Here is a 56,691-nt window from a genome sequence, read left to right on the forward strand (position 1 = left end):
ATGGCGTAGGCCAGGTACCCGGTGTCGCATCCACCCCACTGCTCCGGCACCAGCATGCCGAAGAAGCCCAGCCCGGCCATCTCGCCGATGGCTTCCTTGGGGAAACGGTGCTCGCGATCCCATTCGGCGGCGAAGGGTTTGAGCCGTTCCTGGGCAAAGTCCCGGGCCATGTCGCGGATCTGTTGTTGGTCGTCATTGGGGATCATGGTGAATCCTTAAGAATCAGTTTGAAACGCAAGACCTGTGGGGGCGAGCCTGCTCGCGAAAGCGGTGTATCAGCAACAGATATCAGCTGACACGACGTCTTCGCCAGCAGGCTTGCTCCCACATTGGTAAGCGTCGCCTCAGTACAGGCATTCCACGGCCATCGCCGTCGCTTCACCGCCACCAATACAAATCGCCGCGACGCCACGTTTCAGGCCTTTCTGGCGCAAGGCCGAGAGCAAGGTCACGAGAATCCGCGCACCGGACGCCCCGATCGGGTGACCGAGGGCGCAAGCACCGCCGTGCACGTTGAGTTTCTCGTGGGGAATTTCCAGATGAGTCATCGCGGCCATGCCGACCACGGCGAAGGCTTCATTGACTTCAACCAGATCCACGTCATTGAGCGACCAACCGGTTTTCTTCATCAACTTCTTGATGGCGCCAATCGGTGCCACCGGGAACAGGCCCGGGGTGTCGGCGAACGCAGCGTGGCCATGAATCACCGCCAACGGCTTCAGGCCTTGTTTCTGTGCCTGTGACTGGCGCATCAACACCAGCGCGGCGGCACCGTCGGAGATCGAACTGGAGTTGGCCGCCGTCACCGTACCGCCTTCGCGGAACGCCGGTTTCAACGAAGCGATCTTGTCCAGTTTGGCTTTGGGTGGCTGCTCGTCATTGCTGATCACAACCTGCTCTTTACCGACCGTCACGGTGAGCGGCACGATTTCGTCCCTGAAGCTGCCTTCCTTGATCGCCTGTTGCGCACGAGTGGTCGAGGCGATGGCAAACGCGTCCTGGGCTTCACGGCTGAAGCTGTTGGTTTCAGCGCAGTCTTCGGCGAAGGTACCCATCAGGCGGCCCTTGTCGTAGGCGTCTTCGAGGCCGTCGAGGAACATTGAGTCCTGCACCCGACCATGGCCCATGCGGTAGCCGGCACGAGCGCGGTCCAGCAGGTAGGGCGCGTTGGACATGCTTTCCATGCCACCCGCGATCACCACGTCGGCACTGCCGGCCACCAGCATGTCGTGGGCCAGAATCGCCGCTTCCATGCCGGAACCGCACATCTTGTTCAGGGTGGTGCAGCGGGTCGATTTATCCAGCCCGGCACCCAGCGCCGCCTGACGCGCAGGGGCCTGGCCGAGGCCTGCCGGCAATACGCAGCCGAACAACACTTCGTCAACGCTTTCATTGGCAACGCCGGCACGTTCAACGGCGGCCTTGATGGCGGCAGCGCCGAGTTGCGGTGCGGTCAGGCTTTTCAGTTCGCCCTGGAAACCACCCATAGGGGTGCGGACGGCGCTGACGATTACAATCGGATCGTTGGACATTGTCATGACAAATCCTCCTTATTTGGCAGCCATGCGCAAGGCACCGTCGAGCCGGATCACCTCGCCATTGAGCATGCTGTTTTCAATGATATGCCTGACCAGCGCGGCGTACTCGCCCGGTTTGCCCAGACGCGGCGGAAATGGCACGCCAGCCGCCAGGGAGTCGCGGACTTCCTGGGTCATGCCGGCCATCATCGGCGTCTCGAAGATGCCGGGAGCGATCGTCATGACACGGATGCCGAAACGCGCCAGTTCGCGGGCAGCAGGCAAGGTCAGGCTGACAATCGCACCTTTGGACGCCGAGTAGGCCGCCTGACCGATCTGACCGTCGTAAGCCGCGGCAGACGCGGTATTGATGATCACGCCGCGTTCGCCATCGGCGTCCGCTTCGGTTTGCGCAATCGCCGCGGCCGCAAGGCGCAGCATGTTGAAGCTGCCGATCAGGTTGACGTTGATCACCTGGCTGAAGCTGGCCAGCGCGTGTGGACCATTCTTGCCGAGAATCTTTTCGCCACGCACGATGCCGGCGCAATTGACCAGGCCATTGAGGCCGCCAAAGGCCTTGACCGTCGCCTGCACCGCAGCTTCGGCCGCCGCTTCGTCACTGATGTCCGCCACCACGCTGTGCGCGCCAAGACGCTGGGCCTGGGCTGCAACGGCTTCGGCGTTCATGTCCACCAGCATCACTTTCGCGCCAGCGGCAACCAGCACCTCGGCAGTGGCTGCACCGAGGCCGGAAGCGCCACCCGTGACGATAAATATCTTGTTCTCGATCTGCATCATTGTTTCCCTGGATTCAAGCTGGAACGTTCTTCGCCGCGGCCTCTTGAGCCTTGGCGATTTCCTGGTTGCGCAAGATAAAGCGCTGCAATTTGCCGCTTGGGGTTTTCGGCAACTCGCTTACAAATTCGATTTCCCGGGGGTAGGAATGCGCCGCCAGACGCTTGCGCACGTGTTGGCGCAGCTCTTCGGCCAACGCAGGTTCCGGGCGGTATTGCGAGCTGAGCACGACGAAGGCCTTGACCAGTTCGGTGCGCTCCGGATCGGGTTTGCCGACCACTGCGGCCTCGACCACGGCGGGGTGTTCGATCAACGCGCTTTCCACGTCGAACGGACCGACCCGGTAACCGGAGGTGGTGATCACGTCATCGCTGCGACCGACGAAGCTGATGCTGCCGTCCGGGTTCCACTCGACGGTGTCGCCACTCAGGTAATAGTTGCCGACAAAGGCCTTGGTCGGCCCGCCTTCGTAGCCAGCGAACCAGCACATCGGCGATTGGCTGCGGTCGATGGCCAGAATGCCCGGTTGGCCAACACCCAGTTCCTTGTATTCCTCATCCAGGACCACAATGCGGTGTCCCGGCGAGGCAAAACCGGCGGCGCCCATATGAATCGGATGTTCCAGGCCGTGGTGGTTGCACAGCACCATGCCCAGTTCGGTCTGGCCGTAATGGTCGTGGATCACCACGTCGAGGTTGTCGGCGAACCAGCGGATCACTTCCGGGTTCAGCGGCTCGCCGGCGCTGCTGACAATGCGCAGCTTGCCCTTGATCGATCTGGCGAATTCGTCGCCGCCGGCAATCAGCAAACGGTAGGCCGTCGGCGAACCGGTAAGGTTGGTAATCCCGTACTTGTTGATCACCCGGCAGGTGCTTTCGAGGGTGAACGGGCCATCGTAAAAGGTGATTGGATGCCCCATGGACATCGGCCCCGTGACACCAAAATAAATGCCGTAGGCCCAACCCGGATCCGCGACGTTCCAGAAGGCGTCTTCCGGGCGCAGATCCACCGCATCGCGAGTGTAGCTCTGGAACGCAACGATGGCCTTGAGCGGCACCGACAGGGCTTTCGACGGGCCGGTGGTGCCCGAGGTGAACATCAGCAGGAATGGATCTTCCCCGGTCAGCAGTACAGGCTCACAGTCGGCGCAATAGTTGGCCAGCTCGGCCCAGAAACTGTAATCGCCGCGAACCAGGCCCTGCCCTTTGGGGCCTGTGACGGTAACCGTGATCGGGCAATCGGCGACTTCGGCCAGTTTCGGCCGGTTCACCGCATCGGTCACCACCACCTTGGCGCCAGAGCAACTCAGGCGGTGCTCGATGGCTTTGGGGCCGAACGCAGTAAACAGCGGTTGATACACCGCACCGATGCGCCAAGTGGCGAACACGGTGATCAACAGTTCGATATTGCGTGGTAACAGGCCAGCCACCTTGTCGCCTTTCTTCACGCCCTGGGCCAGCAGGTAATTGGCGAAACGCGCGGCCTTGTCCTGCAATTCGGTGAAGGTGCAGGTAGCACTGCTGCCGTCGCGTCCTTCCCAGAACAGCGCGATGCGGCCCGGCAAGGCATGCCGGTCACAGCATTCGACACAGGCGTTGAGGGCTGTCAGATCGCCTGCGAGTGCGGCGTCGACGGTTTGCTGATAATTGAACTGAGAAGTAGCAGACAAGTAATCGCGCATTGCCAGAATCCCTCTGTGTTTCTTATTAGGTTGGGGGAACCGTAATCAACAGGGAAATACTCGCTCTGCGCGGGGTGTCGGGCAATGGTCAAAGCTATCAAGTTGCCTGACTGCTTTGGCCAAAGCCCGCAGGATTTCAAGCCATGAAGCGCACCCCCGGTTTAGCGCGCTCGTCCACGGTCAGTTCGAACACATCCGGCCGCGCGTAGTGGCCGACCACGTCATAGTCGTAGCGGGCGTGTACCAGGTCGTCGGTGTCGATTGCCGCGGTGAGCAGACCGGCGCTATCACGCAAAGGCCCGGCGAGGATGTCACCCATGGGACCTACGATCACGCTGCCACCGGTGATCAATGGCCGATCCGCCGGCCAGTTGGCGATGTCCAGGCCCAAGGCCCGGGGCGAGGCCTGGACCTGACAGGCACTGACCACGAAACAACGTCCCTCATGGGCGATGTGGCGCATGCTGACCTGCCACATCTCCCGTTCGTCCACGGTCGGCGCGCACCAAACCTCCACGCCCTTGGCGTACATCGCCGTGCGCAGCAGCGGCATCATGTTTTCCCAGCACACCGCCGCACCGACGCGCCCGACCTGGCTGTCGATCACCGGCAATGTCGAACCATCGCCCTTGCCCCAGATCAGCCGCTCGGTGCCAGTGGGCATCAGTTTGCGGTGTTTGGCCACCAGTCCTGCCTGAGGATCAAAGTACAGCGCGGTGCAGTACAAAGTGCTGCCCGCACGCTCGATCACGCCGATCACCAGATTGGCCCCGGTGCGTGCAGACAGTCCCGCCAACGCCTCGGTTTCCGCGCCGGGTACGTCGATGGCATTGGCAAAATAGCGGGCAAAGGCTTCGCGACCTTCCGGCAGGCGATAACCCAATTGCGTACCAAAGCCCTCGCCTTTGGGATAACCGCCCAACAGCGCTTCCGGCATCACCACCAACGCGGCGCCGGCTTCGATGATCGCGTTTTCATAGGACAAAATCTGTTCCAGGGTTTCAGCCTTGCCACCGGGCAATGCGCCGATCTGCAGGGCCGCAACGATTGATTTGGGCATCGCACACACTCCATTCGCATCAGGTGTTGCTCATTCTCCGGCGTCACGCAATCATCAATAAAGACCGATTCACTGCTGAATGATATGAACCAAATGAATATCACCGACATCGACCTCAATCTGCTCAAAGTCTTCGAAGCACTGCACGAGGAGTCCAGCGCCAGCCGTGCCGCCTTGCGCCTTGGCGTGACGCAATCGGCGGTCAGCGCGGCCCTGCGGCGGTTACGCGAGGTGTATGGCGATCAGCTGTTCGTGCGCACCGGACGAGGCCTGGCCCCCTCGCTCAAGGCCAATCAACTCAAGCCAGTGGTCAGCGATGCGCTGAACAAATGCCGGCAGAGCCTGGCGATGGTCGATCCGGCCGCGCAGCAGTACGACGGTCGCTCAGTCACTGTGGGAATGTCGGACGATTTCGAAATTGCCTACGGCCGGCGACTGATCGAAGAAATCGCCCATACCGCGCCGAAGCTGCGGCTGATTTTCCGCCAGACCCATAGTCAGATCGTCGCCCATGCATTGATGGAACGCAGCATCGACCTGGCGATTACCGCGGGCGGGTTTGCCGAGCGGCTGCTCAGCCGTCAGGTGCTGGGAGAAGGCGGATACCTGTGTCTGGCGGACCCATCGAGCCTGGGCGCGGGCCAGCAGAACATCAGTCTTGAAGAGTTTGTCGCCCGTGAACACATTCTGGTGTCGTCCGGCGGTTTTATCGGAATTACCGATGAAGGATTGGCGGCACTGGGGCTGAGTCGGCGGGTGTGCGCCTCGACCACGCACTTTGCCGCGTTGCCGCATTTGCTCAAGGGCAGCCAGGCCGTTGCGACCATTCCGGCCCATGCGGCGCAAAGCATCGCAACGCTCAGCGGACTGGCGTTGCTGCCCTGCCCCCTGGCGTTGCCACGTTACCCGATCGAGCTGGGCTGGCGCACCAGCACTCAGCTCGATCCGGTGGTGTTGAAAGTGCGTGAAGCGATTGTCGCGAGTTTCGCGTGACAGCCGATGTTACTTGTTGGCGGCCATCAGGCGATTGACTTCACTGCGCACCATGTTGGCGAATTCCGGGGGCGACATGCCATCCAGTTCGGCGCGCACCCACTCTGCCCACTTGCCTTTGCGCTTGGCCCGTTCGCCGAACAACCGCGTGGCCTCGCCCTTGGCTTTGCCCAGGTTGTTTTGCCAGAGTTCGAACAGACGGGATTTCTCGTCTTCAAGCGCAGCGCGCTCGGCGAGGGGTTTGTCGGCCAGATTGAAGCTCATGGGAATTTCCTGCTGCGTAAAATAGGCGACATCTTACACTGCAGGACGAAATGTCCTGAGTCGGTTTTTCAGCAAGATGGCCTCCCCAGGCAAAATAGCTGCAACTTTACCGACAACGGCAGACTCCATTGTTCACTGTCCACTTACCTGCAAGGAATACTTCAATGGCCCGCAAAACCGCCGCGCAAGCCGCCGAAGATCAAATCAAGGATCTAGCGTTCAGCGAACTTCAATCGCTGATCGAAGAGTCGGAAAAACTGCTGAAAAGCAGCGCGTCACTGGTCGGGGAAGAAGCGGAGACCCTTCGCGGACAAATCGCGCTGAAACTCCGGCAAGCCCGGGATTCGGTGACCAGCGTACGCGACCGGACCTTGCCCGCGGTCGAGGCCACTGAAACCTATATCGGCGGGCATCCATGGCAAACCGTGGCGATTTCTGCCGGGCTCGGACTGGTGGTGGGATTGTTACTGGGACGGCGTTAAGCGTTCCGATCAATCACAGCAAACCCTGTGGGAACGAGCCTGCTCGCGAAGAGGTCGTGTCAGTCTAGATTCATGTTGACTGATCCACCGCCTTCGCGAGCAGGCTCGCTCCCACAGGTTCGATACCACTTGTTGACAGGATCAGTCCCCGGCCAGCTCCCGCAGGTTCGCCAGCGTCCGGGCATCGAGCTCAATGCCGTTGACCTGCGACCTGGCGCGCTGCTGATGACGTCGGTCACCCGGCAAGCGCTTCAAGCCGACACCGTGCATTTGTCGCACCAATTCCTGGCTGCGCTCGGCAAAACTCTGCCCTGCCGCTTTGCCCGGATCGATCACAATCAGCAACTGACCGGTCCAGGGCGTCTTGGCGCCGGGGTGGTTCTTCCAGTCGAATTCGAAGGAAAAATTCCCCCCGGTCAGTGCCGCCGCGAGCAACTCGACCATCATCGACAACGCCGAGCCCTTGTGCCCGCCAAAAGGCAGCAACGCGCCACCCTCAAGAATCGCTTTGGGGTCTGTGGTCGGCTGGCCGAGGCTATCCACCCCCATCCCTGCCGGCAAGCGTTCACCCTCGCGTGCGGCAATTTGCACATCACCATGGGCAATGGCACTGGTGGCCAGGTCGAAGACAATCGGTTCGCCGTCGGCCCGCGGGGCGGCAAAGGCAATCGGGTTGGTGCCGAACAGCGGCCGGTCGGCGCCGTGGGGCACGACACAGGTCATGCTGTTGACCACACTCAAGGCCACCAGGCCTTCATAGGCAAAAGGTTCGACATCCGGCCACAGCGCAGCGAAATGGTGTGAGTTACGAATAGCCAGTACCGCGATTCCGGCGCTCCGCGCTTTCTCTACCAACAACTCGCGTGCGGCGGCCAGGGCCGGTTGCGCAAAACCGTTGGCGGCATCGACCCGTACAAAACCCGAGGCCACATCTTCGACGATCGGAACGGCCTGGCCGTTGACCCAACCACTTTGCAGTGTGGATACATAACCCGGAATCCGGAACACGCCGTGACTGTGCGCACCGTCGCGCTCGGCGCTCGCGCAGTTTTGCGCCAGCACCCTGGCGACATCGGCCGAGGTGCCGTGACGCAAGAATATCTTCTCTAGCAAAGCGCTCAACGCTTCAAGGGACAAGTGTTGCGGGACCGCAGTGGAGGCGTGATCGTGTGGCGCAGACATCTGAAGCTCCAGACTAATTATTGGAGGGGGCAACAGCGTACGTAGACCGCCGATTAACAACGCGCCGGGAGCGAGCTGTCAACCCTTCGATTGCGCAGCGATGCCTGACTCACCTGCTCCACTGTTTTTCCCCCGAAGCCTTTCGCTCAGCAATGCCGTTTTGAAGTACAACCGCCTTCAAAGTTGGCCCACCGGGCAGGTCCACGAATTCGCCCATCCGAAAAGAACGCGGCGCTCTGACGAAAAATAAACGCACTTTGATGGGTAATTGCCATGACTGATGTTCTCGCAGACTTTCCCCAAGGTTAGAATGCACGAAATCAGGATGAGCCAATGACCGAACACACGCTCTCGGAAGCCGAATACGACGCCATCACCGACGCCGCTGCGCATTGGTGCATGCGTCTGCACGCCAATGATTGCACCGAGCAGGAGCGCCAGGCTTTCGCGCAATGGCGGGATGCACATCCCCTCCACGCCTTCGAGTACGAGGCGATGCTGGAAATCTGGGATGTCGCCGGGGACTTGCCTTGCCCCGCCCCCGTCGTGCCGATGGTTCGAGCCAAGCCCCAGACGCCCTGGCGCACCTTGGGCATCGCTGCCGCCGTGTGTGCCCTGGCGTTGCCGCTGGCCGCGTTCAGCGGCTGGCACTTGGGTTGGCTGCCCAATTCGTACCAGCATTTCGAATCGACCGACCACGTCCGCACGGTCACCTTGAACGATGGCAGTCAGGTCGAACTGAACCTCGGTAGCGAACTGACGTACAGCAACTACAAGGATCAGCGGCAAGTCACGCTGAAAAAAGGCGAGGCCTTCTTCAGCGTCAGCCACGACACTCGTCACCCGTTTATCGTCAAGGCGGCCGAGGGCCGCATACGCGTGACCGGAACCCAATTCAACGTCTGGATGTATGAAGACCAGGTGAAGGTGAACCTGATCGAAGGCTCGGTACTGGTCAGCAGCAACGATGACCTGCCCGGCGACGGCCTGCGACTGGGTCCGGCGATGCAGGCGAGCTATCGCCATGGTGATTTCACTCCGCGCATCAGCGATACCTATGACAATGACAGTTCGCTGGCCTGGCGCCAGGGCAAACTGGTGCTCGACGATCTGGCGCTGACCGATGCATTGCCCCTGATCAATCGCTATCTGGATAAACCGTTGATGGTCGCTGACAACAGCACCGGCTCGATCCACATCGGCGGCATCTACAACATCAAGGAGATCAACGGTCTGGTGAAGTCCCTGCCCCGGGTACTGCCGGTCTACCTGACACGCAATGACAACGGCAACCTGGTGGTCAACGCGATTCCGCAAAAGCCCCCGAAAAGCTGAAAAGGCCGCAACCCTTGTGTGGTACGGCCTTCTTCGTTCATTTCAAATACCCATCAGATCACTGCGCGGCCACCTTGGCAGCCTTTTCATCCTGCTGACGGATGGTCTGCACCTGATACTGCGGATCGGCGGTGATCTGTTGCTCGGTGAACGGCAACACGCTCAACTGCTTGTTCGAAAACGCCAGGGTCTGGTCCCGGGAATACTTGGACGCCGGGTCACTCGATAACGAAAACGCCAACAACCCTTTGGCCTGCGGCCCCTGCTCATCAAAGGTCACCACCTGCAAGTAACTGGTGCCGCTGACCACTTCACGCTTGCCGTCGGATCTCGGCACGCTCTGGATCGCGTTATAGACCCCCAGCGTGCCCGGCCCGCCGTGAATCGGTGTTTGCTGGCTACCGTTGCTGGCCACCTGGATATCGCCCCAGCGGCGGTCTGGTTTGAGGCCCGCAGCGCTGACTTGTTCGACCGAGGCCAGCATCGCCGCCCGCAGCGCCTGCGCCACATCCGGGCGATCGATCGCCAGGCCACGCGGGGTGTGTTGCGGGTCCAGCGGATCGAACGCCACGCGCCAGACGTCCGGGACCTGCTCCAACGCCGCCATGACATTCTGGAAGTGGACAAATCCAAGACCGCTGTTCAGGTTTGCCGTGCGATCCCACGCTTTGAGGCTGGTGCACAGGGGCGTAAGCACTTTTGCGTCGGTGCCGAGATCTTTCGCGCAAAACTGCAGCAAATCGGGCATCACTTGAACGGCCAGATACACCTGATCGTCCATGACCATGTGTTGCAAGTCCGTCGACCCAACCTTGGCCAGCGTATGCAATCGATCCAGCGCAAAACGCGCACGCAAACCCAGTGGCTGGCTGTCCTGGCTGATCAATGGCGAGTAGCCGGTCAGTGGTTGCGCCGGGTTGGCCATCCATGCCGAATCGTTGGAGTGCTGGACAAAATCCTTGCGCAGCAACTGCGGCAGTCTATCCGAGGCATAGATGCCGGCCTGCGCGGCCAGCGGGTCGATGTCCCAGGCACAGGCACTGCTGGAACCGTCGAGGATGATCATCTGCAAACCGATTCGTGGATCGCTGCACTGGGCGAGCTTGGCCGCACTGACGTTGGGCACCACCGACAAGTTCATGTACAGCGTCTGCCCCTGATCGTCCGCCGCCAGCGTGTTGACCCACGGAACCCCCTGGATCTTGTGCACCGAGGCCTGTAAATCCTTGAGGTTACGGGCGCGGTTCATTGCGTACCACTGTTGCAGCACGCGGTCGTTATCCAGGTTGGCATCGCGCAAGCTGTAGGCGTACTGATGGTCCCAATCCAGCTTTCCAGGCCATTGCACCACCGGGCCGAACTTCGAGTTGTAGATCACATGGGAAATCGCCCGGACCTGCCCGTCCGCCTGTTTGACGTTGATGGTCACGGCTTGCTTTTCCATCGGCAAGGACTGGCCGTCGAGCAGATAACGGGTCGAATCCCCGGGATCAAGTTGCAGACGGTACAGCGTGAAGTGCCTGGACGAATCCACAGTGTGGGTCCAGGCCAGATGTTGATTGAAACCGATGTTGATCACCGGCAGGCCGGGCAACGCCGCGCCCATCACGTCCAGTTTGCCGGGAATGGTCAGGTGCATCTGATAAAAACGCATGCCGCCCACCCACGGAAAGTGCGGATTGGCCAGCAACATGCCGCGGCCATTGAAAGAACGCTCGCTGCCGACCGCGACGGCGTTGCTGCCCCGGTCCAGGGCAAAGCGCTGCATCCGCATGGCGGCCACCTGGAAACCTGCGTTTGACGCCTGAGTAACCGCCTCGGGAGGCGCGGCCCCGGCCAGGGCCTCGGCAAATTGCCCGACTCCGCCCTCGACCAGCAGGCGCCGGGTCAACTTGAGCAGATCCATCGTCGTGATATCCCGCACCCAGTCGCCCTGGCATTGCGCCGGCAAGCCCTGTGCGCGACGTTCGGCCAGCGAACGGTTATAACCCGCCACGTACCCCTCAATGAGTTCGCGGACCTCCGGAGTTTGCGCCTGCCAGAAACCGGTCACGGCCTGTGGTGTATTCAACCAGGTGAAAAACACATCGCTGACCAGATTCTCCCGCTCTTCGACGGTGAACTGATCCGGCCCGAAATACCGCGAACGTTCGCCGTTCACCGTAGTGATCTCGTTGGCCAGCAGGCACAGGTTGTCCTGGGCGTAGGCATAGCCGATGCCGTAGCCGAGCCCGCGCTCGTTGTCGGCGCGGATATGCGGCACGCCGAAACTGGTTCGGCGAATGTCCGCGCTCGTTTGCGAAGGCGTACCGCTCGCGCTCGCAGCAAGGCTCAGCCCCAGGCTCAACCCCAGTGTCACACCCGCCAGGCTCAACCTGGCTAACTGGCTGGAAATAATCACGCTCGCTCCTGATCGAAAAAACGATGGCCACTGCTGCGCATACCCACACGCAGTGTGCCTCCCTGTAGGGACGAAGCTCACATCAAAAATTTAGGGTTTTACCGCCCATTGGCACAGGGTCTGACAGGTTGATCACACGTTGGCGACAAAATTTCTACATTTGAGCCTTCATGATTTGCGCTGCTCATACGTCTAGTCATGTAAGAGCGCCCACATTTTCCTGATCAGGCTCTGAAAAGGAGTTTTGCAATGTACAACTCGCAACTGCCAACGGACGGTAGCAATGCGCCAAAGGGTACTTCCATGGGAGTCAGCGTATTCGAGCCGCGTACCGATCGCCACAGCAACGAGCGCATCCGGGTCCTGCTCAAAAGCTATGGTCTGCGAACCAGCCTGATCCGCCTGAAAGTCATCGATGCCTTGCTGACGGCCGCCGAAAGCGACCGCAGCCTCGGCGTACGCGGTGTGCACAGCCAATTACTGGACCTGGATGTTCCATTGTCCTTTCTCAGCGTGCGTGAAGTGCTGAAGCGCTTGTGCAGCGAAGGCGTGATTGTCCTCAACCCCGATAAAAGCTACAGCCTGCACCCTCAGGCTGCTGCCATCCTGCGCAACCAATGATCGAATGATCAGGGCTTGACCTTGCGGCGCATCACGCCATTGATGACCACCACGACCACCGCCACGCCTATGGCGATGTACTGGAACACTTTTTCGCTGATGACGCCGGTATTCTGCAACCAGGAAAGGCCAAACATGATCCCCAGTACCGCCAGGGAGATCAGAATCGAGTATTTCAAACGTTGCGACTGAGTCATTGCGGGTTCCTGAATCTGAAAAATGTATCCGGTTTGTATCGGCACGCATGCCAAGCGCTTACCCTGTTTCGGGGATAAGCCGCTATGAGCGGGGTCTCATGTTACAGCCGATGAAGAGTTTTAGCTTCATTTCGGCGATAACCATGAGGAATTCCAAAATGTTGCGTCGAATCACACGGCTGATTCCCCTGCTTGCCATCCTGACCCTGAGCGGATGCATTGTTTTCCCCCATGGGGGCTGGCACCACGATCACTACTACGACCATGGCGGACCGGGTTACTACCAACATCGTTAATAGCTCAACGCCCCGAATCCTTTCTGTAAAAGTCATTGCCGGGCTGGGCACACAACTCTACCAGCCAATCGACAAACACACGCACCCGCCGGGATAACTGGCGGTGCGGCGGATAAAGCGCAGTCATCGGCATGCCCGGTGGCGGCACGTCCCTGAGCACTTCACACAAACGTCCCTCCTCCAGTTGCCGCGCCACGTGATAGTACGGCGTCTGCACCAGGCCATATCCGGCCTCGCACGCCGCCAGATAGCCATCGGCACTGTTGACCGCCACCTGCTTGGGCAGGTCGACCGACTGCACCTGGCCATCCACGACAAACTCCAGCCCATAGCGTTTTCCGCTGCTGCTGGAGAAGTACTCGACCACCTGATGCCCACGCAGGTCATCCAGCGTACGCGGCGTCCCGTGCCGCTGCAGATAGCCGGGGCTGGCACAGGTCACCTGATCCATCATCACCAGCGGCCGCGCCACCAACGAATCGTCCAGTGGCGAACCGCCGCGCAATACACAATCGACACCTTCGCGAATCAGGTCGATCGGTCGGTCGTTCAAGCCAATTTCCAGTTCGATCAAGGGGTAGCGGGCGGTGAATTGCGGCAGTGCCGGGATCACCACCAGGCGCCCCACTCCCGCCGGCATGTCCACGCGCAACAGCCCCTTGGGATTGTGCCGTGCTGCACTGAACACCGCTTCGGTCTCTTCAAGATCCGCCAGCAAGCGCACGCAACGCGGGTAATAGGCCGCACCGTCGAGCGTCAGGCTGATCTGCCGCGTGGTCCGTTGCAGCAGTTGTACCCCCAGATGTGCCTCCAGTTGCTTGATCAGGATGGTCACCGAGGCCCGGGGCAATTGCAGGCTGTCGGCGGCCCTGGCAAAGCCACCCAGCTCGACGATTCGGGTAAAGACGCGCATGGCGTTGAAACGGTCCATTGCTGGCTCCACCGGCAGATTGTTTAGATTTAACGAATAGTGATAGCCGTTTTAGCCGGTTTATCTTGTTTCTGTCGAGGCGAACAATGGCGATTCACTTCACAGGGAGCTGATTTCATGCACACACGTCAATTGGGAAAAAACGGTCCGCAGGTTTCGGCCATCGGCCTGGGTTGCATGGGCATGACCGACTTCTATACCACCGGCACTGACACCCGCGAAGCCACCGCCACCCTGCATCGCGCGCTGGAACTGGGCGTCAACCTGCTCGATACCGCCGACATGTATGGCCCGCACACCAATGAAGAACTGATTGGCAAGGCCATTGCCGGCAAGCGCGACCAAGTGTTCCTGGCCAGCAAGTTCGGTATCGTCCGCGACCCGGCCAACCCCGGCGCCCGGGGCGTCAACGGTCGGCCGGAATACATTCGCCAGTCTGTCGACGGCAGCTTGAAACGCCTCGGCGTGGACACCCTGGACCTGTATTACCAGCACCGCATCGACCCGCAGGTGGCCATTGAAGAAACCGTTGGCGCCATGGCCGAGCTGGTCAGTGCCGGCAAAGTCCGTTACCTGGGATTGAGCGAGGCCTCGGTGACGACACTGGAACGGGCGCACAAGGTTCATCCGATCAGTGCGTTGCAAAGTGAATATTCGTTGTGGAGCCGTGATCAGGAAGAAAACGGTTGCCTGGCGGCCTGCCAGCGCCTGGGCATCGCCTTTGTGCCTTATAGCCCGTTGGGCCGGGGTTTTCTGACCGGTGCATTGAAAAGTCCGGATGATTTCGCCGCAGACGATTACCGCCGTTTCAGCCCGCGCTTCCAGGGCGAAAACTTCGCGAAGAACCTGCTGCTGGTGCAGCAGGTTCAAGCGCTCGCGGCAGAGAAAGGCGTGACCGCCGGACAACTGGCGCTGGCGTGGGTGCTGGCCCAGGGTGATTACCTGATCCCGATTCCAGGCACCAAGCAACGTCGATACCTGGAAGAAAACGTGGCTGCGCTGGAGGTGACACTGAGCGCCGAAGAACTGCACGCGCTGGAGTCGGTCTTTGCGGCTAATGCCACCGCTGGCCTGCGTTATCCGGAAGAAGTCATGAAACTGCTCGACCGGTAAGGGTCGCCGGCCCGTTCGATGGATTGAGCGGGCCTGGGCAACACGGCGTCAGGTCTTGACCGGGAGATCATTTCCAGATATCGCAAAAGCAAGATCAAAAGATCGTCCGCTGCGTCGGCAATCGTGTGAGTACGCCCTTCAAATAGGCATACGGATCGTGCCCATTGAGGCGTGCTGACTGGATCAAGCTCATGATCGCAGCCGCACGTTTTCCGCTGCATGTCGAGCCCGCGAAAATCCAGTTCCAGCATCGAGTGCCCACGGCTGGATTCAAGGCAACGCATTAAACTGCACGCTGGTGTCGCCCAAAAATCGCCACGCGAGCTTTGTTATATGTTCCGGATTGGTCGACGTACAAAATGTGGCGCCTGGCTCGTGACCACATGTGAATTCTGGATGACGTGCCAGGTAACCAGCAAGACTGCTTGCCGTCACTTTTGGTTGAGAGAAAATCTCGACATCGTTTGGGATGGCCTCTGCGAACAGATCTTCGATCAACGGATAATGGGTGCAGCCGAGCAATACCCCGTCTAAGCGTTCCTCGCCCAATCGCCGCATTAACAGTGTCACGTAACGTCGGACGGCGCGCCTGAGATCCTGCACCGGGGCATTTGCCTCAATGAGTCGAACGAGACTAGGGCAGGCTTGCTGCACGATATTGACATTCGGCGCTCGCTTCGCGGTCTCCTCGACAAATACTCGACTTTCCACGGTATAGCGTGTTGCAAAGACGGCCACGGTCTTCTTTCCGTGGTTTTGCAAGCCACTATCGGATCCGGCTGACCAAGGAACACCAGTCATCGCCTCCACCATTGGGACGATAACGCCGATCACTCGTTTGTCCGGGTAGCGAGTTGGAAGCCATGTTTGCTGAAGACGGCGCAGGCCGGTTGCAGCTGCCGTGTTACAGGCGACGACGATCAGCGAGCAGCCCAACTCAAAGAGTCGCTCCAACGAAGATACTGTGAACTCATAGATCGTGTCGGCGTCTCGATCGCCATAAGGCGCATTACCGTGGTCGCCGTAATAGACGAAACGCTGATCAGGAAAGGTATCCCGAAGCGCTCTGAAGACCGTTAGTCCACCGCTACCAGAATCAAATATCCCGATCATTTTTCCTCGCTTGGCATAGCGATATCTACATTCGTGATCTACGCCCTGAATGATAGCGGGATCGACCAACGACGCTAGCAGTTGCAATCTGGGAAGGTGTAATCGCTGAACGCTTACCAAACAACGAGGTCGAGCGTTAGCTCACCTCGCGGTGCTGTTGCGGTGCACGCCCCCTCGGGAGGCCGAGCGCAGGTTCTGCGCAGTGGGCAACCCGGCATGGATGCCGGGTTAGCCGCGTACGGCCATGGGTGGCCGATCGCGGCGGGCCCACGGAGCAAGACCGGAGCGAGGGGATGCCGAGCCTGGGCGAGGCACCGAACGTAAGGGGCAAAAGCGTTTGGTTACTTGGCGCTTTTCCAAGTAACCCGCTGTGAAAGCGGAACCATAGGTGGCCGTTACCGCAGAAATGGATATGTACACAACCAATAAAGTACGCCAGCCATGAGGCCGCCATCGCCAGCAAGCCGGCTCCTACAGGTATCGGTGTTCCCCGGGGACACGCACCTTCTGCCTTTTACCTGACGATTTTGTAATGTGCCCCTCATCTGCCTGACAGCGTTGATCTACCATCATCGAACGGCGGATCTCTGTAGTACTCCGAAACACTCCTTGAATGCCTGACCGGAAAAATGGTCAGAATGCGTTCTTTTTGCCCGTTAGCCGAGACGAATCCAATGCAAAACCCTCTGCGCCTGATCGCCCTGAGCGCCCTGTTCATTTCCTCCCTGGCCCAGGCAGCCGACCTCATTCCGATCGAGGTTCATCGCGACGCCAATTGTGGTTGCTGCAAAAAATGGATCACTCACCTGGAGGCCAATGGCTTCAAGGTCGAAGACCACGTCGAAGCCAACATGAGTGAGTTCAAGCATCAGCACGGTGTACCGCCGCGCCTGGCGTCGTGCCACACCGCCTTGATCAACGGCAAATTCGTCGAAGGTCATGTCCCCGCCGATCAGGTCCTGGCCCTGAGCAAGCGCGACGATCTGCTGGGCGTCGCCGCCCCTGGCATGCCCATGGGGTCGCCCGGCATGGAAATGGATGGCATGAGCGATGCCTATCAGGTCATTGGCCTGAAAAAGGACGGCACTGACGTGGTGATTGCGGACTACCCCGCCCATTGATGTCCGGCGCATACCTCGGGCTGTTTTTCGCCGCATTCGGCGCCGCCACGCTGCTGCCGCTGCAATCCGAAGCCGTGCTGGTCGCACTGCTGCTCAGCGATCGGTATTGGCTCTGGGCGCTGCTGGCGGTGGCAACGTTCGGCAACGTACTGGGCTCGCTGCTTAACTGGTGGCTGGGGCGCGGGATCGAGCGGTTCCGCGATCGACGCTGGTTTCCGGTGAGCCCCCGGCATCTGGAACAAGCCCGACTTCATTACCAACGCTACGGCCATTGGTCATTGCTGCTCAGTTGGCTACCGGTGATCGGCGATCCGCTGACGCTGGTCGCCGGGGTCATGCGCGAGCCCCTGGGGCGCTTCCTGCTGATCGTCACCCTGGCCAAAGGCGCCCGTTACGGCGTGCTGGCCGTGGCGACATTGGGCTGGACGGGTTGAACCATCAAGGGCGGTGATTGCCTGTGTTTAATGTCGCCCTAATCGAGCCGATCCAGCATCGGCGGATTTTCCATGGAGTTGCCCCATGTCGCGCCCCTTCTCCCGCTGGCTACCCGGCCTGTTGCTGACCGCCGCACTGCCCGCCATCGCCCACGCAGAAAGACCGACATACGGCCCCGAACTCCAGGGTTTCGACTATCCGTACACACTCAAGCACTTCGCGTTCGAATCCCAGGGCCAATCCCTGCAAATGGGTTACATGGACGTCGCCGCCCACGGCAAGGCCAACGGTCGCAGCGTGGTACTGATGCACGGCAAGAATTTCTGCGGCGCCACCTGGGACAGTTCGATCAAAGCCCTCAGCGACGCGGGCTATCGGGTCATCGCCCCGGACCAGATCGGCTTCTGCAGCTCCAGCAAACCGGCACACTATCAGTACAGCTTCCAGCAACTGGCGACGAACACCCAACAATTGCTCAAGGCACTGGGCATCCAGAAAACGACCCTGCTGGGACATTCCACAGGCGGCATGCTCGCCACTCGCTATGCTTTGCAATACCCCGAACAGGTCGAGCAACTGGCGCTGGTCAACCCCATTGGCCTGGAAGACTGGAAAGCCCTCGGTGTGCCCTATCGCACGGTTGATCAATGGTACGAACGCGAACTCAAACTCAGCGCCGACGGTATCCGCAACTACGAACGCACCACGTATTACAGCGGACGCTGGAAACCTGAATTCGATCGCTGGGTCGACATGCTCGCCGGCCTGAACAGAGGCCCGGGGCATACGCAGGTCGCATGGAACTCCGCGCTGATCTACGACATGATCTTCACCCAACCGGTGTACTACGAATTCCACAACCTGCGGATGCCGACCCTGCTGTTGATCGGAACGTCCGATACCACCGCCATCGGCAGTGACATCGCCCCTCCCGAGGTCAAGGCGAAGATCGGGCACTACGACGTCCTCGGCAAACAAGTGGCCAGGCTGATTCCCCAGTCCACGCTGGTCGAATTCCCTGGCATGGGTCACGCGCCACAGATGGAAGAACCGGCACAATTCCACCAGGCCCTGCTCGCCTGGCTGAACAAGACCAACCCCGTGCGTTGAAGAGGAAAGGCTGATGCCTGTACAGATTGCAGTGCTTGATGATTGGCAGGATGTGGCGCGGGATGTGGTGGACTGGTCCGTGCTGGACAGCGCCGGCCAAGTGAGCTTTCTCCATGACTACCCCACCGATAACCCGTCCCTGGCCGAGCGTCTGGCCGGGTTTGAGGTGATTTGCGTGATGCGCGAGCGCACCCGCTTCGATGAAGACCTGCTGCGCCGCCTGCCGAGGCTCAAACTGCTGGTGACCGGCGGCATGCGCAACGCGGCCCTTGACCTGAAAGCCGCCGCCGCGCTGGGCATTCAGGTCTGCGGCACCGACAGCTACAAACACGCCGCACCGGAACTGACCTGGGCGCTGATCATGGCCGCAACCCGCAACCTGGTGGTCGAAGCCAATGCCTTGCGTGCCGGCCAGTGGCAACAAGGCTTGGGCGGCGACCTGCACGGCAAGACGCTGGCGATCCTCGGCCTTGGCAGCATCGGCCAGCGCGTCGCGCAGTTCGGTCAGGTGTTCGGTATGCGCGTCATCGCCTGGAGTGAAAACCTCACCGCCGAACGTGCGGCGCAAGTCGGTGTGACCTATGTCAGCAAGCAGGAACTGTTCGAACAGGCCGACGTGTTGTCGGTGCACCTGGTGCTCAGCGACCGCAGTCGGGGCCTGGTGGACGCGCAAGCACTAGGCTGGATGAAGCCCACGGCGCTGCTGGTAAATACCGCTCGCGGACCGATTGTCGATGAAGCGGCACTGATCAAGGCGCTTCAGAAACGGCGGCTGGCCGGTGCCGCTCTGGACGTCTTCGAACAGGAGCCGTTGCCCGTCCACCATCCGTTCCGGACGCTGGACAATGTGCTGGCGACACCCCATGTCGGGTACGTGAGCCAACATAACTACCAGCTGTTTTTCTCGCAAATGATCGAGGACATACAGGCCTGGTCTGTCGGCACCCCCATTCGTTTGCTGGGCTGATAGCGAGCCATCGTTCATCGTCGAAACACTACCCAGTGTCGGCTCGCTCGACCGATATGAGCGCTCCTTGCAAACACCGCCAGAACGTAATGAATAATTGTTCTTGCTGCGGTGTTCTCATGACATCAACCGTGAACATAAGATTGCCGGGGGCCGTCAGCCCCCTTCAATCGTTCAAGCCGTAGGCTGTTTCGACCTTGCGCTGCATCTGGCGGGGCGCGACCTGATCTGAAACGCATGAACCTGTGGAGCCAAGCCCATGAATATTCGTTTTGCCGTTCTGATGACCCCGCTGTTGCTGACCGTTGCGTTGTCCGGCTCCCTCGCCCTGGCCAACGGTGGTGGCGGCGGTGAAGAGCCCCCCGCCAGACCCCATTGCCCTAAAGGTCAGGTGCTCGACACCCGATCGCAGCGGTGCGTCAGGCAGACCAGCAACCTGGTGCCTGACGAAGACCGCACCAACTATGCCTATCAACTGGCCAAGGACGGGCGTTATGAAGAAGCCCTGGCCCTGCTCGACACACTGAAACAGCCAAATACGGCAAAAGCGTTGAACTATCGCGGCTACGCCACGCGTAAACTGGGGCGAACCGACGAAGGCATCGGTTATTACCTGCAATCGGTAAAACTCGACCCGCAATACGCGCAAGTCCGCGAGTACCTCGGCGAGGCCTATGTGGTCAAAGGCCGGCTGGATCTTGCACAGGAGCAACTGCAGCAGATCAAAGCCATCTGCGGCAATACCCAGTGCGAGGAGTACCAGGACCTGGCCGAAGCCATCGACGATTCATCGAAAACCTGACAACCCGAGCGGACGGAGGTCGCCATCGCCAGCGATCAGACAATACGAACGGAACTGTACCAGCACCTGGCGCGTTTATGGCGCTACGGCCTGCTGTTGTCCCGACAACGGCATGTCGCCGATGACCTGGTACAGGCCACCTGCGTGCGGGCGCTTGAGCGGGCCGGGCAATACGAGCCTGGAACGCGCATGGACCGCTGGCTGCTGAGCATTCTGCATTCGATCTGGCTCAACGAAGTCCGTGCCCAACGGGTGCGTCAAGGCCAGGGCCGGGTGGATGCCGATCAGGCCTTGTCGTTCGATGGAGAATCCGTGGCGCAGACCCACGTGTTGGCGGCACAGGTCATCCGGCGCGTCGATGCATTGCCCGAGGCCCAGCGCGAAACCGTGTTTCTCGCCTACGTCGAAGGGTTGTCTTACCGCGAAGTCGCCGATGTGTTGCAAGTGCCCATCGGCACGGTCATGAGTCGCCTTGCCGCCGCTCGGGCGAAACTGGCCGAATACCCACCGTTGCACTCGGTGCCCAACCCTAACCGAGGAGAACATTGATGAGCGCAAGACCCTCGGACGAACAACTGGTGGCGTACCTCGACAATCAACTCGATGCCGAGCAGCGCTCGCACATCGACGCGGCCATCATCGCCGACCCGATGCTCGGCCTTCGCCTGCAATGGCTGGGTCGCAGCAGCCTGCCGTTCAAGGACGCCTACGATGAGCTGGGCCGGCAGGCCCCGGTGGATCGCCTGCAAGCCATGCTCGCCACGCTGCCCTCTCCCGTCCGCCCTGCACTCAATCGACGCTGGTTCCTTGCCGCGGCAGCCGGCCTGTTGGCCGGCGGCGTGCTGGCGGACCGTTTGTTCCTCGGCTGGCAAGCGAGCCAGCAGACACACAGCTGGCGCGGCCTGGTGGCCGATTATATGGCGCTCTACGTGCCGGAAACCCTTGACCATTTACCCGCTGATGAAGCCAGCCAACGGGCACAACTGCGGACCATCGATACGCGTCTGGGCCTTGACCTAGCACCGGCAAAACTGAGCCTGCCCCGTGCCGAGTTCAAGCGTGCGCAAATCCTCGAGTACGACGGTGCGCCCATTGCCCAGATCACCTACCTCGATCCGGCGCACGGCCCCATGGCGCTGTGCGTCACCCGCTCCAACAGCGGCAGTCGCCAATTTGCCCGGGAGCGGCGGCGCGAGCTGAACATCGTGTATTGGGCAGACATGGAGCACGCCTGGATGCTGATCGGGCATCAGCCGATGACGGATCTGGAGGAGATGGCCAAGCTGTTGCACAGCCGGTTGAGTACTTGATACAGCGTGACAGGCTTGCGGGGTCTTGAAAATGCCTCGCAAGCCATCATGCTGTCCTGCTGTCGACGCCCGACTTCTCGAGGTCTTGTAGCCTCGGCGGCACTCCATCCGCCCCCTTCATCATCGTATATTTCACCGCATCGCCAACAAGAAAACAGGCATCACCTTCTGCGGTGATATTGAGTCCGATCCGGACTGCCACTGCGCAACAGCCGCCATCAGGCATGACCATCGCAAACTTTGTCGACAGGCTTTCGACCCTGACGTCCCTGATTGCACTGATCGTGCCTCGCCCGCTGGTCGTTATTGTTGGCGCGTTCATTCGTCTCCTCCAGCCTTGCCACCGTCTCTTGGCTTCGCAGCCCAATGAAACGCGCAAACGCAGCGCCTTGCTACTGTCAAACCTGACAGATGATGCTGCCGTTTGTCGTAATCACACCGGCGTTGGCAACCACAAGCGAAACCGCGCCCCGCCCAGCGGCGAGGCTTCCACCGTCAGCATGCCGCCCTGGACCTCCAGCGCCCGGCGGCTGATCGCCAGGCCCAGGCCGAAACCACCCGTGGCGCGATCGCGGCTGCGGTCGAGGCGGTAAAACGGTTCGAAAATCCGCTCGCGCTCGTCATCCGGAATGCCGATGCCGTCATCGTCGACCAGGATCTCACAGCCGCCGGCGTAGACTTGCACACCGATCTGAATACGTTTCTCACAATAGCGCATGGCATTGCGCAGCAGGTTTTGCAAGGCGCGGGCGGTCAGGCGCGGGTCCAGGCTGAAGCGTTCGAGCTGGCCGTGCAGCAGCACGTCGATGACGATTTCCGGGGACTCCATTTCTTCGTCGACGCTGCCAAGGATGCTGTCGATGAATTCATCCAGCGACACCTCGACCTGCTCCGTCAGCCCCGCCGGGTTTTGCAGGCGACTGTAGGACAGCAGTTCCAGCACCAATTCATCGAGTTCCCGGATGTGCGCCACCAGGCTTTGCAGGCGCTCGCGGCTGGCCGTCGGCAAGTCGTCGGACAGCGCCAGCGCCAAGCCGAAGTCCAGGCGCGTCAGCGGCGTGCGCAACTCGTGGGACACCGCATTGAGCAAGTCCCGCTGCTGGTTGAGCAGGTTCTCGATATCGCCGGCCATGGTGTCGAACACACTGGCCAGGCTGCCGATGTTGGAGCTCGGTGATATTTGCGTGCGCTCGCTCAAGTGGCCCTTGCCAAAGCGTTCGGCCGCGCCCTTGAGGCGTTCCAGGTCACGCCAGTGCGGGCGCAGCCACAGCAACAGGCAAGCGAGCATGGTCGCGCCGATCAGTACGTTGATGCTCCAGTACAACAGGTTGACGTCCAACGGATCCGGTGGCACGACCATTTGCACCACGCTGCGCTCGTTCAGCGGTGTGACCGCCAGCGTGCGCCAGCCCCAGTCGCCCACGCGCACGACGTTCTCGCCGCGGCGCAAGCGCTGCTGTTCATCAGGTGTCAGGCTGCTGTCGTCATTGGCACTGAGCACGATGTGCAGTGGATTGAAGTCCTTGTCCATTTCAGCGGCCAGGGCCGGCCACTGTTCGGCCGGGGCCGCGTGAAACTGTTTGACGATCAGCGTTTGCAGCCCACGGGAGTAATCGAGGTTGTAGGTGACAAAGCGTTCGTGGAACACCTTGATCACCAGATCCGGTACCAGGTAGATCGCCGCGCTGAACGAGACGATGGTCACCAGGTACAAACGAAAGAGGATTCTGAACATCGGCTCAGCATTCCCACTCGGAACGACTGAACAGGTAGCCTTTGCCCCACACGGTCTTGATCTTGCGCGCCTCGCCGGCGTGATCGTCGAATTTGCGTCGCAACTTGGAAATCGCCACGTCCACCGAACGGTCGGTGCCGTTGAATTCGATACCGCGCAGGCGTTGCAGGATCTGGTCGCGGCTCAACACCTCACCGGCATGCCGGGCCAGCACCACCAACAGGTTGTACTCACCGCTGGACAGTTCCACCAATTGCTCGCGCCAGGTCACGGTGCGCTCGGACAAATCGATGCACAGGTTGCCCATCAGAATGCGGTCATTGGCGGTCTGCGGCTCGCTGAGACTGCTGCGGCGCAACAAGGTCCGCACCCGGGCCAGCAGCACACGCGGCTCGCACGGCTTGGTGACATAGTCGTCGGCCCCCATTTCCAGGCCCAGTACCTGGTCGTGGCTGTCGTCGCGGGCGGTGAGCATCAGGATCGGCAAGGTCGCCGAATCGGCGCGCAGCAGGCGACAGACCTGCAAGCCGTCGAGGCCGGGCAGCATCAGGTCGAGGATCACCAGGTCCGGCGGATTGAGCCGCGCACGTTCGCGCACATGATCACCGCGGCCGATCACGCTGACGGAATAACCGTTGCGCTCCAGGTAGCTGGCAATCAGTTCGGCGAGGGCGGTGTCGTCTTCGACCAGGAGGATGTTGGGCATGGGGTGTTTCCAGACAGTACATGGGCGCCTGCTCCGGCCCCTTCGCGAGCAGGCTCGCTCCCACACTGGTTCTGTGCCGTACACAAAATCCCTGTGGGAGCGGGGCTGCCCGCGAAGGCGGCCTGATAGACGCCATAAAATTCAAGGACTGAAGGATATACGCCCTCACTCGTCCCTGAGTAAAACCCTTACACATTTTTACACGGCGCCAACAAAGCTTCACCGCTACCCTCGCCTGTGCCCGGTAGGATGCCGGGAGTCAATATTGGGGTATTACATGTCGAAGAATCTGCTTGCCAGGCTCAGCCTGATTGCGCTCGCGATGACACTGGGCGCGTGTGACAAGTCCTCGAACGCCGAGGAACAGGCGCCGCTAGCCATGGTTCGCATCGAAACCGTCGAAGCGCGGCCACTGACCATCAGCAGTGAACTGAGCGGACGGATTGCCGCACCGCGCATTGCCGAAGTGCGCGCGCGCGTCGCCGGCGTAGTCTTGCAGCGGACCTTCCGTGAAGGCAGTGACGTGAAACAGGGCGATGTCTTGTTCCGCATCGACCCGGCGCCGTTCAAGGCTGACCTGGACAGCGCCGAAGCGGCGTTGCGCAAGGCCGAAGCCAACGCGTTCCAGGCCAGATTGCAGGAGCAACGCTACGCCCAGTTGATCGACGACAAGGCCATCAGCGGCCAGGACTACGACAACGCCCGGGCCAACGCACGGCAGACCGCCGCCGACGTCGCGGCCAGCAAGGCTGCAGTGGAGCGCGCCCGGTTGAACCTTGGCTACGCCACTGTCACCGCGCCGATTTCCGGGCGTATCGGTCGGGCGCTGGTCACCGAGGGCGCGCTGGTAGGGCAAAACGAGACCACTGCGCTGGCGTTGATTCAGCAACTGAACCCGATTCATGCCGACCTGACCCAGTCCACCCGCGAACTCAACGAACTGCGCCGCGCCTTCCGCTCCGGGCAGTTGCAGCAGGTCGGCCAGGACCAGGCCAGGGCCACGCTGATTCAGGATGACGGCAGCCTCTACCCGTTGCCAGGCAAAATGCTGTTCAGCGACATCACCGTCGACCCGGGCACCGGCCAGATTATCTTGCGCAGCGAGTTCCCCAACCCCGACCTCGACTTGCTACCTGGCAGTTTCGTACGCGTACGCCTGGAACAAGCGGTCAACCAGCAGGGCATCAGCGTGCCGCAACGTGCCGTCCAGCGCGACAGCGCCGGCGTCGCCCAGGTGCTGCTGCTCGACGCCGAACAGCGCGTCGGACAGCAACCGGTCGAACTGGGTGCCGTGCAGAACGATCGCTGGATCGTCACCGGCGGCCTGAAAGCAGGCGACCGCATCGTCATCGAAGGCCTGCAGCACGCCCGCCCTGGCGAGAAAGTGCAGATCGACGACACCCCTCTTCCACTTGCCCAGGTGACTGGTCAGTAAGCAGGACGCTTTTTTATGCCGCAGTTCTTTATCGACCGCCCGGTGTTCGCCTGGGTGGTTGCCCTGTTCATCCTGCTGGCCGGGGCACTGGCCATTCCGCAACTTCCGGTGGCGCAATACCCCGATGTGGCGCCGCCACAGATCGAAATCTACGCCGTGTACCCGGGCGCTTCGGCACAAACCGTGGACGAGAGCGTGGTCAGCCTGATCGAGGAAGAGCTCAACGGCGCCGATCACCTGTTGTATTTCGAATCCCAGAGCAGCCTGGGCAGCGCCACCATCAAGGCCACCTTCCAGCCAGGCACCAACCCGGAACTGGCTCAGGTGGATGTGCAGAACCGCCTCAAGGCCGTGGAGTCACGCCTGCCGCAAGCGGTGAACCAGCAAGGTTTGCAGGTGGAGAAAGTCTCCTCCGGTTTCCTGCTGTTGATCACCCTGACGTCCAGAGACGGCAAACTCGACGACGTGGCGCTCAGCGATTACCTGGCGCGTAACGTGATGAACGAAATCAAGCGTCTGGACGGCGTCGGCAAGGCGCAGCTGTACGGCGCCGAACGGGCGATGCGGATCTGGATCGACCCGCGCAAACTGCTCGCCTTCAACCTGACGCCGGCGGACGTCAACGCCGCCATCGTCGCGCAAAACGCCCAGGTGTCGGCTGGCAGCATCGGCGATCTGCCAACCCGCACCACCCAGGAAATCACCGCGACCATTCTGGTCAAGGGCCAGTTGTCGACCCCCGAAGAGTTTGCCGACATCGTCCTCAAGGCCAACCCGGACGGTTCGACCGTGCGCATCAGCGATGTGGCCCGGGTCGAGATCGGTAGCCAGGAATACCAGTTTTCCACGCGTCTGAACGGCAAACCGTCCACCGCCGTCGCCGTGCAGTTGTCGCCTGGCGCCAACGCACTGAACACCGCGACCCTGGTGCGGGCGAAGATGGACGAACTCAAGCGCTACTTCCCGGCGAACGTCGAGTACTCGATCCCGTACGACACTTCCCCCTTCGTCAAGGTCTCGATCACCAAAGTGGTCTACACCCTCGGCGAGGCGATGCTGCTGGTGTTCGCGGTGATGTTCCTGTTCCTGCAAAACATCCGCTACACGCTGATTCCGACGCTGGTGGTGCCGGTGGCGTTGATGGGCACTTTTGCGACGATGCTGGCGCTCGGGTTTTCGATCAACGTATTGACCATGTTCGGCATGGTGCTGGCGATCGGCATTCTGGTGGACGACGCCATCGTAGTGGTGGAGAACGTCGAGCGCATCATGGCCACCGAGGGTTTGTCACCCAGGGAGGCCACGCGCAAGGCCATGCAGCAAATCACCGGGGCCATCGTCGGTATCACCCTGGTGCTGGTCGCGGTGTTCATTCCGATGGCGTTCATGCAGGGTTCGGTCGGGGTGATCTACCAGCAGTTCTCGCTGTCGATGGCCACCTCGATCCTGTTCTCGGCATTCCTCGCCCTGACCTTGACCCCCGCCCTGTGCGCGACGTTGCTCAAGCCGATTGCCCAAGGCGAACACCACGAAAAGACCGGGTTCTTCGGCTGGTTCAACCGTCGCTTCGAGCGACTGACCGAGCGCTACCAGGGCTGGGTCGCCCATGCACTGAAACGCAGCGGGCGTTTCCTGCTGATCTACGGCGTGTTGCTGGTGGGTCTGGGCGTGTGCTTCATTCGCCTGCCCTCGTCGTTCCTGCCGGTGGAAGACCAGGGCTACACCATCACCGACATCCAGTTGCCGCCGGGAGCCAGCAAGAACCGCACGGTGCAGGTGGCCGAGCAGGTTGAAGCGCACAACGCCGGCGAACCGGGTATTCGTGACAGCGTGGTGATTCTCGGATTCAGCTTCTCTGGCAGCGGGCAGAATGCGGCGCTGACATTCAGCACGCTGAAAGACTGGTCCGAGCGCGGCAGCGACGACTCGGCCGCCTCGATCGCCGACCGGGCCAACGTCGCCCTCAGCCAGATCAAGGATGCGGTGACGTTTGCCGTACTGCCGCCGCCCGTGGATGGCCTGGGTACGTCCAGCGGATTCGAGTTCCGTTTGCAGGATCGCGGTGGTCTCGGTCATGAGAAGTTGATGGCGGCCCGCACCGAGCTACTCGCAGCAGCCGAAAAAAGTCCGATCCTGATGAACGTACGAGAAAGCGCCCTGGCCGAGGCACCGCAGGTGCAACTGATCGTCGACCGCAAGCAGGCCAACGCGCTGGGGGTGTCCTTTGCCGATGTCGGCGGAGTGCTGTCCACGGCCGTGGGTTCAGCCTACATCAATGACTTCCCCAATCAGGGGCGGATGCAACGCGTCGTGGTGCAGGCCGAGGGCGATCAACGCAGCCAGGTGGCAGACCTGCTGAACATTCACGTGCGTAACACCCACGAAAAAATGGTGCCATTGTCCGCCTTCGTGCAGGCCAGGTGGACGCAGGGCCCGGCGCAGTTGACCCGCTACAACGGCTACCCGGCGATCAGCATTTCCGGCGAACCGACGCCGGGCCACAGCACCGGTGAGGCCATGGCCGAGATCGAGCGGCTGGTGGCGCAAGGCCCGGCAGGCCTGGGCCAGGAATGGACCGGGTTGTCGTTGCAGGAGCGGCTGTCCGGCAGCCAGGCGCCGATCCTGTTGGGGCTGTCGCTGCTGATCGTGTTCCTGTGCCTGGCGGCGCTGTACGAGAGCTGGTCGATCCCGACCTCGGTGCTGCTGGTGGTGCCGCTGGGCGTGCTCGGTGCGGTGCTGGCCGTGACCTTGCGCGGGATGCCCAACGATGTGTTCTTCAAGGTCGGTCTGATCACCATCATCGGCCTGTCGGCGAAGAACGCGATCCTGATCATCGAGTTCGCCAAGAGCCTGTACGACGAAGGCCATGACCTGATCGACGCGACGCTGCAAGCGGCACGCCTGCGGTTGCGGCCGATCGTCATGACCTCGCTGGCGTTCATCCTTGGCGTAGTGCCGTTGGCAATCGCCACCGGCGCCAGTTCGGCGAGCCAGCAGGCGATCGGCACCGGGGTGATCGGCGGGATGATCACGGCGACCCTGGCCGTGGTGTTCGTGCCGGTGTTTTTTGTGGTGGTGATGAGGCTGGTGCGCAAGCGCCATAAAAACATCTAACCAACACCACCGATTACCTGTGGGAGCGAGCTTGCTCCGGGCGGCGATCCGACAATAGCGGTGTAACAGTCAACATGGATGTTGAATGTGACGGCCTCATCGCGAGCAAGCTCGCTCCCACAGGGGATCCCGGTGATTTCAAGATTGTGTTCACCTGGGCTAAGGTGATTGCAAAGCCACGACCCATCGAGCCTCCATGTCCCTCCTCACCCGCACCCACCCTCGCCTGTCCGCCGCAACGACGCTCGGTATCGCAACGGGTATCCTGGTTCCGGCCGATTCGGTCATCGGCAAAATACTCATCGGCTGGAACGCCGGGGTCTGGACTTACCTGGTCCTGATGTCTTGGCTCGTCGTGCGTTCGAAAGCAACCGATGTGAAACGCATTGCCGAAATCGAGGACGAAAACGCCGGGCTGGTGCTGTTCGTGGTGTGCGTTGCGGCAATTGCCAGCCTGGCAGCCATCACCCTCGAACTGGCCGGCGGCAAAGACCTGGAAACCACCCGCAAACTGCTGCACTACGGCTTCACCGCGTTGACCGTGATCGGTTCGTGGCTGCTGATCGGAGTGATTTTCAGCGTGCACTACGCGCGCCTGTTTTACACCTGGGAAGGCAAGGAGCCGGCACTGCGTTTTGCCGAAGGTCTGACAACACCCAACTACTGGGACTTTTTGTACTTCTCGTTCACCGTCGGCGTGGCGGTGCAGACCTCGGATGTCGGCGTGGCCACTCGTGACTTGCGCAAGATCGTGCTGGCGCAGTCGTTGATCGGTTTTCTGTTCAACACGGCCATTCTCGGGTTCTCGATCAACATCGCCGCCGGGCTGTTCAACTGAAAGCTGCACAAACGTTCTAGGGTTCAAGCCGCTGGCTGCGCTCACCCCGTGCCATGCAACGCTTCAATCGCTGCATGGCGCTGTTGCTGCTGGGTTCGGCATGGTTGAGCGTGCTGGCCTGACGGCCACTTCTCGGTCGTTGTTCGACAATCCATCATCCGGGGCTTGACGGCGAATTGGTTTTTGGTGTCTCCTGAAACCGGTTTCAGCTGGATCTCACGAACCACTCGAACTTATAAATCCAATAAGAAGGTTTCAGACCGTGAACGATTTCTCCGCCGCCCAGCGCAGCCGCGTGACCATGCTCGACGTGGCCGAATACGCCAAAGTCTCCAAGGCCAGCGTTTCGCGGTTCATTGGCGATGATCGCGCCCTGCTCTCCGATGCCATTGCCCAGCGCATCGAACAGGCCATTGCCGAACTCGGCTATCGCCCGAACCAGATGGCCCGGGGCCTGAAACGCGGGCGTACCCGTCTGATCGGCATGCTGGTGGCCGACATCCGTAACCCTTACTCGATAGCCGTGATGCACGGGGTGGAAACCGCCTGCCGCCAGCACGGCTATAGCCTGGTGGTGTGCAACACCGACCGCGACGACGAGCAGGAACGCCAGCACCTGGCCCTGCTGCGCTCGTACAACATCGAAGGCCTGATCGTGAACACCCTCGGTCACCACCCTGACGAATTGCACGAACTGCACCGGGAAATGCCCCTGGTGCTGGTGGATCGCAAGGTCGCGCACCTTGAAAGCGATATGGTCGGGCTGGACAATCCGCAGGCCATCGACATGGCCCTTGACCACCTTGAAGAACGCGGTTATTGCGATGTGTTGCTGGTGACCGAGCCGCTTGATGGCACCAGTTCGCGGATTGAGCGCGTCATCAGTTTCAAGGCGCAAATCGAACAACGACCGGCGCTTCGCGGCACGCACATCGAAACCGGCAGCGAACTGACCGCACAGCTGAAAACCTTCCTCGACACGCCAGGCCCCGGCCCGAAGGCGCTGTTTTGCGCGAACGGCATCGCGGCGCTAGCCGTCACCCATGCCTTGCGTGAACTCAAGTGCAACCTGTTTGAAGACGTCGGCCTGATCGCCCTCGATGATCTGGATTGGTACCCGTTGGTGGGCAGTGGCATTACCGCCCTCGCGCAACCGACCGAGGAGATTGGCGCCAGCGCGTTCGAATGCTTGCTCAAGCGTTTGCGTGGCGATGACGGGCCGGTGCGGACGTTGGATTTTTCGGCGCGGCTGGTTGTGCGGGGGTCGACCCGTGGTTTTTCTCGGTGAATGGTCCGGCCTCATCGCGAGCAAGCCCGCGAAGAGGCCCGAAAGATCAGCACCTATTTTTTTGAACAAAAATGAAACCGGTTTCAGAGGTAAAACAACAATGAACAAACCAGCCGTTTCCATCAGCCTCTCCAGCTACGGCGCCGATCTGGTGCGGCAGCGCGGCCAGGGCAGTTTCATCGAGATTCTCGCCGCCGCCGGCGCCACGCGCATTGAGTGGCGCGAAGAATTACTGACCTCCGAGGACCCCGCTCAACTGGCCGATGCCACTCAAGCAGAAGGCCTTGAGAGTGTGTATTCGTCGCCCCTGGAGCTATGGCTGGCCGGGCAATCCTTGCCCAACCCCGAACTGATCACGGCCCTGCAGCGCGCGCAGGCATTCGGTGCCAGATGGCTGAAGGTGTCGTTGGGCTATTTCACCGACAACTGCGATCTGCAATCCCTCGCCCGCGTGCTGGACGAAAGCGCCGTGCAGCTGCTGGTGGAAAACGACCAGACCCTGCACGGTGGCCGCATTGAACCCTTCGAGCGTTTTTTCGCGGACGTCGAGCAGCACAAGCTGCCAATCGAAATGACCTTCGATATCGGCAATTGGCACTGGCAGGACCAGTGCACCGCAAGCGCTGCACGCCTGCTCGGCCGCTACGTCGGCTACGTGCACTGCAAAGCGGTGACGCGCCGCGCCGACGGCAAACTGGTCGCCATCCCGCCCGCTGCCAGTGACTTCCAGCAGTGGGAGCACCTGTTGTGGCACATGGCCCAAGGCGTGATGCGGGCGGCGGAATATCCGCTGCAGGGCGAAGACCTGGTGCAACTGACCCGCGAACACGTCACCGCCCTCGCCCACCTGGGCCAGTCGCAACTGGAGTGCGCTCATGTCTGAGATCGATATTCTGTCGTTCGGTGAAACCATGGCGATGTTCGTTGCCGAGCACGCTGGCGACCTGGCCGACGTCGACGCCTTCCACAAACGCATTGCCGGAGCCGACAGCAACGTCGCCATTGGCCTGTCTCGACTGGGCTTCAACGTGACATGGCTGAGCCGTGTCGGTGCGGATTCGTTGGGCCGTTTCGTGGTCGACACCCTGGAAAAAGAAGGCCTGGATTGCCGCCACGTCGACATTGACACCGCCCATCCGACCGGTTTTCAACTCAAGTCCCGCACCGACGATGGCAGCGATCCGATGGTCGAGTACTTCCGCCGTGGTTCGGCAGCCAGTCACCTGTCGCCGCACTCGATCGTGCCCGAATTGCTCAAGGCCCGACACCTGCACGCTACCGGCATTCCCCCGGCGCTGTCGGAGTCGGCGCGGCAGATGTCGTTCGAATTGATGACCCGCATGCGCGAGGCCGGGCGCAGCGTGTCCTTCGACCCGAACCTGCGCCCGAGCCTGTGGGCCAGCGAGCGACAAATGATCACTGAAATCAACCGCCTCGCCGCCCTCGCCCACTGGGTGCTGCCGGGGTTGAGCGAAGGTCGCTTGCTGACCGGTTTCGAGGACCCGGCCGACATCGCTGCCTTCTACCTCGACCAGGGCGCTGAAGCCGTGGCGATCAAGCTTGGTCCACACGGGGCGTATTACCGCACGCAGCTGGATGAAGGTTTCGTGGCGGGTGTGCCCGTGGTGACGGTGGTCGACACCGTGGGCGCCGGCGATGGCTTTGCCGTCGGCATGATCAGCGCGCTACTGGAAAACCACAGCATCGCCGACGCCGTAAAGCGCGCCAACTGGATTGGCAGCCGAGCGGTGCAAAGTCGAGGGGATATGGAGGGGTTGCCGACCCGGCCGGAAATGGCCAGCGAATTCGAGGCCGTCTTCGCGAGCAGGCTCGCTCCCACACTGGATCGAATTCCAACGTAATCCCCCGTGGGAGCGAGCCTGCTCGCGAAAAAGCCAGAACAGTCACTGAAGATTCAGAACCGTTACCTGCTGCGACAAAAACAACAAGCTCAGGAGCACCACCATGAAAACCGCAACGCTCGCCACCCGCCGCTGGTGGTACATCATGCCCATCGTGTTCATCACCTACAGCCTGGCGTATCTGGATCGCGCCAACTATGGTTTCGCCGCCGCGTCCGGCATGGCGGCGGACCTGATGATTACACCAGGCCTGTCGTCGATGCTCGGCGCGCTGTTCTTCCTCGGCTACTTTTTCTTCCAGGTGCCGGGAGCGATCTACGCGCAAAAACACAGTGTGAAGAAACTTATTTTCGTCAGCCTGATCCTCTGGGGCAGCCTGGCGACGTTGACCGGGATCGTCTCCAATGCCTACTGGCTGATCGTCATCCGCTTCATGCTCGGCGTGGTCGAAGCGGCAGTGATGCCGGCAATGCTGATCTACCTGTGCCACTGGTTCACCCGTGCCGAACGCTCGCGGGCCAACACCTTCCTGATCCTCGGCAACCCGGTGACCATGCTCTGGATGTCGGTGGTCTCCGGCTATCTGGTGCAGCATTACAGCTGGCGCTGGATGTTCATCATCGAAGGTTTGCCAGCGGTGCTCTGGGCATTCATCTGGTGGCGCCTGGCCGATGATCGTCCGTCGCAAGCCAAGTGGCTCAACGAGCAGGAAAAACAAGACCTGGAAAGCGCCCTGGCCGCCGAGCAGGTCGGTATCAAAGCGGTGAAAAACTACGCCGAAGCGTTCCGCTCGCCAAAAGTCATCCTGCTGGCCCTGCAATTTTTCTGCTGGAGCATCGGCGTCTACGGCTTCGTGCTATGGCTGCCGTCCATCCTCAAGGCCGGTGCGCAGATGGACATGGTCGAGGCCGGCTGGCTCTCGGCGCTGCCTTACCTGGCGGCAGTGATCGGCATGCTGTTGGTGTCCTGGGGTTCGGACAAGCTGCAAAAACGCAAACGCTTCGTCTGGCCGCCGCTGCTGATCGCCTCGATTGCCTTCTACGGTTCCTACGCCCTGGGCGCCGAGCATTTCTGGTGGTCCTACTGCCTGCTGGTGATTGCCGGCGCCTGCATGTACGCGCCTTACGGCCCCTTCTTCGCGATCATTCCGGAAATCCTCCCGGCTAACGTGGCGGGTGGCGCCATGGCGCTGATCAACAGCATGGGCGCGCTCGGTTCGTTCGGCGGCTCCTATCTGGTCGGTTACCTGAACAGCTCCACCGGCTCGCCCGGCGCCTCGTACCTGCTGATGAGCGGTGCGTTGATGCTCTCGGTGGTGCTGACGATTTACCTAAAGCCCGGTGCCAGTGACCGGGAACGCCCCACAGTCGCCCTGACCCGCCGTACTGCGACCCACCGATGAATTGATGTTGAGATGATGCGATGAAAAAGCAGGTCGTTCTGTACAAAAAACTCTCGCCGCCGCTGATGGCTCGCCTGCACGAGCAAGCCCAGGTGACGCTAATCGAAAGCCTCGATGCCCAAGGCCTGGACACACTGCGCGAGGCCCTGCCCCGCGCCCACGGTTTGCTCGGTGCCAGCCTGAAACTGGATGCCGAACTGCTCGACCTGGCGCCTGACCTTGAAGCCATCGCCAGCGTTTCGGTGGGCGTGGACAACTACGACATCGACTACCTGACCGAGCGGCGCATCCTGCTGACCAATACGCCGGACGTGCTCACCGAAACCACCGCCGACACCGGTTTCGCGCTGATCCTGGCAACTGCCCGGCGCGTGGTGGAACTGGCCAACATGGTTCGTGCCGGACAATGGCAACGCAACATCGGCCCCGCGCATTTCGGCAGCGATGTACACGGTAAAACCCTGGGCATCATCGGCATGGGCCGCATCGGCGAGGCACTGGCCCAACGCGGGCATTTCGGTTTTGGCATGCCGGTGATCTATCACAGTCATTCGCCGAAACCTGCGGTCGAGCAGCGCTTCAATGCGCAGTACCGTAGCCTGCCCGAGCTGTTGCAACAGGCCGATTTCATCTGCCTGACCCTGCCGCTGACCGCTGAAACCGAAGGACTGATCGGCACCGAGGAGTTGGCCCTGATGCGCCCGGAGAGCATCTTCATCAATATTTCCCGGGGCAAGGTGGTGGACGAAGCGGCACTGATTCAAGCCTTGCGCGCGGGGCAAATTCGCGCGGCGGGGCTTGATGTGTTTGAACACGAACCGTTGAACCCTGACTCGCCGCTCTTGCAGTTGAACAACGTCGTGGCGACACCGCACATCGGCTCGGCCACTCATGAAACACGCGAGGCCATGGCCAGATGCGCGGTGGACAACCTGTTGGCGGCGCTGGCGGGAGAGCGGCCGGCGAATCTGGTGAATGTTCTTGCGTGGAAGGTTTAAACGATCAGATGTTTTCGCGAGTAGGCTCGCTCCCACATTGGAATGCGTACTCCCGCAGGAGCGGGCTTGCTCGCGATAAGGCCGGCACAGCACCACAACCCTTCAGGCACGCCGCGCCTCCAGCAAGTCCGTCGCACACCGTACGACCCGCCGACATGCATCTGCCAGTTTCGGCCGGTCAACCACCAACCCGATGCGGATATGCCCGGCCGCACTCGGCCCGAACGCTTCACCGGCCAGCACCGAGACGCCGTAGCCCTCCAGCAGTCGCTCGGCGAAGCGCTGGGCCGACAAACCGGTCTGGCGGATATCGACCATCACGAACATACCGCCATCCGGACGAATCGGCCTGAGGCCCTGACATTGGCCCAGGCTTGCACACACCAGGTCACGACGCTGGCGATACTCTTCACGCATCGAGGCCACTTCCGGCAGGTCTCGGTCCAGCGCCAACTGCGCGGCGTTCTGCACGAAATCCGGGATACCGAACAACATGCACAACGACAGGTTAACCAGATGCTCAGTCATGGGTTTCGGCCCGACCACCCAACCCACGCGCCAGCCGCTCATGGCGTGGGATTTGGACAGGCTGTTGATCGTCGCGGTGCGTTCGGCCATGCCTGGCAGGCCAGCCGGGCTGATGTGCTCGCCTTCGTACAACAGATCGCTGTAGACCTCATCGCTGATCAGCCACAGGTCGTGACGCACACAGAGCGAGGCCAGCTCCTGCCAGGTCTTCAGTGGCAAACTGGCCCCGGAGGGATTGTTCGGACTGTTGAGCAAGATGGCGCGGGTTTTCTCCGTGATCCGTGCCGCGACGTCCACCGGATCGACCCGGAAACCGTTTGCAGGACGCACCGCAACGGGCACCACCCTCGCCCCGCACGCGGCGAACACGCCCTCATAGGTCACGTACATCGGCTCGGCGACGATCACTTCATCTCCCGGATCGAGCAGGCATTGCGCGACGGAGTAAATCGCGCACTGCGCCCCCGGGAACACGATCACATGGCCGGCATCCACGACTTGACCGCAGCGCTGGCGATGGCGGCGAGCGATGCTGTTGCGCAGCCCGCGACTGCCACGCACGTCTGCATAATGGGTATCCCCCGCCAGCAAGCTTTCGATGGCAGATTGAACGATGGGTTCAGGGGTATCGAAATCCGGGTCGCCGACCGATAGCAGCAAGATATCGACGCCCTGTTCGCGCATTTGCAACGCACGGTTATGCAGCTGCCAGGCCGCCGCGCCGTCGCCGGCGATTCGTTGGGTCAGGGCTGAATAGCGCATGTCATTCTCCAATCGCGCGAGATCCTGACACAACCCTATCTCAAATCTTGCAGTGCGCCAGCATCGCTCCTGGATCGACGGACGGACACATGGCCATCTGAGCGCAACGACACGTCACGCAGACAGCCGTATGAGCCGATAGTCAAAGATAAAAATTTCATTGAATCAAAGGATTAACTCGCGTGGTCAACATCACGCGATTCGCAGATCCGTCCTACAACCAGCGAGGTAAATGCCGACAGTCTTTTTAAGGCCATCCCACTAAAGTCCTGTACCTGTAATTTGTGACAGGTTCCAAAGTCGCTGAAACGAGATATAACGAGAGCGTCCCTCCAGCCTCTTGTGCTTGGGGACGGCCGTGCGAACCATGCCATCAAGCAGTAGGAAGATTCTGCCGGGCCCACGCCGTCAATGATGATGAATGGGAGATCCGATGATGTACCAAGCCACTACTGTTTCAGGTCGATCCTTGCCAGCTCGCGGCACACCGCCAAGAGCGAACAGTCAACAGCAATTGGTCCAGCTCACGAAACGTGAAAAGGAGTTTTTACAGTGGAGTGAGGCCGGCAAATCTTCATGGGAAATCGCCATGATCGTGGACTGCAGCGAGGCCAATGTTAATTATCACTTCAACAACATCCGCCGAAAGTTCGGTGTGAGTTCGCGCCATCTCGCCGGAAAAATTGCCCGCGAACAAGGCTTGATCCAAGCGCTTTGACTGACATCTCTTCAGCGGTCGGCGCATCATTTGACCCTGTTGAGACTTTCGATGAAGCTGGACCACTCGCTCAAACAAAAAGCCCCTGCCCCCGCCAGTGCCTGTGACGACACGCCTGTGTCTCACGGGCACCCGGCAGCAAAAACGTTACGCATCATTCTCGCCGACGATCATCCCGTGGTGCTGACTGGAATCCAGATGGCCCTCGCCGCTCCTCAGTTCTCGATTGTCGCCAAGGCCCAGAACGCCGATGAGTTGATCCATCACCTGGAACGCACCCCTTGCGACCTGGTGATCAGCGACTACTCGATGCCCGATGGCGGCTTTCCCGATGGTCTGGCGTTGATGGGTTACCTCAAACGGCACTTCGCCGCTATTCCCCTGATTGCGATCACCATGCTGCGCAACCCTTCGCTGCTGCAGGCATTGCTCAACACGGGCGTGAACGGTTTGTTCTACAAACGCAGCCCCTTGTGCGATTTGCACCGGGCGGTGCTGGACGTTGGCAGGGGGCGACGTTATCTGTGTTCTGCCTTTGCGGGGATGCTGGACACTCAGACCCTGCCTGCTTCCGATACTGACGCCTCCTTTGTCGGTCTGTCCGAGCGCGAATTGGAGGTGGTGCGATTGTTTGTGCAGGGATTGTCCGGGCGGCAGATTGCCGCACTGCTCAATCGCAGCGAAAAGACCATCAGCCGACAAAAACGCACCGCCATGGACAAGCTGAGGCTTGACCATGACAGTGCACTGGTGGAGTTTGCGCGGGTTAGTGGGTTATGTGGGTGAAGTCAATCAGAGGGGATCTATCACCTTTGAACTTACAAAGAAGAAGCCTATACCTGCCTTCACCTGGTCGTTGTTTTCGGGCCGTTTCAGGTAAGCGTCGGTGACACCGTCGCGCAGGATTTCAGCGGGGAATAGCAGAAGGTCGTTGGTCTGGTTCAGGCGTGGGGGGGGTTTGTCGATGGTGACATCAACCGGTTCCGATGTACGGGGGGGCGAGCCATTCCAGGGCAGAAGCCGGTAATACAGGGAGTGAACACCTTCACTCAGTTTTGAAACCGGAACCTCCAGCCAGAAATCCTCTCTATTCCCCTCTGTAATGGGGCCGGGAAAAGATTTTGTGTCAACCGGATTCGCTTCATCCCTGTCCCAAATCAATTGAATGACATCAGTTGCATCTTCAGCAGGAGCCGGTTCGCTCCACAAATCGAATTCGACTCGCAGTGCCTGCAACCAGGCATCTTTTGGTAGAAGGTTGGTTTCACCGCCCGGAATCGGAGGGAGCACTCCGATAATCCTGAGAGGTTCAAGACTGGCGGCGAGCCTATTAAACGGTACTGAATTCGTGGTCATGTCTGTTCCCTCACTAAAAAGCGAGCCGGAAGGACTACCGTGAATAGCCATTCCGGCAAGTTGTTTCAAAATAAAACGGCAAGTGGTTTACCCCTCGAATACAGCCGTCACCAATAACTTTCAGAGTGAGAAAAAACAGGGAGCGCTCTAGCGCCCCCTCGGGATCACTCTGTTACCAGCTATACCGCGCCCCCACGTTAGCGCCCCACGGCTGCTCGATCTTGTCGCCATTGCTGTAATCGAAATCTGCATGCACCGAGACCTTGTCAGTCAATGTCATGGCCAGGCCTGCACCCAGTTTTCCACGGGAGCCCGACAGGTCATTGTCGAATACATAATCGTTGACCTTGACCTCATTGCTCTTGGCAAACTCATGCACATAAGCGGCACGTAGATACGGCTGCACCACCTTGCCCTCACCCAGGTTGAAGTTGCGCCCTACCGTCGTACCAACCTCGCCGAGCAACGAGCGGGTACGGTCGCCTTCGGCGGACAAGCCGTTGTCCAGATCGTAATTCTGACCCTCGATAATGACGCCCGACAGTTGGGTGTAAGGCTCAACGAAGTAATCATCAGCCAGCTTGATGTGTCGTCCGAACTCCAGGGACGCACCCACTGCGTTGTTGTCGTAACTGCCTTTGGTCTTCTGGCCGTCGCTGAGGAGTACTTTGGATTCGTTCTGAAACCGGTTGAACTTGAGCACGCCGTCAAAGTAGTAACCGCTCGGCTTATCCAGCCAGGTGGTGTAAGCACCAACGTAGTAACTGTCGACCGTACCACTGGTACCGTGGCTCAAGTCCAGATCGGACTTGCTGTAACCACCCAATAGCCCCACTAGCCACTGCCCGTCGCCCACCGGCAACGGCGCGTCGGCACCGAACGACAATCCCTGCTGGGTTTGTTGGTACGCTACGCCGGAACTGGCACTCACGTCGAACTTGTTGCCATAAGCACGAATCCAGCCACCGGCCTTGCCTTCGTCCATGCGCACTTCGCCCATACGGCTGCGTAGCGTTGTAAGTTCACCGTACCAGACCGTCGGCGCGGTATTGAACAATGCCAGCACCGACTGCGTGCCAGGGCTGACGATTCGCGTGGCGGTGTTGAGGTACCAGTCGTTGTTGCCCTGCTTGATCAGATCGTAGGAAAAGACACCCAAGTCAACCGGACCACCCGCCAGGGAAAAATTGGCATCGCCGGCAGCAACATGAACCACCGCTGTGGAACCAGCCGCCACTGGCTCGGAGCCGCTGCTGTCGAGCGCAATCAGATGGTTGCCGCTGGCTGTCCCGGTAACGGTCAGCGTATCGATCTGACCTGTATTGAAGTTGTTGTGCATGTAAAAGGTGCCGCCGTCGCCAGACAGGTTACCCACCGACAACTTGTAGAATTCCCCCGGATTGCCGAATTGCACACCGCCGCCGTCGAGCTTGAGGTTCGCGACAGTGCTGTCACCGACCAACACCCAACGAGCGTCGCTGTTGACCGCAAGAGTAGAAACATTGCGCAGTTGACCTGTGAGGGTCGAGGCATTCTGCAGGGTGATGTTCGCGGAGGCCCCGGATTCGGCTACGACATCCCCCACCAGATGACTGTTATCGACCGTCATGTTGGCCGTCGACGACCCTTTGACTTCCAGGAGGTTGCCGTTGTCACCGATCAGGGTAGAACCGTTACCCACTTCAATAGTGGCGGTAATTGGCGATAGACCAAAGTCGTTGATAAGAATCGCCGAGCCGCTTTGGCCTACGACTTCCGTATTGTCGAGCACCAGACGTCCGGAGTTCCCCGTGCCTCCGGGCGTAAATAAAACACCATTGCGCCCACTACTAATCTTGCTGTCGGTCGCGGACACCAGGCCATTGGCGATCTGAAGTCCTTGCCCGCTCGTTCCGGTGAGGACAGAGCGGGTTAATTTCAAGTCACTCAAGTTACCCACCACGGCACCGGTCGTCCCCCCTGTGATGACGCTATCGGTGACGGTCGCTGACGAGCCCCGGGGGTTGCTGGCGGCAAAGCCTAGCGACAGGCCCGTGCTTCTACCCGTAACAGTGCTGGTTGCAATGTTCGCACTGGCATCGACTAAATCGACAGCAATGGGGTTGGCCGTGGAGGTCACCGTGGTGCCGTTGAGCGTCAGCGTCGACCCCGTATCAGCCCTGATCTCACGTGTAGTCGCGCCATTGGCCGTCAAGTTGGAATTGTTTCTGAGAAGATAATTATCGGAACTGACATTGCCGTCGATCACTGCTGATTCGTTGTCGAGGATTCTCGCCATCGAGTGGGTACTGACCAGCAAGAACGGCAGGAGGGGTACCCACTTGAGGGAGGCCGATAAAGGATGTGTGAGCAAGGTATTTCTAGTTTTCATCAGGCACCAGATATAGACGATATCAATAATGAGTTCGCAAGAAGCACGGCATTCCTTTGAACTCACAAAGGTGGCAAGACTAGCGACAAGCCGCGAATTGCTCTGTAGGACTTTTCCGAACGTTACGGATAACAATCCGTGCGATTGCGATGGCCGGAGGAAATCCCCTCCGGCCATCGCAAACACGTCAAGGCCTAGGAATTACACAGTGACCATTATTTTCGAATACACCAATAAGCACTCTCACTACATCACTGGCTACTGTTTCACCGCGAACAGTGATGCCATATGCAAACTGACCTCGCCCACCGGAATTCCCTGAACCACCGTAAGTTGGCTTCAGACATTTTTCATAAGGGATAAACCAATTGATGCCGTTTTGTTCCTCAGCAGGGCCTACAGACAGTTCCTCAATCAAACTTGTTCCAGGTATTTCAGTAGTTCCGTCTATCTGGAACGAATTCCAGACTGCAACTACGTGCACGTCGACTTTCAAGTACGTTGAAGGAGGAATATGCACATTGATCCCCCAAGCCCCATTTTTTTCGACCAAATAAGTGCAGTTGATTGGATTCCCTGGGGCAGTGGGCTCCGGAAGATCAACACGCTCAACAGCAACGTCGATCGTTGTACGCAACGACTCCTGCGGGTTAGGGACCCCGTCACGGGTCACCGTGTAATACATTGGCAAATCATCCATCACCGGGGTCTTTTCGATGACAGACCAAGGAATAGTGATCGGAACTTCCTGATTTGGGCTTTCACTACCGGTGACTGTATAAGCTGGACTTACAACTTCACCGTTGTAGACGAGTGTCAACTTGTCACCAGGCAATGGATTATCATATAACTTGATATGCCCCGTTGCATCTTCACCAATATCGCCCACGGCCAACTCGGTCGAGCTGCCACTGAAGCTCTGAAACCTGATGAGCTCCAGTTGATCATTGATCGGCTCAGGATCAGGGTTCTCCGGCCCCGCGATTTCAAAGTTCTGGTTGACGGAGATACTACCTGGAGAGGCTGTAGGGTAATCGCCTCGAAGGACTTTATAGTCAACCGTGACCGTTTGCACTCCTCCTGTCGTAAAGTCATAGGTCTGTTGGAGGACAGACCAAGGCACAGTAATTTTCAATGGGAACGGCTCATGCGCGGCGACGGTCGTGCGGACCTCCAGGTCTTTCCACTGGACCACAATCCCGTCGTTTCGGTCCCAGCCTGTGTATTGCTCGACATGTACCTTTGTAGGACCGGTGATCTCGGCGGCATCAGCACGATCAATCAAACCGTCCGCGGCCAGCGGAACCGAGCATGCTTGCAAATCGTCGGGGAGTACACCCAAGGCGACTGACACAGGCTTTGGCAGCGACATCTCACTGCGATTGCCTGCTTTGTCGAACAAAAAATACACTACATAATGGGTTCTCGAACCTAAGTCCGACACGAATGCTTTGGGGACTGTTACTTTACGATCCGCAGGAAGTAGCTTGAAAACAGCGACAGTGGGAAAGTCCGCTTCATTTTCCGGAACCGTATCCATCCAGAAAACAGCAACTTGAACGAATTCTTTTTTGTCCTCAACAAAGTCCGGAATTTCGCATACGACACCGTCGTCGTTATCCAGAATTTCCGTCGTGATCAACTCTGCAGTAATCATGGCACCCGGTGCGTCAGGTCTGATCGGTCCGGTCCGGTCAATGGTAATGGGCGCTGACGCATGCACTTCTGAAGCGTTCCACATCTTCACGCGGTATCTGAACTGGAAGCTTCCTTCATAGTTTTCAAAAATGGAAAGTGGTATCTCCCTTCTCAGAGGAAAGTCAGAGCCGGGCAGCGTGACGCTGCCAGGTATCTCTTCAGGGACAGCAACAGGCAGATAATCCCCCGAAAAGTTAGGTAACCACTCCAGATACAACGTGTCTGTCGGATCACCCGGTTGGTCAGGTATACGATCCGGCCACTCTGGAATATCAACTTTTATCGGGGCGCCTATTTTTGTAATGGGCATCAATCCGTCAGCATCCCCGGTGATGGCATCAACGATGACAGGCGGCAATAGACCTGCCCGAGAGAACTGTTTGCGATAGTCGATGCGCACCTGTTCAGCCGTTAACTCTTTGTATGAGCTAGCCATGTCTTTCTCTCCGAAGCCGTTTTAGTTCAGCCATGTATGACCACATGGCGTTCAAACCTGCCTGGCAGTTCAATACATGGCTCAACCACTACAAGATGCTTTGCCGTTCTGCCCGGTCATAACAACCTGAACAGATTAAGCGCCGTTTTTTTTGAATGCGATACTGTCAAACTTGACAGGTGGCTGCCTATACAGGGTGCAGTTGGAAATCAGTCCACCAGGTGGTGGATCATATAGAGGGTGCATCGCGTTATGCCCTGCCGGGCATTTCCAACAGCATCATGGTGGCGCAGATCATGACGAACCGGGTGCTGGATCAGATTGATCCGCTCAAGTAGATAACGTCTTAAAGGGTCGTCCGAACGCTCGGGTCGCGTTCGGACGACCTGGGTGTTTTAACCCTTAGCCAACCGCCACACCCGCGCAATATCGCTCGCCCGCTCACGCAACAAACGCGGCGCCTCATTGCAGGCTTGCACCAAAGTCATCGGCCCGCTCGCCAGGGAAAACGCGGCATCGATACCGTGCTCGTACAGCGCCTGATAGCCCTTGCCCAAGGTGCCGGCGATGACGATCACCGGCACGCCCTGTTGCCTGGCAATCCGTGCCACGCCAAACGGTGTTTTCCCACGCAGGGTCTGCGCATCGAAACGCCCTTCTCCGGTGATCACCAGATCGGCATCTTTGATGGCTGCGGCCAGACCGACCAGTTCGGCGACCACTTCCACTCCGGCCTTGAATTGCGCGCCGAGAAACGCCTTGGCGGCAAAGCCCAACCCGCCCGCCGCACCGCTGCCCGGTTCGTCGCGTACGTCCTTGTTCAAGGCGTTGGCACAGTGATCGGCGAAGTGCCCGAGGGCGTGATCGAGCAGTTCGACCTGCTCGGGTGAGGCGCCCTTTTGCGGGCCGAAAATTGCCGATGCACCGTGGGGACCGCACAGCGGGTTGTCGACATCGGCGGCGATGTCGAATCGCACATCCGCCAACCGCGAATCGAGCTCGCTCAGGTCGATGCGAAACAGTTGCGCCAGGGCCAGGCCGCCCGGAGCCAGAGGTTGTCCCTGAGCATCGAACAGCTTCATGCCCAAGGCTTGCATCGCGCCGGCGCCACCGTCATTGGTGGCGCTGCCGCCGATGGCCAGGATGATGCGCTGCGCGCCTTCGTCGAGGGCGAAACGGATCAATTGACCGGTTCCAAAGGTGCTGCTGTTGCAGGCGTCGCGTTGATCGACCGGCACCAATTGCAAACCGCTGGCTTCGGCCATTTCGATGATCGCGGTGCGGCTATCAGGCAACCACCCCATCTTCGCATGGGCTGTATCTCCGAGGGGGCCGCGTACTTCGGCACGGTGCTGCTCGCCTCCACACGCCGCCAGCACGGCTTCGACGGTGCCCTCCCCGCCATCGGCCATCGGGCATTTGATCAACTGCGCATCAGGCCAGACTTCAGCCAGGCCAAGGGCAATGGCATCGGCCACGCCCTGGGCGCTGAGGCTGTCCTTGAACGAATCGGGGGCAATCACGATTTTCATGGGAATTCTCCAGTTCCAATACCACCCATGCTGCCAGCCGCCCTGCACAATAACGCCGGTCCGCTGCACAAGCGGTGTTGAGGATTATTGTTCATTTCCACAAAACCCGAGGCAGACGTTTCACCTGTAGGAGCGAGCTTGCTCGCGATGGAGGGAAACGATGACGCGGGAAATCAGACTTACCGTGGCGTCCTCTGGTTTTTCGCGAGCAAGCTCGCTCCTACAGGGGGATTTTGTCGCTCACGAAATTGAGTCTGACTCGGGCAGCAGTTGCACGCCCAGATACAACGCAAGCATGCCGTCGAGACGCAACGGATCAACCCCACTGAGTTCGGCAATTCGTTCCATGCGGTAGCGCAAGCTGTTGCGATGAATCCCCAGCGCTTCAGCACAGGCCTGGCTCTGGCCGTCGTGTTCGCACCAGCTGCGCAGGGTGGCCAGTAATTGACCGTTGCTGTCCTTGGCGATGACTTTGCGCAGCGGGTTGAGCAGTTCGTCCAGTGCATCGTCGTTGCGATGACGCCAGAGCATCACCGGCAATCGATAGCGATTGAGCGTCAGCAATCGGGAGCGCGGCAGCACTTCGCGCCCGTAGGCCAGCAAGTCACCGACCCGGCGATAGCAGCGACGCAATCCGGAAAGTCCATCGGCCTGCCCACCCACGGCAATGCGCAGGATGTTCCAACCCAGGCCGTCGAGTTTGTCCAGCAAGCGCTCGTTCTCGACCGACTGGCTGGCCGGTCGGCACCAGAGCAATGAGGTTTTGGCCGAACTCACGCACCAACTGTCGGGGTAGCGCGAGGTGAGCCAGGCGCTGAGTGCTTCGACGGTTTGCCCTGGCCCGTGCTCCAGGCCCAGTTCGAACAAGTACGGCACCCGGGTCAATTGCGGTTTGAGCCCCAGCTGTTGCGCCTCGTCGATCAACCGCGGCGAGCTTGCGGCATCGCTGAGCAGCAACGCCAGCAGATCATCGCATCGCTGGCGCCGCCACTGCTGCTCGGCTTGTTGATTGCGCTGCCCCACCAGCATCTCTGCGGTCATGCGCACCAGCTCGGCATAGGTGCGCAATTGCTCGGGTTCGCCGGTGATACCCAGTACGCCGATCAAGCGCTGATCGAGCATCAGCGGCAAGTTGATGCCCGGCTGCACACCTTTGAGGTGGATCGCCGTTTGCGCATCGATCTCCACCACGCGGCCGTTGGCCAATACCAGTTGCGCGCCTTCATGCCGGGTATTGACCCGCTCCGGTTCACCACTGCCGAGAATCAACCCCTGGCTGTCCATGACATTGACGTTGTACGGCAGGATGGCCATTGCCCGGTCGACGATGTCCTGCGCCAGGTCGTGATCGAGTTCGAACATAGTGGTGATCCTTTCAAGCGTGGTAGAGGGGCGGTTGTTCAGCCGCACAGGCCTCGCGAACAAACCCTGTGCTCAGGCACAAAGACAGCCACCCTGAGGGTGGCCGAGACTCTCAGGGCGATCAACGTTACCCTTTGCATCGCAAAAAATCATAATAAAGAGAGAGCCCGCCATGTCACAGAGCGCCGCTGCTACCCAGGCCATCGTTGACGAAAAAAATGCCGTCTACAAACGCATTACCCTGCGTTTGATTCCCTTCATCTTCATCTGCTACCTGTTCAACTACCTCGACCGGGTGAACGTTGGATTCGCCAAGCTGCAGATGCTCGACGCGCTGAAATTCAGCGAAACCGTCTACGGCCTCGGGGCCGGGATATTCTTCATCGGCTACGTACTGTGCGGTGTACCGAGCAACCTGGCACTGACCCGATTCGGCCCGCGGCGCTGGATCGCGCTGATGATGATCACCTGGGGTACGTTGTCGACTTGCCTGTTGTTCGTCACCACGCCGACCGAGTTCTACACCTTGCGTCTGTTCACCGGTGCGGCCGAAGCCGGGTTCTTTCCCGGCGTGGTGCTGTACCTCTCGCAGTGGTTCCCGACCTTCCGCCGTGGCCGCATCATGGCGCTGTTCATGTCGGCGATCCCGGTCTCCGGCCTGCTCGGCAGTCCGTTCTCCGGATGGATCCTCAACCATTTCGCCGCTGGCCAGGGTGGTTTGGCGGGCTGGCAGTGGATGTTCCTGCTGCAAGGCATTCCGACCGTGATCCTCGGTACACTGGCTTATTTCCTGCTCAGCGACAGTTACGCCAATGCGAAATGGCTGACCCCGTTCGAGCGTTCGGTGCTGGAAGCCGACCACGCCGAAGACCGCGCCAACAAACCGAAAACCACCACCGACTCGCTGCTGGCGGTATTCAAGAACCCGGCGATCTGGGCGTTTGGCCTGATCTATTTCTGCATCCAGAGCGGTGTCTACGCGATCAACTTCTGGCTGCCGTCGATCATCAAGAACCTGGGCTTCGGCGATAACCTGGTGATTGGCTGGTTGAGTGCGATTCCGTACCTGCTGGCGGCGGTCTTCATGTTGTTTGTCGGCCGCTCGGCAGACCTGCGCAAAGAGCGTCGCTGGCATTTGGTGGTGCCGATGCTGATGGGCGCCCTGGGCCTGCTGATCGCGGTGAACTTCGCCGCCAACCCGACCATCGCCATCCTCGGCCTGAGCCTCGCCACCATGGGCGCCCTCACCGGTCTGCCGATGTTCTGGCCGGTGCCGACCGCGATGCTCAGTGCTGGCGCTGCGGCCGGTGGCCTGGCGTTGATCAACTCCATGGGCCAGATGGCCGGGTTCCTCAGCCCGTATCTGGTGGGTTGGGTCAAGGACAGCACCGGTTCGACCGATGCGGCGCTGTACCTGCTGGCGGGTGTGATTGTCTGCGGCAGTCTGCTGGCGTTGCGCATGACCCGGACCCTGCGCGCCTGATCAACGAAGCACCTATGTGAGAGCGAGCCTGCTCGCGAATACGGTTTTACATTCAACATTGATGTTGGCTGTGACGCAGTCTTCGCGAGCAGGCTCGCTCCCACATTTGGCTCTGCGGTGATAAATAAATCAGTTTGCCCCGGGCAGTTGTTCTGGTATCTGATTGAGCCTTTCCCACTGGTAAAAGGATTTGCTCATGAGCTACCGCACGCTGGGTCATTCGGGTCTACAGGTGTCCACCCTGACCCTGGGCACCATGATGTTCGGCGAACAGACCAGCACCGAAGATTCCCTGCGGATCATCGACAAGGCCTGGGACCAGGGCATCAACTTCATCGACACCGCCGACGTCTACACCAACGGCCGTTCCGAGGAGATCGTCGGCGAGGCCATCGCCAGCCGCCGCAACGAATGGGTGCTGGCCACCAAGGTCGGCTTCGGTCCCCTGGACGGTGTCCCCAACCGCAGCGGCCTGAGCCGCAAGCATCTGTTCAACGGCATCGATGCCAGCCTGACGCGCCTGGGCACCGACTACCTCGACATCTATTACCTGCACCGCGAAGACCACAATACGCCGCTGGATGTCACGGTGTCGGCCATCGGCGATCTGATTCGCCAAGGCAAGATCCGCTATTGGGGCCTGTCGAACTACCGTGGCTGGCGCATCGCCGAAGTCATCCGCGTGGCCGACAAACTTGGCGTTGACCGGCCGGTGATCAGCCAGCCGCTATACAACATCGTCAACCGCCAGGCTGAAACCGAGCAGATCACGGCTGCGCAAGACTACGGTCTCGGCGTGGTGCCCTACAGCCCGCTGGCGCGCGGGGTGCTCAGCGGCAAATACGCACCGGACGTGAAACCGGACGCCAACAGCCGTGCCGGGCGGGCAGACAAACGCATCCTGGAAACCGAATGGCGCGTCGAGTCCCTGCGCATCGCCCAGCAAATCCAGCAATACACTCAGGAACGCGGCGTAGGCATCATCGAGTTCGCGATTGCCTGGGTGCTGAACAACAGCGCCGTGACCTCAGCCATTGTCGGGCCGCGTACCGAAGTGCAGTGGGACGCCTACACTAAGGCGCAGACGGTGAAGATTACGACCGATGACGAGGCGTTCATCGATTCTCTGGTGACACCAGGGCATGCATCGACACCGGGGTTCAATGACGTGAGCCATTTTGTCTCGGGCCGCAGACCTTTTCTGTAGGAGCAAGCTCGCTCTACAGGGTGGATGTTGCAAATATTGATCAGTTGGTCGGTATTCACCACAAAAACCACGTATCCTCCGCCCCCCGTTTCACGTTCGACCTCGCGAGGACAGCTTGTCTAAAGGTATCGCTCTATCGGTAACAGCCTCGGTGCTTTTTGCCGTCATGTATTACTACACGTCGCTGCTCACCCCCTTGAGCGGTGTGGAAATCTTCGGTTGGCGCATGCTGCTGACCGTGCCGTGCATGACCGTGTTCATGGTGTTGTCCGGCGAATGGAAGCGCGTGCTGGAGATCGTTCGGCGGGTCATTGCCAATCCGAAACTGATGGGCGCGCTGATCGCCTCCTCCGCCCTGCTTGGCGTGCAATTGTGGCTGTTCATGTGGGCGCCACTGAACGGTTACAGCCTGGATGTGTCCCTCGGTTATTTCCTGCTGCCGCTGACCATGGTCCTGACCGGGCGTATCGCCTATGGCGAACGCCTGTCCTATCTGCAGAAAGTCGCCGTGGTGTTCGCCTGCCTGGGCGTGATCAACGAGGTGTATCAGGTCGGTGGTTTTTCCTGGGCGACCTTGCTGGTCTGCGTGGGTTATCCGACCTACTTCGTGCTGCGTAAACGGCTGGCAGCAGACAATCTCGGCGGCTTGTGGCTGGACATGGCGTTGACGCTACCGGTGGCGATCTGGTTCGTTCAGAGCGGCGTACAAGGTTTCGGGGTGTTTGACCAGCATCCATGGTTGTCGCTGCTGATCCCGATGCTTGGCGTGATCAGCGCGTCGGCGCTGGTGGTCTACATCATTGCCAGCCGCCTGCTGCCGTTCAGCCTGTTCGGCTTGTTGAGCTACGTCGAACCGGTGTTGCTGCTGGGCGTGGCGCTGTTGTTGGGAGAGAGCATCAAGGCCGGCGAATGGCTGACCTACATCCCGATCTGGATGGCCGTGCTGGTGCTGGTGTTCGAAGGGTTCAAGCATCTGGTCCGGCAACGCAGACCTTAATCACCGACACAAAACAAATAAATGTGGGAGCGAGCCTGCTCGCGAAAGCAGTCGATCAGTCAACTCCATGTTGAAGCTGAAGACGCATTCGCGAGCAGGCTCGCTCCCACAGTTTTTTACAGCGTCAACAGATTAGTCAGTGGAGAGAACACCACGACGAACCTGGTCACGCTCGATCGATTCGAACAGAGCCTTGAAGTTGCCTTCGCCGAAACCATCGTCGCCCTTGCGCTGGATGAACTCGAAGAACACCGGCCCCATCAGGGTTTCCGAGAAGATCTGCAGCAACAGGCGCTTGTCGCCCGACTCAGACGAACCATCGAGCAGGATGCCCCGTGCCTGCAGTTCGCCCACCGGCTCGCCATGGTTCGGCAAACGGCCTTCGAGCATTTCATAGTAGGTGTCTGGCGGCGCGGTCATGAAGCGCATGCCGATGCTTTTCAGGTGATCCCAGGTCTTCACCAGGTCGTCGGACAGGAAAGCAACGTGCTGGATGCCCTCGCCGTTGAACTGCATCAGGAACTCTTCGATCTGCCCGGCGCCCTTGGACGACTCTTCGTTCAACGGAATGCGGATCATGCCATCGGGTGCGGTCATGGCCTTGGAGGTCAGGCCGGTGTACTCGCCCTTGATGTCGAAGTAGCGGATTTCGCGGAAATTGAACAACTTCTCGTAGAAGTTGGCCCAGTAGGCCATGCGACCGCGATACACGTTGTGGGTCAGGTGATCGATGATCTTCAGGCCAGCACCGACCGGGTGGCGGTCAACGCCTTCGAGGAACACGAAGTCGATGTCATAGATCGAGTTGCCTTCACCGAAACGGTCGATCAGGTACAGCGGCGCCCCCCCGATGCCTTTGATCGCCGGCAGGTTCAGTTCCATCGGACCGGTTTCAATGTGGATCGGCTGGGCGCCGAGTTCCAGGGCGCGCTTGTAGGCTTTTTGCGAATCCTTGACGCGAAACGCCATGCCGCACACCGACGGACCGTGCTCGGCCGCGAAGTACGAGGCCACGCTGTGGGGTTCATTGTTGAGGATCAGGTTGATCGCGCCCTGGCGATACAGGTGCACGTCCTTGGAACGGTGGGTCGCCACCTTGGTGAAGCCCATGATCTCGAAGATCGGCTCCAGGGTATTGGGGGTCGGCGATGCGAACTCGATGAATTCAAAGCCCATCAGGCCCATTGGGTTTTCGTATAAATCTGCCATGGTTGGCGCCTCATCATGCTTTTAGAATTAACAGCTGAAATTAACAAATGTCAGTTGCTGGCAATGCTGAGACCGGTGGGTGGCGCACAGGAGATGCCCCGCACACTGCGGGCGAGAAAATCACCGTAGATCAGTTGGAACCCGAATATCTTCATTATCGACCCAAGGCTCTTGCGGGCGAGGCTTCTGCTGCCAGAAGACGATTATTATTGTATGCGTAACCTGATTCTACACAGCGTAAATCGATTTGTCCGCCTTCTGTATCAAATCCCCTTTTTCCTTGCCCGCGCAAGGGGTTTATTGCAGAGGAAAATCCCCGCCAGTATCAGCCCGCCACCCAGGAACATGGCCAGCGTCAGCGGCTCATCCAGCAGCAGCGCGCCCAGGATCACCGCCGTCAACGGGTTCAGGGCAATGAACACCCCGGAACGCGTCGCACCGATTTTGCGAATGCCGTCGTAATAGCCAATGTACGCCAACGCCGATCCCAGCACGCCCAGGTACAAAAGACTCAACCATTGCTGTACCCCCAGGTGGGCGATCGCGACAACATTAACCTGACCACGGACGATGCAGGTCATCCAGAGCATGGCGGTGCCCAGCAGAATCGAATACGTCACTGTTTGCACCGGCCCCAGGCTCTGGTTCAGCTCTCTGGAGCACAGCGAGTAGATGCCCCAGCCAAGGACGCAGCCGAAAATCAGCAGATCGCCGAGCCAGGCGTCGGCTCCACCGGCCAACAATTGCGGGTTGCGACTGACGATCACCAGGCTTGCGCCAGCGATGCAGATCGCAATGCCGACGACTTTCGCCCGGTTCAAACGCTCCTTGAACAGCAGCCAGGAAGCCAGGCCGATCACGGCCGGGTTCAGTGCCACGATCAAGGATGCCCGTGAAGCGTTGATGTACTGCAAGCCATAAAAGAAGCACAGGCTGTAAAAAAAGATCCCGAAAAAGCCAAGCAATGACAATTGCAGCCATTGCCGGACGTTGGGCCGGGCCAGCGGTATCCGCGCCAGGCGCACAAACAGTAGCAACGCCACGCTGGCCAGCAGGAACCGCAGGCTGGCAGCCAGCAGCGGGCTGAGGCTGCCGGCCAGATAGCGTCCGGCAACGAAGGTGCCACCCCACACCATGGTGACCGCCGCCAGTTTTAGATACACCGGTAGATCCGATGGTTTTGACAGGGTTTGCTCGCAGATCGTCATAAGACTCCAGGGCCGGATGTCGGGGAGATGACGTATCATTCCGCTAATACTTGATCATCGTAAAATGAGTAAACACTCATGACCCTCTCTCAACTGGAGATTTTCTCCATCGTGGCCGAACTCCACGGCTTCACGGCGGCGGCCAATCGCCTGGGTATTTCCCAATCGGCGGTGTCCCATGCCTTGAAGTCCCTGGAGCAGGAATTGGGTGTCGAGTTGTTGCGCCGGCATCAATCCCGGGTCGAGCCAAGCGACATTGGCCAGCAGTTGTTGCTGCGCGCCCGAGCGATGCTGGGCCTGGCCAACACCCTGCGCCAGGAAGCGGCCGATGCACGGGGCATGAAACGCGGCACGCTGCGTATCGGCTCCTTCGGCCCGACCTCATCGATCAAGTTGCTGCCGTTGATTCTGCAGCAGTACCGCGCCGCCCATCCCGGCATCGAGGTGCATATCGACGAAGGCCCCGACCGCCAGGTACTCCAGTGGCTGGAGGAACGACGGATCGACATCGGCTTTGTGGTGTTGCCCGAGGAGCGTTTCGACACGGTCGCATTGATCGAAGACCAAATGGTCGCACTGCTGCCCGCCAGCCACCCGCTGACGGCTTACGACAGCCTGGGCCTGAAGGATCTGTGTCATGCCCCATTTGTGCTGACCGAGGCCGGTTCTTCCGAGCTGGTTTCACGCCTGTTCACCGAGGCCCGACTGACGCCCAACATCCGTTATCGCTGCTCGCAGTTGATCAGCACCCTGGATGTTGTCGCGCGTGGCGACGGGGTGACGGTGGTTGCCGAAGGTTCATTGCCCAATCAGATTGACAGCCGCTGCGTGAAAAAACCGCTGTCGCCAGCGGTGTTGCGCCAGGTCGGCCTGGCAGTACTCGATCGACGCCAGGCATCACCCGCGACGCTGGCCTTTATCAATCTGGCCAAAAGCCTTGACTTCCATTGCGCAGCATAACCGCCAAGGGCCAACTATCATGGCCCATACCCGAACTCTTCATGGGAGGCATATTGCCCCGCCAGCGTTTGAGAGCCCTACTTTTTCGTGACAGGATTCGCGAATGCCACTGAAAGCCAAAACCCGCAGTCGCAGTACAAGAATTGCTGTCACCCTGATCAGTGGATTGCTCCCGGTGCTTCTGGGGGCTGCCATTCTTTACATGCAAGCAGGGCGTGCGCTCAAACAAGACGCCGAACAAACCGCCGAAGAAGCGATTCGCCAGTTCGACCTGATGCTTGACAACAACTCCCAGGCCGCTCGCGAACTACTGCCGCTGTCCGGGCAAAGTTGTGCTGACGTCAAACTGGCCCTGCGCGAACAGGTCACTCGCCGCCCATTCGTGCGCGCGACCAATCTGGTGTGGGACAACAACCTTTATTGCAGCTCTTTGTTCGGCGACTACCAGGAGAAGGTCAACCCCGGTGACTACACTCAGGGCGCCTTGTGGCTCATGAATGGCAACCTGGTGACACCCGACACCGCCTTGCTGGTGTACCGGCTGAGCGAAGGGAAAAAAGGCGCGCTGACCACCCTCGATGGTTATCACTTGAGCAACATTCTGCGCTTGATCAGTCGCAAGACCCTGCTGTTGCTGCAGGTTGGCCCGGACTGGATGTCCGTGGATGGCAAGGTTCACACCGGTGTTGCGCCTGAACTGCCCGTTGCGCCGAGCCGCTTGACCTCCGAGCACTATGCATTTGCCGTGGAAGCCGGTTTCCCCGAAGGCGAAACCTGGCGTTACATGAGCAGCGAATATCCGCCGCTGTTCAGCCTGCTGATTTTCTTCGGTGTGATTGCCGGGTCAATCGGTCATTTCCTGCAAAAACGCTCATCGGCACCCACCCAGGAAATGCAACGGGCACTGGAAGCCGCAGAGTTCATTCCCTATTTCCAGCCCGTGGTGCATGGCGAGAGCAAAAGCTGGTCCGGCGCTGAAGTGCTGATGCGCTGGAAGCATCCGAAGGAAGGCCTGGTGCGTCCGGATCTGTTCATCCCGTTTGCCGAGCACTGCGGGCTGATCGTACCGATGACCCGCTCACTGATGCGACAAACCGCTGCCCTGCTCGCCCCGCAATCCGCCAGATTCAACAAACCGTTTCACATTGGCATCAACATCACCGCCAGCCATTGCCAGAACCTGGAACTGGTCAAGGATTGTCGCGAGTTTCTCGATGCGTTCGAACCGGGCTCGATCCATCTGGTGCTGGAACTGACCGAGCGCGAACTGATCGAGCCCACGGCCATCACCCTGCAACTGTTCGAGCAACTTCGCGAACTGGGCGTGAAAATCGCCATCGACGATTTTGGCACGGGTCACTCGAGCCTTGGCTACCTGCGGCAGTTCAATGTGGACTTCCTGAAAATCGACCAGAGTTTTGTCGCCATGATCGGTATCGACACACTCTCGAGCCACATCCTCGACAGCATCATCGAACTGGCAGTCAAGCTCGACCTTGCCCTGGTGGCCGAAGGTGTCGAGACCCCTGAGCAGAGTGATTACCTGAGCGTTCATCAGGTCAACTTCCTGCAAGGTTATCTGTTCGGCAAACCCATGCCCGGCGCGGAATTCATTAGTGCATTAAGCGACCATTAACTCGCGAATTTAATTGATAAAACAACGTTCACACGCACCAATTTGCATCAAAATACTACTACCCTTACATGAAAAAAAAGACAGGATTTACTCTTGGCCAATTAACTACTACAATTTTTCATGCCTGCGCTAAATTGGCAGGTGAGCCACTATCACCGAGTCGCTTCAAGGCTCTTGGCTTATAGCTTTGTTTGCGGTTGGTATCAGCCAAACACACTATTGGAGTAAAGATATTGTCCAGACTCGCTGAATTTCGTGCAGCCGAAAAGGCCCTTCAAGAACAGCTCAAGCAGCTGGAATCCCTGAAGAACGATGCCGGGCTCAAGAAAGAAATCGAATTCGAAGAGAAGCTCCAGGGCTTGATGAAAACCTATGGCAAGAGCCTGCGCGACATCATCGCCATTCTCGATCCCAACCCGGCAAAATCCGGCCTGCAGCAGGCAGCAGCACCGAAAACCCGCCGCGCCCGTGTGGTCAAGGTTTATCAGAACCCGCACACCGGCGAGCTTATTGAAACCAAGGGCGGCAACCACCGCGGCCTGAAAGCCTGGAAAGAACAGTACGGTGCGGCCACCGTTGACTCCTGGCTGCGCGGCTAACTCTCGCGGTGAAAAAAAGCCCTGCTTATGCAGGGCTTTTTCATGGGTTATCTAAATGCCCCGGGCGGGCACCGGACAATTACCTGACTGCCAACAACTTTGTGCTTAATCCATTTGGATATCTAAAATTTTCTTCATGCATCGAAAAAGCACTGTCGCCAACTAAAGTTTCAAGCTGTTACGGGCAGCGTCTATTTCTTCCTGGCTCGCCTTATAAGCTTCGGCCTGCCCTGCGTAGGAAAGAACATAGGCCTTCTCGGCATCCACCGCGGCCACCAATGTTTGGGAAAGCACGTGCCTGCCGTTTTGCGTGACGGTGCAGGTTGTTTCCAGCGCGGCCAATCGACTCAAGGTAGTCGAATGAATTCGCGTGCAGACACTTTGATAGCCGCCCTGAAAGAAGTCTTTTTGAACCGACTTGCGCATCTCCAGCAATACGCCTTCGAGGTTTACCTGGTGATCGCCTTGTACCGGACTCATGGTCAGTTCCATCACCATGAGCGGCGATCCATTCTGATCATTTTTCACCGCCCGCTGGCGACTGACCCCCGACGCCGATTCCGGCACTTCTTCGACCTGCCAGCCTTCCGGCCAAGTCACTACTGGCGCATCGGCGCGAGCAACGCCTGCCAGCGAAAACATGCTTAGCAGGATGAACAGCACGTTACGGATTCGAATCATTGCAGTGGGCACTCAAGGATCAAGCCGTAAAGTCTGGGCCCAGGCCGGCTGTCAGGCAATAGCTGACTGTTTGGGTTTGGTGATGTCCGACCCCTTGCGTATCATTGTCACCATTCGTTAGCCCACATATTTCCCGGAGGGCCCATGAGCCTGCACGAATTGAACACCTTCCCCGGCGTTACCGCCCAACCGGACGCCGCTACGCAGAAGTTCGTCTTCAACCACACCATGCTGCGGGTCAAGGACATCACCAAGTCCCTGGACTTCTACACACGTATCCTGGGTTTTACCCTGGTGGAAAAACGCGACTTCCCGGAAGCCGAATTCAGCCTGTATTTCCTGGCGCTGGTCGACAAAAGCCAGATCCCGGCCGATGCCGCCGCACGCACCGAGTGGATGAAATCGATCCCCGGCATTCTGGAACTGACTCACAACCATGGCACAGAGAACGATGCTGATTTCGCCTACCACAATGGCAACACCGACCCGCGCGGTTTCGGCCACATCTGCATCTCGGTACCGGACATCGTCGCCGCTTGCGAGCGCTTTGAAGCACTGGGCTGCGACTTCCAGAAACGCCTGAGCGATGGTCGCATGAAGAGCCTGGCGTTCATCAAGGACCCGGACGCCTACTGGGTCGAGATCATCCAGCCTGCTCCACTCTAATATCCACCACACATCCTCTGTGAGAGCGAGCCTGCTCGCGAAAGCGCCAGTCCATTCAAAATTGAAGTGACTGACAATCCGCCTTCGCGAGCAGGCTCGCTCCCACATGGGTGATGTTCAGGGCACAAAAAACCCCATGATCAATCATGGGGTTTTGTGTTTTCAACGCCGGGTTTTA

54 protein-coding genes and 2 pseudogenes (2 of these 56 running past the window's edge) are annotated in these 56,691 nt (G+C 59.6%); 31 read left to right on the forward strand and 25 right to left on the reverse strand.

Going from position 1 to position 56,691, the window contains the following annotated elements:
* From CAF65_RS18315 to CAF65_RS18335, 5 genes are all read right to left on the reverse strand, one after another.
* A protein-coding gene (locus CAF65_RS18315; RefSeq protein ID WP_085717544.1) for an acyl-CoA dehydrogenase crosses the window boundary here: on the reverse strand, positions 1-206 show its start. 922 nt of this gene lie to the left of the window's left edge; 206 of the gene's 1,128 nt are visible here — the first part of the coding sequence; its start codon is at positions 204-206; the stop codon falls past the left edge of the window.
* Between the two features lie 138 nt (positions 207-344).
* Positions 345-1,538 (reverse strand): acetyl-CoA C-acyltransferase, encoded by a 1,194-nt coding sequence (locus CAF65_RS18320; protein ID WP_085717545.1) that lies wholly within the window; start codon positions 1,536-1,538, stop codon positions 345-347.
* A gap of 12 nt (positions 1,539-1,550) precedes the next feature.
* On the reverse strand, positions 1,551-2,312 hold the full coding sequence (locus tag CAF65_RS18325; RefSeq protein ID WP_085717546.1) for an SDR family NAD(P)-dependent oxidoreductase: 762 nt from the start codon (positions 2,310-2,312) through the stop codon (positions 1,551-1,553).
* Positions 2,313-2,328: 16 nt separating this feature from the next.
* Positions 2,329-3,993: an AMP-binding protein gene (locus tag CAF65_RS18330; protein WP_085717547.1), complete on the reverse strand. Its 1,665-nt coding sequence runs from the start codon at positions 3,991-3,993 to the stop codon at positions 2,329-2,331.
* 136 nt (positions 3,994-4,129) lie between these two features.
* Positions 4,130-5,053 carry a carbon-nitrogen hydrolase family protein gene (locus tag CAF65_RS18335; protein WP_085717548.1) on the reverse strand — a complete coding sequence of 308 codons (924 nt, stop codon included), beginning with the start codon at positions 5,051-5,053 and terminating at the stop codon, positions 4,130-4,132.
* Between the two features lie 84 nt (positions 5,054-5,137).
* On the opposite strand from CAF65_RS18335, the gene CAF65_RS18340 reads away from it, so the two are divergent.
* Positions 5,138-6,046 carry a LysR family transcriptional regulator gene (locus tag CAF65_RS18340; RefSeq protein WP_085717549.1) on the forward strand — a complete coding sequence of 303 codons (909 nt, stop codon included), beginning with the start codon at positions 5,138-5,140 and terminating at the stop codon, positions 6,044-6,046.
* Positions 6,047-6,055: 9 nt separating this feature from the next.
* Here the strand turns inward: CAF65_RS18340 and CAF65_RS18345 are convergent, their stop codons facing one another.
* Positions 6,056-6,310: a hypothetical protein gene (locus tag CAF65_RS18345; protein WP_085717550.1), complete on the reverse strand. Its 255-nt coding sequence runs from the start codon at positions 6,308-6,310 to the stop codon at positions 6,056-6,058.
* Between the two features lie 164 nt (positions 6,311-6,474).
* Here CAF65_RS18345 and CAF65_RS18350 point away from each other — a divergent pair, with 164 nt between their 5' ends.
* On the forward strand, positions 6,475-6,792 hold the full coding sequence (locus tag CAF65_RS18350) for a YqjD family protein (protein ID WP_085717551.1): 318 nt from the start codon (positions 6,475-6,477) through the stop codon (positions 6,790-6,792).
* A gap of 141 nt (positions 6,793-6,933) precedes the next feature.
* Here CAF65_RS18350 and CAF65_RS18355 read toward each other — a convergent pair whose 3' ends face one another.
* Complete coding sequence (locus tag CAF65_RS18355; protein WP_085717552.1) at positions 6,934-7,974, reverse strand: Ldh family oxidoreductase; 1,041 nt, start codon at positions 7,972-7,974, stop codon at positions 6,934-6,936.
* 333 nt (positions 7,975-8,307) lie between these two features.
* Here CAF65_RS18355 and CAF65_RS18360 point away from each other — a divergent pair, with 333 nt between their 5' ends.
* A complete protein-coding gene (locus CAF65_RS18360; protein WP_085717553.1) occupies positions 8,308-9,309 on the forward strand; it encodes a FecR family protein in 1,002 nt (333 codons plus the stop codon).
* A gap of 58 nt (positions 9,310-9,367) precedes the next feature.
* Here the strand turns inward: CAF65_RS18360 and CAF65_RS18365 are convergent, their stop codons facing one another.
* Positions 9,368-11,710 carry an acylase gene (locus CAF65_RS18365; RefSeq protein ID WP_085717554.1) on the reverse strand — a complete coding sequence of 781 codons (2,343 nt, stop codon included), beginning with the start codon at positions 11,708-11,710 and terminating at the stop codon, positions 9,368-9,370.
* A 249-nt stretch (positions 11,711-11,959) separates the two neighbouring features.
* Between CAF65_RS18365 and CAF65_RS18370 the strand changes: the two genes are divergently transcribed.
* The gene (locus CAF65_RS18370; RefSeq protein WP_085717555.1) at positions 11,960-12,331 is read left to right on the forward strand and encodes a fe2+ zn2+ uptake regulation protein; all 372 of its coding nucleotides are present in this window, start codon (positions 11,960-11,962) and stop codon (positions 12,329-12,331) included.
* A gap of 8 nt (positions 12,332-12,339) precedes the next feature.
* On the opposite strand, the gene CAF65_RS18375 is transcribed toward CAF65_RS18370, so the two are convergent.
* The gene (locus tag CAF65_RS18375; RefSeq protein ID WP_085717556.1) at positions 12,340-12,528 is read right to left on the reverse strand and encodes a hypothetical protein; all 189 of its coding nucleotides are present in this window, start codon (positions 12,526-12,528) and stop codon (positions 12,340-12,342) included.
* 158 nt (positions 12,529-12,686) lie between these two features.
* Between CAF65_RS18375 and CAF65_RS28485 the strand changes: the two genes are divergently transcribed.
* Positions 12,687-12,824, forward strand: coding sequence for a hypothetical protein (locus tag CAF65_RS28485; protein ID WP_178076715.1), 138 nt, complete (start codon positions 12,687-12,689; stop codon positions 12,822-12,824).
* A gap of 4 nt (positions 12,825-12,828) precedes the next feature.
* On the opposite strand, the gene CAF65_RS18385 is transcribed toward CAF65_RS28485, so the two are convergent.
* Entirely contained in the window at positions 12,829-13,755 is a 927-nt protein-coding gene (locus CAF65_RS18385; RefSeq protein WP_085717558.1) for a LysR family transcriptional regulator, read from the reverse strand.
* 117 nt (positions 13,756-13,872) lie between these two features.
* Between CAF65_RS18385 and CAF65_RS18390 the strand changes: the two genes are divergently transcribed.
* Positions 13,873-14,868, forward strand: a complete 996-nt coding sequence (locus CAF65_RS18390; RefSeq protein ID WP_085717559.1) for an aldo/keto reductase — start codon at positions 13,873-13,875, stop codon at positions 14,866-14,868.
* 94 nt (positions 14,869-14,962) lie between these two features.
* Here the strand turns inward: CAF65_RS18390 and CAF65_RS18395 are convergent.
* Positions 14,963-15,138, reverse strand: a pseudogene (locus CAF65_RS18395) (transposase domain-containing protein); the annotation flags it as partial.
* Positions 15,139-15,981: a glutamate racemase gene (gene murI, locus CAF65_RS18400; RefSeq protein ID WP_085717560.1), complete on the reverse strand. Its 843-nt coding sequence runs from the start codon at positions 15,979-15,981 to the stop codon at positions 15,139-15,141.
* 674 nt (positions 15,982-16,655) lie between these two features.
* On the opposite strand from murI, the gene CAF65_RS18405 reads away from it, so the two are divergent.
* The 7 genes from CAF65_RS18405 (at position 16,656) to CAF65_RS18435 (ending at position 21,726) form a co-directional block, all read left to right on the forward strand.
* A complete protein-coding gene (locus CAF65_RS18405) occupies positions 16,656-17,102 on the forward strand; it encodes a DUF411 domain-containing protein (protein WP_085717561.1) in 447 nt (148 codons plus the stop codon).
* A complete protein-coding gene (locus CAF65_RS18410; protein ID WP_085717562.1) occupies positions 17,102-17,536 on the forward strand; it encodes a YqaA family protein in 435 nt (144 codons plus the stop codon). Before CAF65_RS18405 ends, CAF65_RS18410 begins: the two co-directional genes overlap by 1 nt.
* A gap of 85 nt (positions 17,537-17,621) precedes the next feature.
* Positions 17,622-18,647 carry an alpha/beta fold hydrolase gene (locus tag CAF65_RS18415; protein WP_085717563.1) on the forward strand — a complete coding sequence of 342 codons (1,026 nt, stop codon included), beginning with the start codon at positions 17,622-17,624 and terminating at the stop codon, positions 18,645-18,647.
* A gap of 13 nt (positions 18,648-18,660) precedes the next feature.
* Positions 18,661-19,614, forward strand: a complete 954-nt coding sequence (locus tag CAF65_RS18420) for a D-2-hydroxyacid dehydrogenase family protein (RefSeq protein WP_085717564.1) — start codon at positions 18,661-18,663, stop codon at positions 19,612-19,614.
* A 259-nt stretch (positions 19,615-19,873) separates the two neighbouring features.
* Positions 19,874-20,416: a tetratricopeptide repeat protein gene (locus tag CAF65_RS18425; RefSeq protein WP_085717565.1), complete on the forward strand. Its 543-nt coding sequence runs from the start codon at positions 19,874-19,876 to the stop codon at positions 20,414-20,416.
* Between the two features lie 66 nt (positions 20,417-20,482).
* Positions 20,483-20,965 (forward strand): RNA polymerase sigma factor, encoded by a 483-nt coding sequence (locus CAF65_RS18430; protein WP_371919018.1) that lies wholly within the window; start codon positions 20,483-20,485, stop codon positions 20,963-20,965.
* Entirely contained in the window at positions 20,965-21,726 is a 762-nt protein-coding gene (locus CAF65_RS18435; protein WP_085717567.1) for a transcriptional regulator, read from the forward strand. The genes CAF65_RS18430 and CAF65_RS18435 overlap by 1 nt, the downstream gene beginning before the upstream one ends.
* Positions 21,727-21,772: 46 nt before the next feature.
* On the opposite strand, the gene CAF65_RS18440 is transcribed toward CAF65_RS18435, so the two are convergent.
* The 3 genes from CAF65_RS18440 to CAF65_RS18450 all read right to left on the reverse strand — a co-directional run bounded on the left by CAF65_RS18440 (position 21,773) and on the right by CAF65_RS18450 (position 24,167).
* Positions 21,773-22,048 carry a hypothetical protein gene (locus tag CAF65_RS18440; RefSeq protein ID WP_085717568.1) on the reverse strand — a complete coding sequence of 92 codons (276 nt, stop codon included), beginning with the start codon at positions 22,046-22,048 and terminating at the stop codon, positions 21,773-21,775.
* 111 nt (positions 22,049-22,159) lie between these two features.
* A complete protein-coding gene (locus tag CAF65_RS18445; RefSeq protein ID WP_085717569.1) occupies positions 22,160-23,461 on the reverse strand; it encodes an ATP-binding protein in 1,302 nt (433 codons plus the stop codon).
* Between the two features lie 4 nt (positions 23,462-23,465).
* Positions 23,466-24,167: a response regulator transcription factor gene (locus CAF65_RS18450; RefSeq protein WP_007985461.1), complete on the reverse strand. Its 702-nt coding sequence runs from the start codon at positions 24,165-24,167 to the stop codon at positions 23,466-23,468.
* A 277-nt stretch (positions 24,168-24,444) separates the two neighbouring features.
* Here CAF65_RS18450 and CAF65_RS18455 point away from each other — a divergent pair, with 277 nt between their 5' ends.
* The 9 genes and pseudogenes from CAF65_RS18455 to CAF65_RS18490 all read left to right on the forward strand — a co-directional run bounded on the left by CAF65_RS18455 (position 24,445) and on the right by CAF65_RS18490 (position 35,104).
* Positions 24,445-25,602 (forward strand): efflux RND transporter periplasmic adaptor subunit, encoded by a 1,158-nt coding sequence (locus CAF65_RS18455; protein WP_085717570.1) that lies wholly within the window; start codon positions 24,445-24,447, stop codon positions 25,600-25,602.
* 15 nt (positions 25,603-25,617) lie between these two features.
* Positions 25,618-28,716, forward strand: coding sequence for an efflux RND transporter permease subunit (locus CAF65_RS18460; RefSeq protein ID WP_085717571.1), 3,099 nt, complete (start codon positions 25,618-25,620; stop codon positions 28,714-28,716).
* Positions 28,717-28,912: 196 nt separating this feature from the next.
* Entirely contained in the window at positions 28,913-29,554 is a 642-nt protein-coding gene (locus CAF65_RS18465) for a DUF1345 domain-containing protein (RefSeq protein WP_085717572.1), read from the forward strand.
* Between the two features lie 20 nt (positions 29,555-29,574).
* Positions 29,575-29,676, forward strand: a pseudogene (locus tag CAF65_RS28785) (LysE family translocator); the annotation flags it as partial.
* Positions 29,677-29,816: 140 nt separating this feature from the next.
* Complete coding sequence (locus CAF65_RS18470) at positions 29,817-30,842, forward strand: LacI family DNA-binding transcriptional regulator (RefSeq protein ID WP_085717573.1); 1,026 nt, start codon at positions 29,817-29,819, stop codon at positions 30,840-30,842.
* A 100-nt stretch (positions 30,843-30,942) separates the two neighbouring features.
* Entirely contained in the window at positions 30,943-31,725 is a 783-nt protein-coding gene (locus tag CAF65_RS18475; protein ID WP_085717574.1) for a sugar phosphate isomerase/epimerase, read from the forward strand.
* Entirely contained in the window at positions 31,718-32,704 is a 987-nt protein-coding gene (locus CAF65_RS18480; protein WP_085717575.1) for a sugar kinase, read from the forward strand. The genes CAF65_RS18475 and CAF65_RS18480 overlap by 8 nt, the downstream gene beginning before the upstream one ends.
* 103 nt (positions 32,705-32,807) lie before the next feature.
* On the forward strand, positions 32,808-34,106 hold the full coding sequence (locus tag CAF65_RS18485; protein ID WP_085717576.1) for an MFS transporter: 1,299 nt from the start codon (positions 32,808-32,810) through the stop codon (positions 34,104-34,106).
* A gap of 20 nt (positions 34,107-34,126) precedes the next feature.
* Positions 34,127-35,104: a D-glycerate dehydrogenase gene (locus CAF65_RS18490; RefSeq protein WP_085717577.1), complete on the forward strand. Its 978-nt coding sequence runs from the start codon at positions 34,127-34,129 to the stop codon at positions 35,102-35,104.
* Positions 35,105-35,206: 102 nt separating this feature from the next.
* Here the strand turns inward: CAF65_RS18490 and CAF65_RS18495 are convergent, their stop codons facing one another.
* Entirely contained in the window at positions 35,207-36,394 is a 1,188-nt protein-coding gene (locus tag CAF65_RS18495; protein WP_085717578.1) for a pyridoxal phosphate-dependent aminotransferase, read from the reverse strand.
* Between the two features lie 433 nt (positions 36,395-36,827).
* On the opposite strand from CAF65_RS18495, the gene CAF65_RS18500 reads away from it, so the two are divergent.
* Positions 36,828-37,112 carry a LuxR family transcriptional regulator gene (locus CAF65_RS18500; protein ID WP_305880158.1) on the forward strand — a complete coding sequence of 95 codons (285 nt, stop codon included), beginning with the start codon at positions 36,828-36,830 and terminating at the stop codon, positions 37,110-37,112.
* Positions 37,113-37,163: 51 nt separating this feature from the next.
* Positions 37,164-37,898: a response regulator transcription factor gene (locus tag CAF65_RS18505; RefSeq protein ID WP_085717579.1), complete on the forward strand. Its 735-nt coding sequence runs from the start codon at positions 37,164-37,166 to the stop codon at positions 37,896-37,898.
* Positions 37,899-37,904: 6 nt separating this feature from the next.
* On the opposite strand, the gene CAF65_RS18510 is transcribed toward CAF65_RS18505, so the two are convergent.
* The 5 genes from CAF65_RS18510 to CAF65_RS18530 all read right to left on the reverse strand — a co-directional run bounded on the left by CAF65_RS18510 (position 37,905) and on the right by CAF65_RS18530 (position 45,867).
* Positions 37,905-38,468 carry a hypothetical protein gene (locus CAF65_RS18510; RefSeq protein ID WP_085717580.1) on the reverse strand — a complete coding sequence of 188 codons (564 nt, stop codon included), beginning with the start codon at positions 38,466-38,468 and terminating at the stop codon, positions 37,905-37,907.
* A gap of 172 nt (positions 38,469-38,640) precedes the next feature.
* Positions 38,641-40,839 (reverse strand): autotransporter outer membrane beta-barrel domain-containing protein, encoded by a 2,199-nt coding sequence (locus tag CAF65_RS18515; protein WP_085717581.1) that lies wholly within the window; start codon positions 40,837-40,839, stop codon positions 38,641-38,643.
* A 187-nt stretch (positions 40,840-41,026) separates the two neighbouring features.
* Entirely contained in the window at positions 41,027-42,973 is a 1,947-nt protein-coding gene (locus tag CAF65_RS18520; RefSeq protein ID WP_085717582.1) for a hypothetical protein, read from the reverse strand.
* Positions 42,974-43,368: 395 nt separating this feature from the next.
* Positions 43,369-44,505, reverse strand: coding sequence for a glycerate kinase (locus CAF65_RS18525; RefSeq protein WP_085717583.1), 1,137 nt, complete (start codon positions 44,503-44,505; stop codon positions 43,369-43,371).
* A gap of 240 nt (positions 44,506-44,745) precedes the next feature.
* Positions 44,746-45,867 (reverse strand): sugar diacid recognition domain-containing protein, encoded by a 1,122-nt coding sequence (locus CAF65_RS18530; protein WP_085717584.1) that lies wholly within the window; start codon positions 45,865-45,867, stop codon positions 44,746-44,748.
* 172 nt (positions 45,868-46,039) lie between these two features.
* Between CAF65_RS18530 and CAF65_RS18535 the strand changes: the two genes are divergently transcribed.
* The 3 genes from CAF65_RS18535 (at position 46,040) to rarD (ending at position 49,554) form a co-directional block, all read left to right on the forward strand.
* On the forward strand, positions 46,040-47,350 hold the full coding sequence (locus CAF65_RS18535) for an MFS transporter (protein ID WP_085717585.1): 1,311 nt from the start codon (positions 46,040-46,042) through the stop codon (positions 47,348-47,350).
* A 196-nt stretch (positions 47,351-47,546) separates the two neighbouring features.
* Entirely contained in the window at positions 47,547-48,557 is a 1,011-nt protein-coding gene (locus tag CAF65_RS18540) for an aldo/keto reductase (protein WP_085717586.1), read from the forward strand.
* Between the two features lie 115 nt (positions 48,558-48,672).
* Positions 48,673-49,554 (forward strand): EamA family transporter RarD, encoded by an 882-nt coding sequence (gene rarD, locus CAF65_RS18545; RefSeq protein ID WP_085717587.1) that lies wholly within the window; start codon positions 48,673-48,675, stop codon positions 49,552-49,554.
* A gap of 132 nt (positions 49,555-49,686) precedes the next feature.
* On the opposite strand, the gene hppD is transcribed toward rarD, so the two are convergent.
* Positions 49,687-50,763, reverse strand: coding sequence for a 4-hydroxyphenylpyruvate dioxygenase (gene hppD, locus CAF65_RS18550; protein WP_085717588.1), 1,077 nt, complete (start codon positions 50,761-50,763; stop codon positions 49,687-49,689).
* Positions 50,764-51,026: 263 nt separating this feature from the next.
* On the reverse strand, positions 51,027-51,971 hold the full coding sequence (locus CAF65_RS18555) for a DMT family transporter (protein ID WP_085717589.1): 945 nt from the start codon (positions 51,969-51,971) through the stop codon (positions 51,027-51,029).
* A gap of 78 nt (positions 51,972-52,049) precedes the next feature.
* Here CAF65_RS18555 and CAF65_RS18560 point away from each other — a divergent pair, with 78 nt between their 5' ends.
* The 3 genes from CAF65_RS18560 to CAF65_RS18570 all read left to right on the forward strand — a co-directional run bounded on the left by CAF65_RS18560 (position 52,050) and on the right by CAF65_RS18570 (position 55,166).
* Positions 52,050-52,931 carry a LysR family transcriptional regulator gene (locus CAF65_RS18560; protein ID WP_085717590.1) on the forward strand — a complete coding sequence of 294 codons (882 nt, stop codon included), beginning with the start codon at positions 52,050-52,052 and terminating at the stop codon, positions 52,929-52,931.
* A 103-nt stretch (positions 52,932-53,034) separates the two neighbouring features.
* Positions 53,035-54,567, forward strand: a complete 1,533-nt coding sequence (locus tag CAF65_RS18565; protein WP_085717591.1) for an EAL domain-containing protein — start codon at positions 53,035-53,037, stop codon at positions 54,565-54,567.
* Between the two features lie 233 nt (positions 54,568-54,800).
* A complete protein-coding gene (locus tag CAF65_RS18570; protein ID WP_008075430.1) occupies positions 54,801-55,166 on the forward strand; it encodes a histone-like nucleoid-structuring protein, MvaT/MvaU family in 366 nt (121 codons plus the stop codon).
* Positions 55,167-55,328: 162 nt separating this feature from the next.
* On the opposite strand, the gene CAF65_RS18575 is transcribed toward CAF65_RS18570, so the two are convergent.
* Positions 55,329-55,847, reverse strand: a complete 519-nt coding sequence (locus CAF65_RS18575; protein ID WP_085717592.1) for a DUF4946 domain-containing protein — start codon at positions 55,845-55,847, stop codon at positions 55,329-55,331.
* Between the two features lie 144 nt (positions 55,848-55,991).
* Here CAF65_RS18575 and gloA point away from each other — a divergent pair, with 144 nt between their 5' ends.
* A complete protein-coding gene (gloA, locus tag CAF65_RS18580) occupies positions 55,992-56,513 on the forward strand; it encodes a lactoylglutathione lyase (RefSeq protein ID WP_085717593.1) in 522 nt (173 codons plus the stop codon).
* Positions 56,514-56,688: 175 nt separating this feature from the next.
* Here gloA and ahpF read toward each other — a convergent pair whose 3' ends face one another.
* Positions 56,689-56,691, reverse strand: partial view of an alkyl hydroperoxide reductase subunit F gene (gene ahpF, locus CAF65_RS18585; protein WP_085717594.1) — the 3' end only. Its footprint extends 1,560 nt past the window's final position; 3 of the gene's 1,563 nt are visible here — the last part of the coding sequence; its start codon lies beyond the right edge, outside the window — the gene reads right to left on this strand; the stop codon is at positions 56,689-56,691.

It is taken from the genome of Pseudomonas sp. B28(2017) (assembly GCF_002113025.1).
Taxonomy (GTDB): Bacteria; Pseudomonadota; Gammaproteobacteria; order Pseudomonadales; family Pseudomonadaceae; genus Aquipseudomonas.

Bases quoted from the DNA above. Each gene is read 5' to 3' on its own strand.
- CAF65_RS18390 (WP_085717559.1), top strand. From the start codon at position 13,873: ATGCACACACGTCAATTGGGAAAAAACGGTCCGCAGGTTTCGGCCATC.
- CAF65_RS18560 (WP_085717590.1), top strand. From the start codon at position 52,050: ATGACCCTCTCTCAACTGGAGATTTTCTCCATCGTGGCCGAACTCCAC.
- CAF65_RS18485 (WP_085717576.1), top strand. From the start codon at position 32,808: ATGAAAACCGCAACGCTCGCCACCCGCCGCTGGTGGTACATCATGCCC.
- CAF65_RS18445 (WP_085717569.1), bottom strand. From the start codon at position 23,461: ATGTTCAGAATCCTCTTTCGTTTGTACCTGGTGACCATCGTCTCGTTC.
- CAF65_RS18350 (WP_085717551.1), top strand. From the start codon at position 6,475: ATGGCCCGCAAAACCGCCGCGCAAGCCGCCGAAGATCAAATCAAGGAT.
- CAF65_RS18555 (WP_085717589.1), bottom strand. From the start codon at position 51,971: ATGACGATCTGCGAGCAAACCCTGTCAAAACCATCGGATCTACCGGTG.
- CAF65_RS18340 (WP_085717549.1), top strand. From the start codon at position 5,138: ATGAACCAAATGAATATCACCGACATCGACCTCAATCTGCTCAAAGTC.
- CAF65_RS18335 (WP_085717548.1), bottom strand. From the start codon at position 5,053: ATGCCCAAATCAATCGTTGCGGCCCTGCAGATCGGCGCATTGCCCGGT.
- CAF65_RS18435 (WP_085717567.1), top strand. From the start codon at position 20,965: ATGAGCGCAAGACCCTCGGACGAACAACTGGTGGCGTACCTCGACAAT.
- CAF65_RS18565 (WP_085717591.1), top strand. From the start codon at position 53,035: ATGCCACTGAAAGCCAAAACCCGCAGTCGCAGTACAAGAATTGCTGTC.
- CAF65_RS18530 (WP_085717584.1), bottom strand. From the start codon at position 45,867: ATGTTCGAACTCGATCACGACCTGGCGCAGGACATCGTCGACCGGGCA.
- CAF65_RS18540 (WP_085717586.1), top strand. From the start codon at position 47,547: ATGAGCTACCGCACGCTGGGTCATTCGGGTCTACAGGTGTCCACCCTG.
- CAF65_RS18320 (WP_085717545.1), bottom strand. From the start codon at position 1,538: ATGACAATGTCCAACGATCCGATTGTAATCGTCAGCGCCGTCCGCACC.
- CAF65_RS18480 (WP_085717575.1), top strand. From the start codon at position 31,718: ATGTCTGAGATCGATATTCTGTCGTTCGGTGAAACCATGGCGATGTTC.
- gloA (WP_085717593.1), top strand. From the start codon at position 55,992: ATGAGCCTGCACGAATTGAACACCTTCCCCGGCGTTACCGCCCAACCG.
- CAF65_RS18345 (WP_085717550.1), bottom strand. From the start codon at position 6,310: ATGAGCTTCAATCTGGCCGACAAACCCCTCGCCGAGCGCGCTGCGCTT.
- CAF65_RS18360 (WP_085717553.1), top strand. From the start codon at position 8,308: ATGACCGAACACACGCTCTCGGAAGCCGAATACGACGCCATCACCGAC.
- CAF65_RS18330 (WP_085717547.1), bottom strand. From the start codon at position 3,993: ATGCGCGATTACTTGTCTGCTACTTCTCAGTTCAATTATCAGCAAACC.
- CAF65_RS18370 (WP_085717555.1), top strand. From the start codon at position 11,960: ATGTACAACTCGCAACTGCCAACGGACGGTAGCAATGCGCCAAAGGGT.
- CAF65_RS18375 (WP_085717556.1), bottom strand. From the start codon at position 12,528: ATGACTCAGTCGCAACGTTTGAAATACTCGATTCTGATCTCCCTGGCG.
- CAF65_RS18490 (WP_085717577.1), top strand. From the start codon at position 34,127: ATGAAAAAGCAGGTCGTTCTGTACAAAAAACTCTCGCCGCCGCTGATG.
- CAF65_RS18440 (WP_085717568.1), bottom strand. From the start codon at position 22,048: ATGAACGCGCCAACAATAACGACCAGCGGGCGAGGCACGATCAGTGCA.
- murI (WP_085717560.1), bottom strand. From the start codon at position 15,981: ATGATCGGGATATTTGATTCTGGTAGCGGTGGACTAACGGTCTTCAGA.
- CAF65_RS18465 (WP_085717572.1), top strand. From the start codon at position 28,913: ATGTCCCTCCTCACCCGCACCCACCCTCGCCTGTCCGCCGCAACGACG.
- CAF65_RS18535 (WP_085717585.1), top strand. From the start codon at position 46,040: ATGTCACAGAGCGCCGCTGCTACCCAGGCCATCGTTGACGAAAAAAAT.
- CAF65_RS18325 (WP_085717546.1), bottom strand. From the start codon at position 2,312: ATGCAGATCGAGAACAAGATATTTATCGTCACGGGTGGCGCTTCCGGC.
- CAF65_RS18450 (WP_007985461.1), bottom strand. From the start codon at position 24,167: ATGCCCAACATCCTCCTGGTCGAAGACGACACCGCCCTCGCCGAACTG.
- CAF65_RS28485 (WP_178076715.1), top strand. From the start codon at position 12,687: ATGTTGCGTCGAATCACACGGCTGATTCCCCTGCTTGCCATCCTGACC.
- CAF65_RS18415 (WP_085717563.1), top strand. From the start codon at position 17,622: ATGTCGCGCCCCTTCTCCCGCTGGCTACCCGGCCTGTTGCTGACCGCC.
- CAF65_RS18510 (WP_085717580.1), bottom strand. From the start codon at position 38,468: ATGACCACGAATTCAGTACCGTTTAATAGGCTCGCCGCCAGTCTTGAA.
- CAF65_RS18515 (WP_085717581.1), bottom strand. From the start codon at position 40,839: ATGAAAACTAGAAATACCTTGCTCACACATCCTTTATCGGCCTCCCTC.
- CAF65_RS18405 (WP_085717561.1), top strand. From the start codon at position 16,656: ATGCAAAACCCTCTGCGCCTGATCGCCCTGAGCGCCCTGTTCATTTCC.
- CAF65_RS18425 (WP_085717565.1), top strand. From the start codon at position 19,874: ATGAATATTCGTTTTGCCGTTCTGATGACCCCGCTGTTGCTGACCGTT.
- CAF65_RS18505 (WP_085717579.1), top strand. From the start codon at position 37,164: ATGAAGCTGGACCACTCGCTCAAACAAAAAGCCCCTGCCCCCGCCAGT.
- CAF65_RS18520 (WP_085717582.1), bottom strand. From the start codon at position 42,973: ATGGCTAGCTCATACAAAGAGTTAACGGCTGAACAGGTGCGCATCGAC.
- CAF65_RS18500 (WP_305880158.1), top strand. From the start codon at position 36,828: ATGATGTACCAAGCCACTACTGTTTCAGGTCGATCCTTGCCAGCTCGC.
- CAF65_RS18420 (WP_085717564.1), top strand. From the start codon at position 18,661: ATGCCTGTACAGATTGCAGTGCTTGATGATTGGCAGGATGTGGCGCGG.
- CAF65_RS18475 (WP_085717574.1), top strand. From the start codon at position 30,943: ATGAACAAACCAGCCGTTTCCATCAGCCTCTCCAGCTACGGCGCCGAT.
- CAF65_RS18460 (WP_085717571.1), top strand. From the start codon at position 25,618: ATGCCGCAGTTCTTTATCGACCGCCCGGTGTTCGCCTGGGTGGTTGCC.
- CAF65_RS18410 (WP_085717562.1), top strand. From the start codon at position 17,102: ATGTCCGGCGCATACCTCGGGCTGTTTTTCGCCGCATTCGGCGCCGCC.
- CAF65_RS18495 (WP_085717578.1), bottom strand. From the start codon at position 36,394: ATGCGCTATTCAGCCCTGACCCAACGAATCGCCGGCGACGGCGCGGCG.
- CAF65_RS18575 (WP_085717592.1), bottom strand. From the start codon at position 55,847: ATGATTCGAATCCGTAACGTGCTGTTCATCCTGCTAAGCATGTTTTCG.
- CAF65_RS18385 (WP_085717558.1), bottom strand. From the start codon at position 13,755: ATGGACCGTTTCAACGCCATGCGCGTCTTTACCCGAATCGTCGAGCTG.
- hppD (WP_085717588.1), bottom strand. From the start codon at position 50,763: ATGGCAGATTTATACGAAAACCCAATGGGCCTGATGGGCTTTGAATTC.
- CAF65_RS18355 (WP_085717552.1), bottom strand. From the start codon at position 7,974: ATGTCTGCGCCACACGATCACGCCTCCACTGCGGTCCCGCAACACTTG.
- CAF65_RS18525 (WP_085717583.1), bottom strand. From the start codon at position 44,505: ATGAAAATCGTGATTGCCCCCGATTCGTTCAAGGACAGCCTCAGCGCC.
- CAF65_RS18455 (WP_085717570.1), top strand. From the start codon at position 24,445: ATGTCGAAGAATCTGCTTGCCAGGCTCAGCCTGATTGCGCTCGCGATG.